General features: G+C 51.9%; 49 protein-coding genes, 1 other RNA gene, 1 pseudogene and 2 riboswitches (1 of these 53 cut by a window edge). Of the genes and pseudogenes, 30 read left to right on the top strand and 21 right to left on the bottom strand.

From position 1 onward, the window contains the following. Positions 1-55 precede the first annotated feature (55 nt). On the bottom strand, positions 56-2,263 hold the full coding sequence (locus tag ACZ5N7_RS14200; RefSeq protein ID WP_464655036.1) for a transglycosylase domain-containing protein: 2,208 nt from the start codon (positions 2,261-2,263) through the stop codon (positions 56-58). 465 nt (positions 2,264-2,728) lie between these two features. Here ACZ5N7_RS14200 and ACZ5N7_RS14195 point away from each other — a divergent pair, with 465 nt between their 5' ends. Further along, positions 2,729-2,965, top strand: a complete 237-nt coding sequence (locus ACZ5N7_RS14195; protein WP_464655035.1) for a hypothetical protein — start codon at positions 2,729-2,731, stop codon at positions 2,963-2,965. A gap of 180 nt (positions 2,966-3,145) precedes the next feature. Here ACZ5N7_RS14195 and ACZ5N7_RS14190 read toward each other — a convergent pair whose 3' ends face one another. The 4 genes and pseudogenes from ACZ5N7_RS14190 to ACZ5N7_RS14175 all read right to left on the bottom strand — a co-directional run bounded on the left by ACZ5N7_RS14190 (position 3,146) and on the right by ACZ5N7_RS14175 (position 4,623). Continuing rightward, positions 3,146-3,310, bottom strand: a complete 165-nt coding sequence (locus tag ACZ5N7_RS14190; protein WP_464655034.1) for a hypothetical protein — start codon at positions 3,308-3,310, stop codon at positions 3,146-3,148. Positions 3,311-3,372: 62 nt separating this feature from the next. Then, positions 3,373-3,795 (bottom strand): annotated as a pseudogene (locus tag ACZ5N7_RS14185) (amino acid kinase family protein); the annotation flags it as partial. Further along, on the bottom strand, positions 3,776-4,033 hold the full coding sequence (locus tag ACZ5N7_RS14180) for a helix-turn-helix domain-containing protein (RefSeq protein WP_464659283.1): 258 nt from the start codon (positions 4,031-4,033) through the stop codon (positions 3,776-3,778). The gene ACZ5N7_RS14180 and the pseudogene ACZ5N7_RS14185, both read right to left, overlap by 20 nt. Positions 4,034-4,218: 185 nt before the next feature. Next, positions 4,219-4,623, bottom strand: a complete 405-nt coding sequence (locus tag ACZ5N7_RS14175) for an AraC family ligand binding domain-containing protein (protein WP_464655033.1) — start codon at positions 4,621-4,623, stop codon at positions 4,219-4,221. 203 nt (positions 4,624-4,826) lie between these two features. On the opposite strand from ACZ5N7_RS14175, the gene ACZ5N7_RS14170 reads away from it, so the two are divergent. From ACZ5N7_RS14170 to ACZ5N7_RS14160, 3 genes are all read left to right on the top strand, one after another. Beyond that, on the top strand, positions 4,827-6,005 hold the full coding sequence (locus tag ACZ5N7_RS14170) for a galactokinase (protein WP_464655032.1): 1,179 nt from the start codon (positions 4,827-4,829) through the stop codon (positions 6,003-6,005). Between the two features lies 1 nt (position 6,006). Then, positions 6,007-6,993: a UDP-glucose 4-epimerase GalE gene (galE, locus tag ACZ5N7_RS14165; protein ID WP_464655031.1), complete on the top strand. Its 987-nt coding sequence runs from the start codon at positions 6,007-6,009 to the stop codon at positions 6,991-6,993. Between the two features lie 151 nt (positions 6,994-7,144). Next, complete coding sequence (locus tag ACZ5N7_RS14160) at positions 7,145-8,713, top strand: UDP-glucose--hexose-1-phosphate uridylyltransferase (protein ID WP_464655029.1); 1,569 nt, start codon at positions 7,145-7,147, stop codon at positions 8,711-8,713. A gap of 144 nt (positions 8,714-8,857) precedes the next feature. Here the strand turns inward: ACZ5N7_RS14160 and ACZ5N7_RS14155 are convergent, their stop codons facing one another. From ACZ5N7_RS14155 to ACZ5N7_RS14135, 5 genes are all read right to left on the bottom strand, one after another. Beyond that, positions 8,858-9,703: a MetQ/NlpA family ABC transporter substrate-binding protein gene (locus ACZ5N7_RS14155; protein ID WP_464655028.1), complete on the bottom strand. Its 846-nt coding sequence runs from the start codon at positions 9,701-9,703 to the stop codon at positions 8,858-8,860. A 58-nt stretch (positions 9,704-9,761) separates the two neighbouring features. Continuing rightward, positions 9,762-10,445, bottom strand: a complete 684-nt coding sequence (locus ACZ5N7_RS14150) for a methionine ABC transporter permease (RefSeq protein ID WP_464655027.1) — start codon at positions 10,443-10,445, stop codon at positions 9,762-9,764. Then, positions 10,442-11,467, bottom strand: a complete 1,026-nt coding sequence (locus tag ACZ5N7_RS14145; protein WP_464655025.1) for a methionine ABC transporter ATP-binding protein — start codon at positions 11,465-11,467, stop codon at positions 10,442-10,444. Before ACZ5N7_RS14145 ends, ACZ5N7_RS14150 begins: the two co-directional genes overlap by 4 nt. A gap of 120 nt (positions 11,468-11,587) precedes the next feature. Then, positions 11,588-11,699: riboswitch (SAM riboswitch) on the bottom strand. A 244-nt stretch (positions 11,700-11,943) separates the two neighbouring features. Further along, positions 11,944-14,814 (bottom strand): DEAD/DEAH box helicase, encoded by a 2,871-nt coding sequence (locus ACZ5N7_RS14140; protein WP_464655024.1) that lies wholly within the window; start codon positions 14,812-14,814, stop codon positions 11,944-11,946. Then, a complete protein-coding gene (locus ACZ5N7_RS14135; protein ID WP_464655023.1) occupies positions 14,802-16,379 on the bottom strand; it encodes a hypothetical protein in 1,578 nt (525 codons plus the stop codon). The genes ACZ5N7_RS14140 and ACZ5N7_RS14135 overlap by 13 nt, the downstream gene beginning before the upstream one ends. 177 nt (positions 16,380-16,556) lie before the next feature. Here ACZ5N7_RS14135 and ACZ5N7_RS14130 point away from each other — a divergent pair, with 177 nt between their 5' ends. After that, complete coding sequence (locus ACZ5N7_RS14130; protein WP_464655022.1) at positions 16,557-17,051, top strand: hypothetical protein; 495 nt, start codon at positions 16,557-16,559, stop codon at positions 17,049-17,051. 97 nt (positions 17,052-17,148) lie between these two features. Beyond that, positions 17,149-17,439 (top strand): 4a-hydroxytetrahydrobiopterin dehydratase, encoded by a 291-nt coding sequence (locus tag ACZ5N7_RS14125; RefSeq protein ID WP_464655021.1) that lies wholly within the window; start codon positions 17,149-17,151, stop codon positions 17,437-17,439. On the opposite strand, the gene ACZ5N7_RS14120 is transcribed toward ACZ5N7_RS14125, so the two are convergent. Further along, on the bottom strand, positions 17,421-17,813 hold the full coding sequence (locus ACZ5N7_RS14120) for a VOC family protein (RefSeq protein WP_464655020.1): 393 nt from the start codon (positions 17,811-17,813) through the stop codon (positions 17,421-17,423). The genes ACZ5N7_RS14125 and ACZ5N7_RS14120 overlap by 19 nt on opposite strands. A 53-nt stretch (positions 17,814-17,866) precedes the next feature. Further along, positions 17,867-18,346, bottom strand: a complete 480-nt coding sequence (locus tag ACZ5N7_RS14115) for a GNAT family N-acetyltransferase (protein WP_464659282.1) — start codon at positions 18,344-18,346, stop codon at positions 17,867-17,869. A 413-nt stretch (positions 18,347-18,759) separates the two neighbouring features. Here ACZ5N7_RS14115 and ACZ5N7_RS14110 point away from each other — a divergent pair, with 413 nt between their 5' ends. Continuing rightward, positions 18,760-19,596, top strand: coding sequence for a sulfurtransferase (locus tag ACZ5N7_RS14110; RefSeq protein ID WP_464659280.1), 837 nt, complete (start codon positions 18,760-18,762; stop codon positions 19,594-19,596). A 244-nt stretch (positions 19,597-19,840) separates the two neighbouring features. Here the strand turns inward: ACZ5N7_RS14110 and ACZ5N7_RS14105 are convergent, their stop codons facing one another. The 6 genes from ACZ5N7_RS14105 to ACZ5N7_RS14080 all read right to left on the bottom strand — a co-directional run bounded on the left by ACZ5N7_RS14105 (position 19,841) and on the right by ACZ5N7_RS14080 (position 25,401). After that, the gene (locus ACZ5N7_RS14105; RefSeq protein ID WP_464655019.1) at positions 19,841-20,536 is read right to left on the bottom strand and encodes a DUF4386 domain-containing protein; all 696 of its coding nucleotides are present in this window, start codon (positions 20,534-20,536) and stop codon (positions 19,841-19,843) included. A 32-nt stretch (positions 20,537-20,568) separates the two neighbouring features. Next, entirely contained in the window at positions 20,569-20,793 is a 225-nt protein-coding gene (locus tag ACZ5N7_RS14100) for a helix-turn-helix transcriptional regulator (protein ID WP_464655018.1), read from the bottom strand. A 1-nt stretch (position 20,794) separates the two neighbouring features. Beyond that, on the bottom strand, positions 20,795-21,241 hold the full coding sequence (locus ACZ5N7_RS14095; RefSeq protein ID WP_464655017.1) for a hypothetical protein: 447 nt from the start codon (positions 21,239-21,241) through the stop codon (positions 20,795-20,797). Positions 21,242-21,665: 424 nt separating this feature from the next. Continuing rightward, positions 21,666-22,100 carry a C40 family peptidase gene (locus tag ACZ5N7_RS14090; protein ID WP_464659278.1) on the bottom strand — a complete coding sequence of 145 codons (435 nt, stop codon included), beginning with the start codon at positions 22,098-22,100 and terminating at the stop codon, positions 21,666-21,668. A 41-nt stretch (positions 22,101-22,141) separates the two neighbouring features. Further along, a riboswitch (cyclic di-AMP (ydaO/yuaA leader) is annotated at positions 22,142-22,280 on the bottom strand. Positions 22,281-22,587: 307 nt separating this feature from the next. Beyond that, positions 22,588-23,406: a hypothetical protein gene (locus tag ACZ5N7_RS14085; protein WP_464655016.1), complete on the bottom strand. Its 819-nt coding sequence runs from the start codon at positions 23,404-23,406 to the stop codon at positions 22,588-22,590. 12 nt (positions 23,407-23,418) lie between these two features. Then, positions 23,419-25,401, bottom strand: coding sequence for a M1 family metallopeptidase (locus ACZ5N7_RS14080; RefSeq protein ID WP_464655015.1), 1,983 nt, complete (start codon positions 25,399-25,401; stop codon positions 23,419-23,421). A 269-nt stretch (positions 25,402-25,670) separates the two neighbouring features. On the opposite strand from ACZ5N7_RS14080, the gene ACZ5N7_RS14075 reads away from it, so the two are divergent. Beyond that, positions 25,671-26,168 (top strand): YwhD family protein, encoded by a 498-nt coding sequence (locus ACZ5N7_RS14075; RefSeq protein WP_464655014.1) that lies wholly within the window; start codon positions 25,671-25,673, stop codon positions 26,166-26,168. A gap of 1,005 nt (positions 26,169-27,173) precedes the next feature. Here the strand turns inward: ACZ5N7_RS14075 and ACZ5N7_RS14070 are convergent. Together ACZ5N7_RS14070 and ACZ5N7_RS14065 are read right to left on the bottom strand one after the other, a co-directional pair. Further along, a complete protein-coding gene (locus tag ACZ5N7_RS14070) occupies positions 27,174-28,439 on the bottom strand; it encodes a cation:proton antiporter (protein ID WP_464655013.1) in 1,266 nt (421 codons plus the stop codon). A gap of 139 nt (positions 28,440-28,578) precedes the next feature. After that, positions 28,579-30,633 carry a transglycosylase domain-containing protein gene (locus tag ACZ5N7_RS14065; protein WP_464655012.1) on the bottom strand — a complete coding sequence of 685 codons (2,055 nt, stop codon included), beginning with the start codon at positions 30,631-30,633 and terminating at the stop codon, positions 28,579-28,581. A 249-nt stretch (positions 30,634-30,882) separates the two neighbouring features. On the opposite strand from ACZ5N7_RS14065, the gene speE reads away from it, so the two are divergent. The 11 genes from speE (at position 30,883) to argS (ending at position 44,126) form a co-directional block, all read left to right on the top strand. After that, the gene (gene speE, locus ACZ5N7_RS14060) at positions 30,883-31,710 is read left to right on the top strand and encodes a polyamine aminopropyltransferase (protein ID WP_464655010.1); all 828 of its coding nucleotides are present in this window, start codon (positions 30,883-30,885) and stop codon (positions 31,708-31,710) included. 61 nt (positions 31,711-31,771) lie between these two features. Next, positions 31,772-32,641 (top strand): agmatinase, encoded by an 870-nt coding sequence (gene speB, locus ACZ5N7_RS14055; RefSeq protein ID WP_464655008.1) that lies wholly within the window; start codon positions 31,772-31,774, stop codon positions 32,639-32,641. Positions 32,642-33,143: 502 nt separating this feature from the next. Beyond that, positions 33,144-34,466: an ABC transporter substrate-binding protein gene (locus tag ACZ5N7_RS14050; protein WP_464655006.1), complete on the top strand. Its 1,323-nt coding sequence runs from the start codon at positions 33,144-33,146 to the stop codon at positions 34,464-34,466. 60 nt (positions 34,467-34,526) lie between these two features. Next, on the top strand, positions 34,527-35,453 hold the full coding sequence (locus tag ACZ5N7_RS14045; protein ID WP_464655005.1) for a carbohydrate ABC transporter permease: 927 nt from the start codon (positions 34,527-34,529) through the stop codon (positions 35,451-35,453). Continuing rightward, positions 35,450-36,265 (top strand): carbohydrate ABC transporter permease, encoded by an 816-nt coding sequence (locus ACZ5N7_RS14040; RefSeq protein WP_464655004.1) that lies wholly within the window; start codon positions 35,450-35,452, stop codon positions 36,263-36,265. Before ACZ5N7_RS14045 ends, ACZ5N7_RS14040 begins: the two co-directional genes overlap by 4 nt. Before the next feature lie 21 nt (positions 36,266-36,286). Then, the gene (locus ACZ5N7_RS14035; RefSeq protein WP_464655002.1) at positions 36,287-38,005 is read left to right on the top strand and encodes a sensor histidine kinase; all 1,719 of its coding nucleotides are present in this window, start codon (positions 36,287-36,289) and stop codon (positions 38,003-38,005) included. Between the two features lie 30 nt (positions 38,006-38,035). After that, positions 38,036-39,655 (top strand): response regulator, encoded by a 1,620-nt coding sequence (locus ACZ5N7_RS14030; protein WP_464655000.1) that lies wholly within the window; start codon positions 38,036-38,038, stop codon positions 39,653-39,655. Positions 39,656-39,692: 37 nt separating this feature from the next. Beyond that, the gene (gene dgoD, locus ACZ5N7_RS14025; RefSeq protein ID WP_464654998.1) at positions 39,693-40,841 is read left to right on the top strand and encodes a galactonate dehydratase; all 1,149 of its coding nucleotides are present in this window, start codon (positions 39,693-39,695) and stop codon (positions 40,839-40,841) included. Between the two features lie 32 nt (positions 40,842-40,873). Beyond that, positions 40,874-41,503 carry a bifunctional 4-hydroxy-2-oxoglutarate aldolase/2-dehydro-3-deoxy-phosphogluconate aldolase gene (locus tag ACZ5N7_RS14020; RefSeq protein WP_464654996.1) on the top strand — a complete coding sequence of 210 codons (630 nt, stop codon included), beginning with the start codon at positions 40,874-40,876 and terminating at the stop codon, positions 41,501-41,503. Positions 41,504-42,033: 530 nt separating this feature from the next. Next, complete coding sequence (locus tag ACZ5N7_RS14015; protein WP_464654995.1) at positions 42,034-42,456, top strand: YwiB family protein; 423 nt, start codon at positions 42,034-42,036, stop codon at positions 42,454-42,456. Beyond that, a complete protein-coding gene (argS, locus tag ACZ5N7_RS14010; RefSeq protein ID WP_464654993.1) occupies positions 42,453-44,126 on the top strand; it encodes an arginine--tRNA ligase in 1,674 nt (557 codons plus the stop codon). The genes ACZ5N7_RS14015 and argS overlap by 4 nt, the downstream gene beginning before the upstream one ends. A 61-nt stretch (positions 44,127-44,187) precedes the next feature. On the opposite strand, the gene ACZ5N7_RS14005 is transcribed toward argS, so the two are convergent. Further along, positions 44,188-45,390 (bottom strand): S8 family peptidase, encoded by a 1,203-nt coding sequence (locus ACZ5N7_RS14005; RefSeq protein ID WP_464654991.1) that lies wholly within the window; start codon positions 45,388-45,390, stop codon positions 44,188-44,190. 380 nt (positions 45,391-45,770) lie between these two features. Between ACZ5N7_RS14005 and rpoE the strand changes: the two genes are divergently transcribed. From rpoE to dnaX, 11 genes are all read left to right on the top strand, one after another. Then, on the top strand, positions 45,771-46,370 hold the full coding sequence (gene rpoE, locus ACZ5N7_RS14000) for a DNA-directed RNA polymerase subunit delta (RefSeq protein WP_464654990.1): 600 nt from the start codon (positions 45,771-45,773) through the stop codon (positions 46,368-46,370). Positions 46,371-46,568: 198 nt separating this feature from the next. After that, the gene (locus ACZ5N7_RS13995; protein WP_464654989.1) at positions 46,569-48,176 is read left to right on the top strand and encodes a CTP synthase; all 1,608 of its coding nucleotides are present in this window, start codon (positions 46,569-46,571) and stop codon (positions 48,174-48,176) included. Between the two features lie 110 nt (positions 48,177-48,286). After that, positions 48,287-48,679, top strand: a complete 393-nt coding sequence (locus ACZ5N7_RS13990; RefSeq protein WP_464654988.1) for a response regulator — start codon at positions 48,287-48,289, stop codon at positions 48,677-48,679. A 182-nt stretch (positions 48,680-48,861) separates the two neighbouring features. Next, positions 48,862-49,716 carry a class II fructose-1,6-bisphosphate aldolase gene (fba, locus tag ACZ5N7_RS13985; RefSeq protein WP_464654986.1) on the top strand — a complete coding sequence of 285 codons (855 nt, stop codon included), beginning with the start codon at positions 48,862-48,864 and terminating at the stop codon, positions 49,714-49,716. 115 nt (positions 49,717-49,831) lie between these two features. Further along, positions 49,832-51,085, top strand: a complete 1,254-nt coding sequence (locus ACZ5N7_RS13980) for a UDP-N-acetylglucosamine 1-carboxyvinyltransferase (RefSeq protein ID WP_464654984.1) — start codon at positions 49,832-49,834, stop codon at positions 51,083-51,085. Positions 51,086-51,151: 66 nt separating this feature from the next. Then, on the top strand, positions 51,152-52,447 hold the full coding sequence (rho, locus tag ACZ5N7_RS13975) for a transcription termination factor Rho (RefSeq protein ID WP_464654982.1): 1,296 nt from the start codon (positions 51,152-51,154) through the stop codon (positions 52,445-52,447). A 20-nt stretch (positions 52,448-52,467) separates the two neighbouring features. Further along, a complete protein-coding gene (locus ACZ5N7_RS13970) occupies positions 52,468-53,739 on the top strand; it encodes a radical SAM family protein (protein WP_464654981.1) in 1,272 nt (423 codons plus the stop codon). A 105-nt stretch (positions 53,740-53,844) separates the two neighbouring features. Further along, entirely contained in the window at positions 53,845-54,042 is a 198-nt protein-coding gene (rpmE, locus tag ACZ5N7_RS13965; RefSeq protein WP_464654979.1) for a 50S ribosomal protein L31, read from the top strand. A 153-nt stretch (positions 54,043-54,195) separates the two neighbouring features. After that, an RNA gene (ffs, locus tag ACZ5N7_RS13960) (signal recognition particle sRNA large type) lies at positions 54,196-54,460 on the top strand. Positions 54,461-54,760: 300 nt separating this feature from the next. Beyond that, positions 54,761-56,161 carry an ATP-binding protein gene (locus ACZ5N7_RS13955; RefSeq protein ID WP_464659276.1) on the top strand — a complete coding sequence of 467 codons (1,401 nt, stop codon included), beginning with the start codon at positions 54,761-54,763 and terminating at the stop codon, positions 56,159-56,161. Between the two features lie 120 nt (positions 56,162-56,281). Beyond that, positions 56,282-57,671 carry the 5' portion of a DNA polymerase III subunit gamma/tau gene (dnaX, locus tag ACZ5N7_RS13950; protein ID WP_464654977.1) on the top strand. The gene runs 347 nt beyond the window's last position, so 1,390 of the gene's 1,737 nt are visible here — the first part of the coding sequence; the start codon lies at positions 56,282-56,284; its stop codon lies off the right edge, out of view.

Below are 57,671 nucleotides of genomic sequence, written 5' to 3'. Positions count from 1 at the left end.
TTCAGCTGTAAAAAAGAACCCGCTCTCCCTCCGAGGAAAAGCGGGTTCCTGTAGTTCAATCGTCTTGTTCATCGCCTTGTCCACGCCCGTTCCCGCGGCCATGGTCATATTTGTTTTGTTTACGCTGCTGCTCCAGCCATTTATTGACTTGATCCCTCATATCCTGCTGTTTATCCCGTTTCGGTCTCGGCTGCTGCACTGTCGGCTGTTGAGGCGGCGGCAGCTGCGCGGCAGTCTCTGCGGGAGGTTGATCGGCAGGTTGGGACTGAGCCTGCTGGAACGGGTTCACATAGCCTTGAGGCACATTGAACGGCATAGGCGTGGTGCCTTTCAACGCCCTGACCATAATTTCGCGGAACAGCACCGCCGGAGCCGCGCCGCCGGAAGTGGTCAGGTAATGGTTCTTATCCGTTTTGTCGTAGCCCAGCCAGATCGCTGCGGTGAGCTCCGGTGTGTACCCGACAAACCAGGCGTCTTTGGTTCCGTTGTTGCCGATGTCGGCAAATTCCTTTGTGGCCGGCAGCTGGGTCGTACCGGTCTTCCCGGCGACAGGACGGTCCAGCAAGGCATTATGGCCGGTCCCGTTCATAACAGCATTTTGCAGCAATTGTGTCATGGTATAAGCGTTCTGGGCGCTCATCACCTGTGTGGGGGAGGGCTTGGCTTCGGCCAATACTTTGCCGTCCGCAGTGGTGATTTTGGTAATGGCATGGGCCTTGAACATAGATCCCTGATTGGCAAAAGCGGAAAACGCCTGCGCCATCTGCAACGGGGAAACGCCTTTCGATAAACCGCCCAAGGCTATACCGAGCTTACGGTCGTCCTTGGTTAAAGGGATCCCCAACTTTGTCGTAAAATCCATGCCGGTCGTAATGCCAATCTCATTCAACAGCCAAACTGCAGGAATGTTCCAGGAGTTCATAATCGCATCCTGCATGGTCACCTGGCCTCGGTATTGTCGGTCCCAATTCTGCGGTTTATACCCATTGATATCGAGAGGCCCGTCGTAGAGTATGGAATTAGGGGTGTATCCTTTTTCCAAAGCCGGGGCGTACACCGCTATAGGCTTGAATGCGGATCCAGGCTGATTCGCCAGCTCCGTAGCATGATTAAAGCCTCTGGCTGCGCTGTTCTTGCGGCTTCCTGCAATCGCCTGGATTCCGCCGGTATAATGGTTCAATACGACGGCGCCGCTCTGGATCAGCTGGTCGGGCTGACTGGTCGGGAAGAAGTCGTTATTGGCGTATACTTCATCCACAGCCGCCTGCACGGCCGGATTCAGCTCGGTGTATAGTTGCAGACCTCCTGTTGTAATCTGCTGCTCGGTAAAGCCGTAAACCTTGGTCGCCTCATCAATCACATAATCCACGTAGGCCGGGTTCTTCCCTTTGAGGTCGTCGGGCTTCTCGGTTGCCAGAGCGATAGGCGCTGCCAGCGCCAATTTGTACTCTTCGTCGGTAATATAATTCTGCTCCTTCATGAGTGCGAGCACCACATTTCTTCTGTCCAAAGCCGCCGTCTTGTTCTTCACAGGATTGTTCGCGGAAGGCGCTTTAGGCAGGCCCGCCAGCAGAGCCGCTTCTTCGATGGACAGGTCGGCTGCGTTTTTATTAAAATAATGCTTGCTCGCTCCCTGTACCCCATACGCGCCTTCTCCGAAATAAATTTGATTCAAATACAGCTCCAGAATCTGGTCCTTTGTAAAGGTGCTGTTGATTTTATAGGCGTATCCGGCTTCCGTCATTTTGCGTCCTAACGATTTATCGGTTGGCAGGAACATATTCTTGGCGAGCTGCTGCGTAATGGTGCTTCCTCCTTCAGCAAAGCTGCCCATACGTAAATCCCTGTACAAAGCTCGCGAGATCGACACCAGATCGACTCCGGAATGCGTGTAAAACCGCCGGTCTTCCACCGCGATGATCGCATTCTTCATATGCTTCGAGATTTGCTCCAGCTTCACGGGCTCCAAGGTTGAGCTGGACAGCTGCGACGCCTTCGCACCGCTCCGGTCATAGACATAGGACGGCGCAGGCAGCGGCTTGCTCAATTTCCCGATATCGAGGGATTTTACCCATACCCATGCCATTCCCAGCGAGGCCAGAACCCCCATTCCCACAACGACGACAAGCGCAAACCATAAGTGCCGTGCCTTCCACCGGCGGATCTTTGCTTTTTTCGAGGGCGACGGTTCCTTGGGCGGTTCGGCGTCGGCCGGGCTTTTTGGATGCAAATTAAAAATCTCACTTTTCCATGTAGGCTGCATGCCTTCTTCATCCCCTTAACTCTCTATCTCTGTTTGTTAAAAGCTATATGTATAGTATTCGCACCGATTTCGCCGTATGTGTAGGGAGAGGCAGCCAAAGCCTGCGGCTTCGCGCCTGTTTTGTAAAAGGCGGACTTACCTCAGATAAATGCGGAGAAATGGTTTTTTACCTTTTTAAACGGGATTTGATTGGAATAATCAAGTGGTTGAGCCTGAAAAACAAACTCCGTCAGCAGCCGATGCGTTTTAGGCGAAATTCCTGAAACAGAAAGCGGTTTCGTATAGATGTTATGGAAATTTAGTATTATGAAAATGGAGAGAAGGGGAGAAATGCTTTATTGGAGGAAAAAACCATCCTCGCGTGCGGCATGCCGCTGCTGTTAGGCGCTCGCAGCGCCCAATCACACAAGGATGACTTATCACTATTCTTTATTATTTTTACCCGCTTTAGCCGTTTCGTCGTAATTGACCAGTGCGTTCGTGTCCATTGCTTCTTCAAGCGTGTCGTTAACCGGAAAGATGTCGACGGAGGACCTGCTGGAAGGCGAAGTCGACATAGCCGCCATCCTGCGGACCGCCGCAGCCGCCGGCTATGAAGGATGGCTGGCGCTGGAACTGTGGCACCCCGGCGGTTTGCAGCCCCTCCGTTCGATGACCGAGGATACGAAACGTTCGGTTGATTATCTGCGCGGTCTGATATAAAAGGAGTGCAAACGCGAAACCTGCTGGTTACCCCCGCTGTCTCCAAATATAGCGGATTTTCGAGGCGTTATCTTGGTCCTTTTTATACTTTTTAACCTGATAACGCCGTTCGAAGTCCTTATTCTTTGAGTTGCCGGCTTCCTCCGATACTATTGAACAGAATAGAGACTTGCAAGTCCGTTATTCCTCCTGAGAGTGAACGATATGCGGAATAACGCCCTTCGAATCCGCTAATACTGCTGCTCCTATGGCGTTCGCCAGGAAATTCAACTCCATGTCCTGGTTCTCCGCATTCATGTTCCCTGTGCCGGTGTAATTGTAGTCGTGCGTTTTGTTTTCTGGCATGATTTTGGCGGTCTCCTTTCGTTGCGACTCTTCTATAAGGTGGGCCAAAAGAGGGCTTTTTATTATTCGTCACTAGGCCCTTCGAATTCCACTCTTGCCACGCCGCTGATCAATATCCCGATATCCTCACCCTCGCAGATTTGGCTCATGGACCCTGCCTTGTCAAAGTTGAAGACGTGCAGAGACAGCTTATATTCTCTCGCCAGGATGAAGGCGGATTGGTCCATAATTTTCAGATCACTCTTGATCACCTCGTCGTAGGGCAAAGACACATATTTTTTCGCTTGAGGATTGTGCTTCGGATCGCCGTCATATACCCCGTCAACCCCCTGTTTGGCCACAAGGATGGCATCGCTGTTCACTTACAACGCGCGCTGGACGGAAGGATAGTCGGTGGTTACGTTAGGCTGGCCGTTGCCGCCGGCGAAAATGACGATGTAGCCTTTGTACATTTCGCATTTTCCTTCAAAGGTTCTTAATCGAATTCCGGTAATCGGTGGGAGAGCGGCCGTACATTTTGCGGAACTGCTTCGAAAAATACAGCGGGTCGCGGAAGCCGACTGAGAATGCGATCTGCTCCACGGTCAGCTCCAGCCGTTCACGCAGCATCCGACGTGCATTGTCGAGCCGCAGCCGTAGCAGAAAAGTGACCGGAGTGATTCCGGTATGCTCCTTGAACAGCTTGGACAAGTAAGCGCGGTTATAGCCGAGATTTTCCGCCATCATTTCCATCGTGATCGGTTCCGAGTACTGGCTTGATAAATAATGGATAGCCTGCCGAACGGTTTTTTTCATTTCGTTGGTCTCGTCGGCGCCTTCAGTCTGAGGGCGGGAAGCCTCCTTGTATTCGGCGAGCAGAAGATGCAGATACCCGTTGACTTTTAGGTTCAAGCTCGGCTTTCTTAGCTTTAATGTATTTTTGATCCTTTGAAAAAGTGCGGAAATGCCCCGTCCTTGCGAATGAAGGACAGGCTGCCTGGGCGACAGGCCGGTGGAGCCACAAGCCCGGAGGCCAGCGGCCCGCTGAACGCCACCCATTGATAAGACCAAGGCACCTGCTCGTCGGCTGTATAAGTGATCAGCGTGTCGGGCTGGATGAGGAAGCTGTCTCCGGCCCCCAATTCATACTGCTGGCCCAGCCAGGTGAAGGTGCCTCTTCCCTCCGCGACATGGTGGATCAGGTAATAATCAACGACCTTGGGGCCGACTTTATGGCCTGGGACTGTCTGGGCGCTGCCGGAAAACAGCACAAGCAGCTCTATGGGGTCGGGAAAAGGATTGGAAATGACGGAATAGCTTTCCGGTTTGGGCACAGTGTATCACCTCCACGAGCGGATAGAGTAGTTCCAGTATACCACGGCATAGAACAAGTTATCGAAAAAAACTGACATTTTTCCATATAGACCTGACATCGTTTCCTGGCGGCAATCCTTGATGTGCTGTATACTGACGATAGAATCAATCATACAAAGCAAATAACACAACACAAAATTCTGCTTAGGGATGGTGTTTTGGGATGACGGATATAGGGCAGTTGAAAGACCGGTTTATCGCGTTATACGGAGGCAATCAAGAAGCGGTTCGCGTGTTTCACGCTCCAGGGCGCGTTAATCTGATCGGAGAGCACACGGACTACAACGGCGGCTATGTCTTCCCTGCGGCGCTGACGTTTGGAACGACGATGCTGATCCGTCCAAGGGAGGATGGGCAGCTGGGGCTGGCTTCCACAAACTTCGAGCTCCGCAAACAAATCTCCACAAGCAGCTTGAAATATGACGAGGCCGACGATTGGATGAACTACCCGAAAGGGATCGTCGACCAGCTGCTGAAAAAGGGGATTACCGTAGGCGGTTATGACGTGCTTTACCACGGCGAAATCCCTAACGGGTCCGGCCTTTCCTCTTCCGCTTCCATTGAGGTGGTAACGGCTTACGCACTGTTGTCGATGGAAGATCAGCCAACCGATACGGTAGAGATCGCTCTCCTTTCGCAGAAGGCCGAGAACCAATTCGTCGGCGTCAATTGCGGCATCATGGACCAATTCGCTGTAGCTAACGGGAAAAAGGACCATGCGATCCTGCTCATGTGCGACACGCTCGAATTTCAGCATGTTCCTTTCCGGAGCGGCGATTACAAGCTGGTTGTCGGCAACACGAATAAGAAGAGAGGCTTGGTCGACTCGGCTTATAATGAAAGAAGGGCCCAGTGCGAGCAAGCGGTCGAGGATTTGCGTGAAAAATTTACCGATATTACGCTGCTTGGCCAAGTAAGCGCGGAACAATTCAACGAGAACGCCGATTTGATCCAGGACCAAGTGGTTCGCAAGCGTGCCAAGCACGTTATTGAGGAGATCGACCGAGTCCTTAAATCAATGGAAGTATTGAATAACAACGATCTTGAAGCATTCGGCAGGCTGATGAAGGAATCCCACGAATCGCTGCGCGACCTGTACGAGGTGTCCTGCTTCGAGCTCGATACGATGGTGGAAGCGGCTATGCAAATTCCTGGCGTATTGGGATCCCGCATGACGGGCGCAGGCTTCGGCGGCTGCACCGTGTCGCTGGTTCATCAAGACAGTGTGGAACGTTTCATTGAACAAGTAGGAGCCGACTACAAAGAGAAAACCGGACTCACAGCCGCATTTTATGTTTGCGATATCGGCGACGGAGTTAAGGAATGGAAGGGAGAAAACTAAGATGGCGGTATTAGTGACTGGCGGAGCGGGGTACATCGGCTCCCATACTGTGGCGGAGCTTTTGGACAAAGGCGAGGAAGTCGTCGTTGTCGACAACCTGGGGCAGGGACACAAGGAAGCGCTGCTCGGTGGCAAGCTATATGTGGGAGATCTGCGCGACGGAGATTTTATGGATACGGTGTTTAAGGAAAATACGATTGATTCGGTAATTCATTTTGCTGCGAATTCCCTGGTTGGAGAGAGCATGCAGAACCCGGCCAAATATTATCACAACAATGTCTACGGAACACTGTGCCTGCTAGACAAAATGAACGAGTACGGAGTGAAGAAAATCGTTTTCTCCTCGACAGCGGCCACTTACGGCGAGCCGGAGAATGTGCCGATCCTGGAGACGGACCGTACCCTGCCGACCAATGCCTATGGGGAAACAAAGCTGGCTATGGAAAAAATGATGAGGTGGTTCGACACCGCCCACGGCATCAACTATGTATCACTGCGGTATTTCAACGCGGCGGGTGCGCATGGAAGCGGCAAAATCGGGGAAGACCATTCTCCCGAAACGCATCTGATCCCGATTATTCTTCAGGTGGCGCTGGATCAGCGTGCGCACATCTCGATTTTTGGCGATGACTATGCCACCCCGGACGGAACCTGTATCCGCGATTACATCCATGTGACGGATTTGGCGGACGCCCATATCCTGTCTTTGAATCAGCTGCGCGAAGGGGCGGAAAGCAAGATTTACAACCTGGGCAACGGCAAAGGCTTCTCCGTCAAGGAAGTGATCGAGGCTGCGCGCAGAGTGACAGGACATGCTATCCCGGCCAAAGTGGAAGCGAGAAGGGCGGGGGACCCGGCCATTCTTGTCGCCTCGTCCGACCGTACGAAAGCGGAGCTGAGCTGGAAGCCGAAGCACGATTCTTTGGAGCAAATTATTGAGAGCGCCTGGAACTGGCACCAGAGCCATCCGCAGGGCTACGGGAAGTGAGCAGGAACAGGGATACGGAAAGTGAGCAGGAATAGAAGCGTGTCGTGCAATTAAGCTGTCTGTTGACAGCCCCTTTGCTTGAAGCCTATTCATCCCATGCCTGAAGGCAAGGGCTTTCTCAACCAGATTCTGTAAGGAGGAGGGCGTGAAGATGGACCAGACTAAAGAGAATGCCGCTTTACAAATAGAGAGGCTGCTGCTGTTCGCCAAACAAAGAAGGCTGATCGAGGCGATGGATGTGTATTCTTGCCGCAATACTCTGCTGGATCTGCTTCAGATTGAAGAGCCGTATGAAGGGCAAGTGCCGGCTGAGGAGCTGGAAAGTGCGGTGCCCATACTGGAAGCTTTGTTGGATTACGCTTTTGAGCAGGGAATCCTGGCGGAGAACAACTCGACTTACAGAGATTTGATGGATGCGCGGATCATGGGTCTGGTTATGCCCCGCCCTTCGGAGGTCATCCACTGCTTCTGGTCTACGGCAAGACAGCAGGGAATCGAGCGGGCGACGGACGATTTCTACCGTCAATCCATCGACTCGAACTATATCCGGATGGACCGGATCCAAAAGAACGAATACTGGCTGGCGCCGACAGCGTACGGCAATATCGAGATTACGGTGAACCTGTCCAAACCGGAAAAGGATCCTAAAGAAATCGCCCTGCTCAAGACGGCTCCGCAAAGCAACTATCCCAAATGCCTTCTGTGCATCAGCAATGTGGGGTATGCGGGAAGGTTGAATCACCCGGCCCGCCAGAACCTGAGGGTCATCCCGCTGGAGCTGGACGGAGAACCTTGGATGTTCCAATATTCTCCTTATGTGTATTACAACGAGCACAGCATTATTTTTAATAAAGAGCATGTGCCGATGAAAATATCCGAGGCGACGTTTGAAAGGCTGCTTGATTTCGTGGAGCAGTTCCCGCATTATTTTATCGGATCCAATGCAGATCTGCCGATTGTGGGCGGTTCGATCCTGAACCATGACCATTTCCAGGGAGGACGCCACCGGTTTGCGATGGAAAAAGCGCCCTCAGAGCGCAGCTTCAGCCACAAGGATTTCCCGGATTTGAAAATTTCCATAGTGAAATGGCCGATGTCGGTCATCCGCATTTCCGGCCACGAGGAGGATTCTCTGCTCAAGCTGGCCTCCCGCATTCTGGACGAATGGAGAGAGTACAGCGACGACGAGGCGGAAATCACGGCCTATTCTGAAGAAGGGGCCAGCAGGACGCCGCATAATACGATAACGCCGATTGCCAGGAATAACGCGCACGGCGAATATGAGATGGATCTGGTGCTGCGCAACAACCGGACTTCCGAGGCACACCCGGACGGAATCTTCCATCCGCATCAGGATCTTCACCATATCAAGAAAGAGAACATAGGCTTGATTGAAGTGATGGGGCTTGCGGTGCTGCCTGGCCGCCTGCAGCGGGAGCTGGCGATGATTAGCCGGATTCTGACCGGAGAGGCTCCTGTTTCGCAGGAGCTTAGGGAAAACAGCTCCCACGAGCTGAACAAGCATGCGGCATGGATCGACGAGCTGCTGACGAAGTACGGCAGCGCCTTGTCGGCTGCGGAGGCGGAAGAGAAGCTGAAGATGGAAGTCGGCGCCAAGTTTCTGGCCGTACTTGAGGACGCCGGCGTGTACAAGAGGGATGAGCAGGGGCAGCAGGCGTTTGTCAAATTTTTGACGCGGGTGGGCTGCGAGGTATTATAGTGCATTGTGTACAAAACAACAAAGCGAATGACCGAGAACAACAAAACGCCCCTCCAGGCAGAACGGGATCTCCCCAATAGCCCTATAGTACAAGGCTGATCTGCTTGGAGGGGTGCTTCTATTTAGACGGCCGAAGCCGGCTCATTAAAATGCCGGAACGACCGCTCCCGCATATTTGTCCTCGATAAACTTCTTCACTTCCGGGCTGTTCAAAGCTGCAGCGAGCTTTTTCATGGCGTCGGAGTCTTTGTTGTCGGGACGGGCGACCAGGATGTTGACGTAAGGAGAGTTCTTATCCTCCAAAACAATCGCGTCTTTCACAGGGTTGAATTTCGCTTCCAAAGCGTAGTTGGTGTTGATCAGAGCAAGCTCGACTTCATCCAGAACGCGAGGCAGCATAGCGGCTTCAAGCTCTTTGATTTTGACATTCTTGCTGTTGGTCACGATGTCCTTGACGGTGCCTTTGATCCCTACGCCATCTTTCAGCTTAATCACGCCGGATTTCTCCAAAAGCGCAAGTGCGCGGCCCCCGTTGGTAGGGTCGTTAGGGATGGCGACGGTGGCTCCGTCCTTCAGTTCGTCAAGCTTCTTGATTTTTTTGGAGTAGATGCCGAAAGGCTCGATATGCACGCCGGCCACTTTTACAAGATTCATGTTCTTGTCTTTATTGAACTGCTCCAGATAAGGGCTGTGCTGGAAGAAGTTCGCGTCGAACTGCTTCTCATTGACCTGTACGTTCGGCTGCACATAATCCGTGAACACCTTCACCTGTAGATCCACGCCCTGCTCTTTCAGCTTGGGCTTCACAAATTCAAGTATTTCCGCATGAGGGACAGCGGTTGCCGCCACCTTAAGGGTTACTGTTTTATTATCGCCACCTGCCGATGGTGCAGGGGAAGAGGAAGTGCCGCCGTCGGACGGCTTTTTGCCGCAAGCGGCGAGCGCGAAGATTAACGCAAGAACGGTGAAGCTGACAATCCATTTTTTCATCGTGTTTCTCTCCTTTAATTTGAGTATAGAAAAACGCCCGAAGACGCCATTCACGAACTTATTTTCTTACAAAACGCTTCACTAGCCAATCGCCCGCCATCTGCAGCAGCTGCACCAGCACGACCAGCAGGAATACGGTCACGATCATCACTTCGGTCTGGAATCGCTGGTAACCGTAACGGAGCGCCAGATCGCCCAGTCCCCCGCCGCCGATAACTCCGGACATGGCCGTGTAGGACACGAGGGTGACTGCAGTAATGGTAATTCCTGCTATCAACCCCGGACGGGATTCGGGAAGCAACACCTTCCAGATAATCTGCCAAGGGCTTGCTCCCATCGATTGCGCCGCTTCCACCACACCTCGGTCCACCTCTCGCAGAGAAGTGTCCACCAGCCTGGCGAAGAAGGGGGCCGCTGCTATGATCAAAGGGGGGATGGAGCCTTCGACTCCGATCGTTTTGCCCACGATGACCTTGGTTAAAGGGAACAGCATGATCATCAGAATTATAAAAGGGACCGAACGCAGTACATTAATGATCAAAGACAAGATGAAGTAAATGGCACGGTCCAAAGAATTATGCGTTAAAGCGTTCCTTGAGGCAAGGTAGAGCACTATGCCTAAAGGAAGCCCAATCAAGACGGTAAATAACGTAGAAACCGTCAACATCGTAAGCGTATCCTGAGCAGCTTGCCAGATCTCCGGCCAATCGATCCGGTCCCAAGAGAATATGAAACCGTTCATACGCGGGCCACCTCCGCTTCCACTTCGACTCCGCGGCTTTGCAGAATTTCAACGGTCCTGCGGACCTTGTCTTCCTTGCCGGCCAATTCCACAACGAGCTGGCCGTAAGGGGTATGCTTCATCGTCGAAATCGTGCCGTGCAGAATGGCGAAGGTGCAGCCGGTTTCGCTGACTGTTTCGAACAGTATCGGCTGGTACGTCTGCTCACCCAGGAAGGAAACCTTGATGATGGACCGGTATTCTTCGCTGGCCAGCGCGCTGGTATAAGCAGGGAGGTCGGTCTTCTCGCTGACCTGCTCGATAAAGTCCCGCGTTACCTCATGGCGGGGCCTGAGGAACACTTTGGTGACCGGGCCTTCCTCCACAATGCTGCCGTTATGGATAACGGCTACCCGGTCGCAGATCGAGCGGATAACCTGCATCTCATGGGTGATCAGCACGATGGTCAGCTGCAGCTTCCGGTTGATGTCGAGCAGCAGCTCAAGGATAGAGTTCGTCGTTTGCGGATCAAGCGCCGACGTAGCCTCGTCGCAGAGCAGAACCTGCGGGTCGCTGGCTAACGCGCGGGCGATGCCTACGCGTTGCTTTTGTCCGCCCGAGAGCTGCGACGGATAGGAGCCGCCGAACGCCTCCAGGCCCACCAGTTTAAGCAGCTCCTCCACCTTGCGGCGGATTTCAGCCTTCGGGCGTCCGGCAAGCTGCAGCGGAAAAGCGACGTTCTCCGCCACCGTTGCCGAAGACAGCAGGTTGAAATGCTGGAAGATCATCCCAATTCCGCGCCTTGCGGCTTGGAGCTTGCCCCGGCTTAACGCGGTCAGCTCGACGTCTCCGACCCAGACTTGTCCGGACGTTGGGCGCTCCAGCAGGTTGATGGTGCGGATCAGCGTGCTTTTTCCCGCGCCGGAATGTCCGATAATCCCGTAGATTTCCCCGCGGCTGACCTCCAGGTTGATACCGTTCAGGGCGGGGATCGCCTCTTTGCCCCTTGTATATTCTTTATAAATATCGCGCAGTACGATCAATGCTTTCTTCACCTCCACAGCAGAGAACTATGCTTGTCCAACCATTCTTAAGCCTTGGCGAAACAGCGGAAAACCCCTTTAAGTCAAAAGACAAAAAGGGGTTAGCATACACTGACACCCTTCTCATCTGCCAGAACCGAGACCGATTCTGAAGGAATTGGCACCACATTTCATCAGAAAATAGGTTGCCGGGCTTCATAGGGCCTTTCCCCTCCGCCTCTCTTGATAAGAAGTGTTCTATTTGAAAAACGATTATTCAACCGCCGGTTAGAATTAAACACTATAAACGAGAGTATACTTACAACCTGCCGTATTGTCAAGAGGCAGGCAGCCGGGTGTCACGGGGGCCGTGCAGGCTGGTAAAAGGGCGCGAATTTCATGCCAGACAGTGGATCCCCGAAGCGCAATTTTCCGTCACTTTAAAATTAAACGGAGTCCATAACGGCTCCGTTTAATTTTACAATTGAATACCACGTTCACGCCATCCACTCCTGCCTCAACGCGAACAGCTCCCGAAGATCCTCGGTCGACAGCTCGGTGATCCAGCTTTCTCCGCTTCCCACAATTTGCTGGCTCAAGTTCTGCTTCCGCTCGATGAGCTCGTCAATGCGCTCCTCTAGCGTGCCGAGTGTGACGAACTTGTGCACCTGGACGTGGCGGGTTTGCCCGATCCGGAACGCCCGGTCTGTCGCCTGGTTCTCCACCGCCGGATTCCACCAGCGGTCAAAGTGGAACACATGGTTCGCCGCCGTCAGGTTTAGCCCGATGCCGCCCGCCTTCAGCGAAAGGATAAACACTCCGCACACCTCTTCATCCGGAACCGCGTCAGTCTCCTGGAAGTGCTCGATCAGCCGGTCGCGTTCCTTCTTCGGCGTCCCGCCGTGAAGGAACTGAACGGGCTCATTCAATTCGCTGTGCAGAATATGCTGAAGCATGTGGCCGGACTGGACGAACTGCGTGAAGATGAGGCACTTGTCACCCTCCTGGCGGAGCTCCCCGACCATCTCCAGCAGCCGGTCCACCTTGTTGGAGCGCTGCTGCCAGGGTGTGTGCAGGCCCTCCTTGGTGAAGAGGGCGGGGTGGTTGCAGATCTGCTTCAGCCGGGTGAGCGAGGCGAGAATCAGTCCGCGCCGCTCCATCGAGGAGATGCTGTCGATGCGCGAGAACATATCCTGGATGTAATTCTCGTACAATGTGGCCTGCTCCGGCGTGAGGGACACATAGGTTTTGTATTCGTTTTTGTCCGGCAAATCCAGCTGGATCGACGGATCTTTCTTCACTCTGCGCAGGAGGAACGGGCGGATAAAACGCTGCATTTTGGCGATTAACTCCGGATCCTTGGCTTTTTCGATACCTTGGACAAATTTTTGCGAAAAATCACGCAGGCTGCCCAGGTAACCCGGATTGAGAAAATCGAAGATCGACCAAAGCTCCGTGAGCCTGTTTTCGATCGGAGTACCTGTCAAGGCGACCCGGTGATAGCCCTCCAGCTTGCGTATCGACGCAGACTGTTTGGTATAAGCGTTCTTAATATTCTGGGCTTCATCCAGACAGATGGAACTCCACTCGATGGAACCGAGCTCCGCCTCATCGATATGGGCCAGCGTGTAGGAGGTCAGCACAAGATCGTACCCTTCCACCGACCGGGCAAAATCCTCGCCTTTCGCGCGATTCGGCCCGTAGTGCAGATAAACGTTAAGCGTCGGCGCAAAACGGTTCAGCTCCTTCTGCCAATTTCCCAGCACCGAAGTGGGACAAATGAGGATGGAAGGGGTGGGTGGGTGCTCCTGTTCTTTCACGGTCAGCAGATAAGTAATCCATTGAATCGTTTTGCCAAGACCCATATCGTCGGCCAGGCATCCGCCCAGTCCGAACCGGCGCAGAAACAGCAGCCAGGAGATCCCCTCGATCTGGTACGTCCTCAGCTTTCCGCGAAATGACTCGGGAGGACTGGCCATCGGAACCGCCTCAGCGTGCTCCAGCTGTGCGAACATTTGGTGAAGCTGCTCGTTCAGTTCCACCTCCAGCTGCAGGGCGTCACTGCTTGGCCCCCATTCGTCGGAAGGGTCCCCGGGCGGCGTTCCCAGCAGATGAAGCTCCATGACATCGCGGAAGGAGAGACCTTTCTTCTTCTGCATCCGCTTCATAACCTGCTCCATCTGCGAAAGCATGGCGGGATCCAGCTGAATCCAGGTTCCGCGGATTCTAACCAGATTCCGTTTCTCCTCAAGCAGCTCGCGGAACTCTTCTTCGGTCAGCTCCAAATCCCCGACGGCAAGCTTCCAGTCGAAATCCATCAGCTGATGGAGCCCGAACATCGACTGACGGCCGGCACCAATGGAAGACTTCACGCGGGCTTTTAATCTCGGCCTCCATTTGCGGATGCGCTCCCACCAGGCCGGAAGGAATACGGAGTATCCGGCCTCCATCAGGCGCAGGCTGCCCTCCGTCAGAAACCGCCAGGCCTCTTCTGCCGTAAGAGCCGTACGCAGCGGTTGTTCAAGCGGCTCCCCGTCCTTTTTCAGCCACGGCAGCAGTCTTATCCAGCGGCTGACGTCGGCGTGGCGTTTTTCCAAATCCTCCTGCCAATGCTCGGGAAAAGACCCTTCCAAGGGGGATAATTCTTCGTCCAGAGGCACGATCACATCCTTGTTCTCCCTGTCCTGCAGCAGAATATGCAGCTTCCAGGCTGACTCGCCTTCCTCCGGCTCCGACAGGCGCAGGCAGGTTCTAAACGCGCTGCGGTCCTGCTGCCAGCCGATCGACACAAGCCAGTCCTCTTCGTCCAGCCAGACGTTTGCTGCCCGTCCGGCCCGCCGCAGCAAAGGGTAAGACTGCTCCAACTGCCTAAGGTTCGCCCTGACCTCCGGATTCTCTTCCGCCCATTCCCGGATCAACTGGCTGATCCACCCTTCAGGGAGGTCGGCGCCGCTGATCATCCGGTTCCCGGCGAGCTCGAGCTTCCACCCGATTTCGCCCGCCTGCCATGCTTCGTAATCCGGCATAAAACGTCCCTCGACTAACGACTGATGGATCGCGGGAGCCTGCTCAATCAACTTGGCGCTGTCTTCGGACCATTCTATCGGAAGATGCTGCACAGTCTTCGGCTCACGGAAAAAATCGAGAGCAGGCAGAGCGGAGAGCCGCAAGCCTTCCTTGTGGTCCCATTCGGCGGTTTCAATAAAAGTGCCGTAAAAAGAAGGCTCATGCCAGGCGAACAACATCATTTTGAGCTCTGTCGCATCCCATATTCCGCCGCCCCGGCGGGCGCCCCATAGAAAGAAGTACCCGGAGGGAACCCAGGAAGCGTGAACCGTAAGTTGTCCATTCTCCGTCATAAGATCCATTTTCCTTTCTTGAGCTCCTCCTGAAACGCGCGCAGGCGCGAATATTTAATGGACAAGCGATAAATATACTCCTGCCACAGCAGCTCCCGCCCGGTTTTTTTGTAGAGGCCTTCCAGCTTTTTGAGCAGCTTGACCGCAGTTTTATAGGAGGCCCGGTTCTTTTCCATAATCGACCGTTCCACCGATTGGTGGTATAAAGGCAGCAGAAGCTTCCGGTCCGCGCTTTCAACCGCTTTCAGCTCGGTGGAGTACAGATTGAGCGGCGAAATTTGGTTGGACAGCTGGAGATCGACCCATTGCTTGTAGCGCTTCGACTGGAGCAGATAGGCGGTGTAGTAATAGTACGTTCTTGGCAAAAGCTCCAGCATCACTTTTACCCACTCCTCATCGGAGTCCAAATGCTTCACAGTGTCAATCCAGTACTGGCACACCGCGCGGAATTCATCCTGCTTCGCCCGGGGAAGCGCAGGCTGCAGCCAGCGCAGCCATTCCAGCATCCGTCCCCAATCCTGCTGCGCATAGAACGTGTCCAAATAACCGAAGAAGTCGCCGACCTCCTTGCGGTTCAACCCGGAAAGCCGGTCCCGCGCAGCATCGTCGTGTCCCCGGATTACGTCGAAATGGGCCCTGGCGATAGCCAGTACATCTCTTCTGCGGGGAGTCAGGTCCGTCTTCGCGAGCAGTTGATCCAACCGCCGCATTTCCTTGCCCATGGCCTCGGGATCCGCGAGCTTGCTCCAGAGGGACCTGTAGGCGGCCAACCAGTCCACGGGTGTTTCCTTCGCCTGCAGCGCCAATTTGCCCAGCAGCTCCAGCGTTTCCTCCAGCTTCGCTCTGACGGAGGCAAGCTGCTCCCGCTCCGTGCGCCCGACAACCTCGTTCCACTGCTCCACACACTGCAATGCCGCCGCCCTGCAGCTTTTTTCCAGATAATAGGAGAGATAGGAAGTCTGCGTTTCCTGGTAGAACTGCTCGATCCGCTTCATCATAAATAAAAGCACATTCAGCCCGTAGACGGTGCGAACAGGAGAGTCCCAACCGGCCGCGCAGCCCGTCAGCTTCTCCCAGGCGGATGTATAAAAGGATTCCACAGAGGTCTGGTGGGATAGCGTGTACCCGTAAAACTGCCCTTCAAAATATTTCTGCCAGGCCGGCACCGAATCCTCAGGCGAAGGCGTGACGATCCGGTCTGGAGCCTTCTTCGCCTGTTTGCCGAGAGTGGCCTTCTTGCGCACTTTTACCGCCTGCTTGAGCTGGTTCAGCAGCAGTTCCGGCCTTCCGAAGGGGGTGTACAGCTGAAAAATAACCGCAGCCTCATGTCTGCAGCGAGGGCCTTGCCCGCATTCGCATTCACTGCCCGTGAACGAATCCAAATCGATAGAGACCCGGTATCTATGCGGAACGCCCACTTTGGCCGTGACGATGCTGTGCACCAGCTCGACATCGTGGACGACGCCCTTGTGAAAGTCTTCCCAACCCTGCTCCAGCTCCGTCGTATCAAAATGCGCCTGAAGCTGCTGAAGCAAATAATTTATGCGGTTTTTGGGGATCTGCAGCTTTATCATACTTCCGAAATTCCCTCCGAACGTTAAACCTCTATCCCTTCATCATACCACATTTTTTTCCGAAAATGCCCATTTCCTTAGCATATCCTTTTTTTAAAAGAAAGAACCCTGCGCTTGATTAAAAGCCGACGCTGAGGGTTAAGAGGTGTTATACTATAGTAAAAAGGCGGTGTCTTCATGTTGCCGACTACAATGGAGCAATTGGAACAGATTCGAGCGGAATGCAAAAAACTCGTGACCAAAAGAGCTGCAGCATCCGGTTCAGCTGCCTTAGTGCCCCTGCCAGGTACGGATATAGCGGCGGATCTTGCGATACTCCTGGAGATGCTACCCGAAATCAACTACCGGTTCGGCTTGTCGGAGGCGCATATTTCCCGCTTGGACCATGAAAAAAAGGCATTGCTGTACAGCATAATCAAGACGGTGGGAAGCAAACTGGTGGGCCAGATGATAACCAGGGGGATTCTTCTGGGGATTTTGAAAAAGTTCAGCAAACGCATTGCGGTCAAGCAGGCGGCGAAATTTGTGCCGGTCGTAGGGCAGGGGCTGGCCGCAGGTCTCAGCTTTACCGCGATGAAATATGTAGGAAATAAACACGTTGAGGATTGCTACACAGTCGCGAAGAAGATGCTGGAGCATACGGCCGCTGCAAAGGCGTTGCCCGCTCCATAGCAGACCACACACAGTGAAGTGAAGCTGTCGAAGCGAAATCCGAATACTTTGCGGGGAGCCCCAATGATCTTGATATGGTGCCGGGGAGGCGAGAGAGATGAAGCTGTCCGAGGATCAGATTATGGCGGAACTTACGACCCTTCACGATTGGCATCGCGACGACCGCAAGTGGATCGTCCGCAAATATCGTTTCAAAACATTCAAGCAGGCCGTCGGGTTCGTGTGCGAGCTGGCCGAGGCGGCCGAAACGATGAACCATCATCCGTTTATCACCATTGATTTCAGGTTGGTGACCCTACGGCTGACGACATGGAACGCGGGCGGCCTGACAAGTGTGGATTTTCAAGCCGCCCGCGCTTTTGACAAGCTTTATTCGGGCGAGGAGTGATCCATGGAGGAGCAGATCTCAATGTAATGACCGTCGGGATCCGAAATGTAAGCCACGGTCTGCCCCCATGGTTTCAACGCGGGCTTGGTCAATACGGGTACTCCATGTGCGGACAGGCGTTCAATCTCCGCCCGCACGTCCTCTACGACAAAACCGATTTCAAACGAATGGGAAGTCTGGTTGGGTACCGGAAACTCCATCATTTCGCGTACAAATTCCTTGGTGTTTAGCGCTAGCATAGTGCTGCCCGTATCGAATTCGATGTATGTGCCCTGCTCCCGCCTCACCGGCAGTCCGAGAAGATCGCGGTAGAAACGGACGGAGGCTTCGCGGTCGCTTACATAGAGAATGATGTAGCGCATGGCCATTTTCATAGGGAATCAGTCCTTTTTCAAAGATTGTCAGCAATGTGCCTTACTATATATATTCATTGCTTGTCATTTATTTCCTTCTTGTGAAAAACCATGCAGTGAAACTCCAACCAGCCAACGGGCGTTTTCTTTCTATATGTATCGGTCAGCTCAAAACCGGCTTTCTCATACGTGCGGCATGCTCTCGGATTGTCGGTGCGGACCTCCAGATCGATTTCATTAACGGGCTCTTTTCTCGCCGCTTCCAAGGCAATATGGCGTACAAAAGAAGCGCCAAGGCCTTTACCGGTCAAATCGGGACGCATGCCGATCCCAAGCCGGGTAACACCTGCCATCGGGAACAGTTGGGCGAATCCGCAAAGCTGCCCTTTTTCGTCCGTTATTGCATAATACTGCTTTTCACGGATATCCGGATCGGCAAATTCCATGCCGTGAGCGGCCATTTCATGCCAAGCGGGCCAGTTGTATTCATCGTACGGCGGCTCGTAAGCCCAAGTGCAGATTTCCTGCCCCTGCCGCTCCGACATCGGTTCCATCCGCCAATGGATCGCTTGCGCAGAGCTTTTTCTTTCTTTCGTCTGTTTTTCAGCCACTTCCCCCACCTCTTTCTGTCTTTTTTTTTACCCGTTCCCGGCGCCTTTTAACCCTGCGGTTTCAGCATGTTCTGCCCTATTGTAACAAAACTCAATCCCATGTAGAGTAGATCCATACGGATTTTTCACGATAAAAGGCAGGAGGAACGGCAGATGAGCTCTTCGGTGGAAATACGACTTCCCTGGAGAACGCGCGGGCTGGAAGTTTTATGAGCGGATGGGCGGCATAGCAGGGGATTGGCTGAGTTATTCGATAGAATTCTAGTATTAGCGGTACATAAGTTCAGCGAAAACAATGGCAGAAAAAACAATGCCGACAAACGACAGACAGCAAACAATTCCAAGGAGTGATTATGGTGAAAACGATTTTGAGTACGGAATGGGTGGCCTCGCATATGGAGCATTCCGATGTGGTGCTGGCCGACTGCAGATTTGTGCTGGGCCAGCCGCAGGCAGGCAAAGAAAGCTACGCCAAGGATCACCTGCCGGGTGCGGTGCATTTCGATTTGGAGCAGGACCTCTCCGGCTCGAAAATGCCCCACGGAGGACGGCATCCTTTGCCGGAACCGGCCGCTCTCGCGGAGAAGCTGGGACAGGCGGGCATCGATGCCTCGAAAAAAGTAGTCGCCTACGACGACCAGGGAGGAGCGATGGCTTCCCGTTTTTGGTGGCTGCTCAAATGGCTGGGACACGAGGAAGTCTACGTCATGGACGGCGGCTACTCCAAATGGAAAGAGGATGGTTTTCCGGTGACGCACGAGCTGCCGGATGTGAAACCGGCAGTGTTCAAATCGCAACCGCACCCTGAGCTGCTGGCCTCGATGAAAGAGGTGCGGAGCAAGCTGAACCGTCCGGGAGTCACGCTGATCGACTCGCGGGAAAGCAAACGGTACCTCGGCGTGGAAGAGACGATCGTCAAGGCGGCCGGGCACATTCCGGGAGCACGGAATGAGTTCTGGAAGGAGTCGCTGACCGCAGACGGCTACTGGAAGCCGGCCGAAGACCAGCGGCACCGGTTTGCACATCTTTCGCCGGACGACGAGATCATCGTCTACTGCGGCTCTGGTGTTACGGCGACGCCGAATTTTATGGCGCTGACGGAAGCGGGCTTCCCTAATGTGAAGCTGTACGCCGGCAGCTGGAGCGACTGGGTTTCGTATGAAGACAACCCGATTGCAACGGGGGAAGAGTAAGAGCGGAGAGGCCGCGTATGACGTTGGTTTTGGGGCTGTGACAGGTTGCTGGTTGATGATCTGTTACGGCCTTTTTGGGCTTTTCGTTCAACGGCTTGCAAACAAGAAATCGAGGAAAACAGTTTCAAAAAACCCGGAGTGAACCACAGCCCGACAGTCGGGACAGATGGTTGTTGAATCAGCCAAAAGATTGATACTAGATGAGTAAATCAATGGGCTGCCCACAAGACAGTCCATCACTCCGCTAACGGGATCTATAAGCCAATATATTGAACCCTTTAACGATTAGCCAAACGGCGAGAATCATTTCATTCGCAGCTACCGGCAGGGCCAAAATCGCACCCCAAGTAGAAACTTGTTCAATGACACCGAACATAACGAACAAGCTTTGAATAAAAATAAGCGTTGCCCCTGATATACCCAAGATAGGTATAAATCTGGGTACGAGCTTGGATTTATAAAATATGTAACTGTACATCATCGTGTTGATGCCAAGCATGAAAGCGGGCCCAAGAACAAAGGTCCAGTCGTGTACAGCCTTTAATAATGTACCTGAAATTTGAAATGAGGCGGTATCCGGGCTTCCTTCTGCTACGAATTCCCGACTTAAGGTCAATAGGGATAGTACGCTAATTATGCCGATAGTGATGATAACAGCTTCAAGAAACCTGAAGCAAAGATGCCAAAGAGCGATCGTTTCATTATATTTTCTTAAAATCGGAAACATGGTGGTCGCAGTACCGACCGCTGAAACGACAAGAATTAATTCCATCACCGCTCCTAATATCACCTGGTTGGCGTGAGCGGAACCTTGTACTAGGTAATCGGGATCGTTGAGGATGGGTTTGTATAAAATAAGACCGCCAATGACCGACGAAACGGCTGCAAGGATAAACAGGACTCCCACAATCAATGAGCTCTTTCTGATAGAAAAATCCATTTGCTTTTCTCCTCCAATGAACATCCTTATTGTTACTCCTTTGTGTCATCCCCGTAAAAGAATACCTCTTCCAAAGGCAAGTCGAAGGCGTGAGCAATGCGAAAAGCCAGTTCCAGAGACGGGGAGTAGTTACCCTTTTCCAAGGATACGATCGTCTGTCTTGTTACGCCCACCTTGTCAGCCAATTGCTGCTGGGTCATTTCATCATGATTAAACCGTAATTTTCGGATGTGATTGCCGACAAGATTTTTTCCCATCTTAGACTCCTTTCCGATAGTGATAAAGTTTCGTAATGGATCCGGTTACATCGGCAATGAATCCGGATAAGATCAGGATCAAGAACATCACTTGTGACGGCTTATCAATGACCAACGATCCCATAGCCAGAAGAAAGCCGAGGATAAATACGGCAAAAGAATTTCGATTCGACTTCAAACCGATGAGCTTATCCAGTTCATCCTCGAATGCGGGTTCCTTCTCTCCGGTCGCCATTCTTAAGAAGATGTTGAAAATAATGCTGATGATAATATGCGCAACAATCGAAACCAGCATTAAGACGAGAACAAATGATCCCCAATAGTGAAAGGTTTCCGAAAGTTCCGGGCTACCGTCGGGATATCGTGGGTACATGTACAAGCAGTACGATCCAAAAATGAGTATGGTGCTGATCAATGATATGATGCTCTTCTTTTCTTGATAGGTCATGCTTTAATCCCCTTGTCAGATATTTTTTACTAAATGTAAAATTATATATACATAATGTAATTTAAGTTTTTTATTATGTCAAGTATAGTTTACATTGCATTGGTACATAAAATAAATAAGGCTGCCGATCTATGAACTAATACAAAATCGGTAGCCTATTCCGCTAAGATTTATTCTTAACGGGTACGATACTCAATTTGTCATAACTCGCAAACAACCATTCAACAGATATCGTTCGTATTGGTCCTCATGGAGATCTCTGCAAATAAGCCCCGCTAGCATGCGCACAACAGCTGCAAAAAACTTCCCCCTAACCTGTTTCAACCGCCGCCCCCAAGGGTAAATAACCATAACAAAAAAAACCTGCGCAGCTTGTCCACAGACTTAGCCGAGCGGGGCAGTAATTTTGCTTATCATCGTTCAATTAGTTTTCGTCCGTCATCATCTGGTCGTAGAGATCGTCCCAAACCACACGCCGCGCAGACACATAACGATTGGCGTAGTAAGAGCTGTCCAAGCTTGAGATGGTCACGCCACCCTTCGTAGCCGAGTGGGCGAATTTGCCGTTGCCTACATACACTCCTACATGGGAAACTCCTACACCGTCTGTATTGAAAAAGACGAGGTCTCCGGGTCTTACGTTACTTTTGGAGATCCACTGTCCTTCGCCATTCTGACCTTTGGAGCTGTGAGGCAGATCAACACCGAACTTGTTGAATAAGTAAGAGGTAAATCCCGAGCAGTCAAATCCTCTTGTCGAGGTTCCCGCATATTTGTAGGGAGTGCCTACCAGCGAATTCACCGCTTTGCTGAGCAGACTTTCTGCGGATGCGGAACCGGCAAAAACCGACACGGACATAACAACACCTGCTGCCAGAGCAAAAGCCTTTTTTAACACGAAAAAACTCCTTCCACATGCCTACGAAGTTAGCTTGAGGGTTCGGTTGAAGGTTCCCTATGATCACTCTGAAGCGAGATCAATTCACCCAAGACAATGGTTCCCCCGTTTTCCGTCACGGAAATTCGACAAATAGTGTGTTTTTTTTTATTTGCAGGTCTAAACTTTCGATAAAGAAACTGGTTTTCCTCCCTTTGTCACATAATGTTCACATTTTAAAATAATAAAAATCGATATAAAACGTCAAAAAGCCCCTTCCGCAGAAGAGGTTTTTAATGTTATAAGGCTGTTACTCCAGATACACAAGACAAAGTCAAATCTGCGAAAGTGTGGCTCGGTAATGCAGCACTGGTTTGACTGCTGATTGAAACTGCCGTTATTCAAACTGCTGTTCACACGTCTGTCCACGCGTCAGCCCAACTGTTCACGCGTCTGTCCACACGTCTGTTCACACATCGATACGCTGAGTCCAATACCTGATCTGCGAGGCGATCGCCCATATTTTGCCGAACATGTGCACATACCGGTAGGCCTGGAACAGGATAAGAGCGGCGAGCCCGGCCCAGAATAGGGAAGCGGACACAACCAAAAGAGTGAGCGTGCCCGTGATCGATAGAGTGACCAGTCCGAGGAGCATAATCGGCAGGCTGTAGCGGAACAGGAAGAGCAGGGAATACAGCGGCTTTTTACCCATCGCCTTCCCTAACTGCAGGTAAAGGAACACGAGATAGAGCAGCCCGCCATAGAGCAGATAGCCGCCTAAATAGGGGGAAATCCCCGCCAGCAGAGCGGAATTGCTCTCGCTTTTTGTGTAAATCCTGTACAGCTTCGGAAGCAGGAAATACAAAGGGCCGAGAAGAAGCGCCATTTGCAACAGATAATAGCCGAGGAAGCTGAGGCCCAACGTCCGTATGCCTCTCACAAACCGGTAGCCGGAATTCATTTCCGGGTGGGCCAGGGAATAGTAGATGCCCGCGTTCAACAAGGAATGAATAGCCATCCGCATAAGAAGCAGGACCAATAACAGCCATAGGTAGGAATGGGTCAAGTCGGTCTTCATCAGCCGGAACTGGCTTTCGGCCATAACCAACTGCAGCGATTCTCTCGGCAGCAGGTTTCCGGGATACCGGTGCATAAGCGGCACCACAATTCCCTGTACGATCCGGTAGAGGAACAGCCCCCACACCAGCTGGTAGATAAAAAGGGTGATCACCGCAAACGGCTGCCTCAATGTCGTTCTCCATCCTTCTTTCATAGCGCTCCACATCGTTTTTCCACCTCACCAGGCGACCCAGCCGAACAGGGTCTCAATGATTTTTTCCGTGCCGAGACTTAACCGGATGTTCCATTTCGGGTCGATGCGCGTCTTCATGAAGTTGTTGATGCGTTTATTCTCCAGGATCATCGAGTGCCGGGGATCAATAGACACCCAATCGACAGGGGTTGTATTGGTGATTTTGAATTGGATTTCGGCATCCCTGCCATCCCAGGCTTTTTCCATCATGCTGCCGTCCCTGAAGTGAAATTCGATCGGAACCGAGGAATACTGCCCCCCGAGCCGGCGGACCGTGACTGTGCTTTCATAGCTGCCCGAAGTGTCGGATTTTTTGAAAGAGATGCGGTCCACCGCATAATCGGACATCATGCCGCCGTACACATACTGCTCGAAGAAGGGCTGCCAATCCATTTTGGTAACTTCCTCAAGCACTTTTTGAAAATCCTTCGTCGAAGGATGGCGGAATTTATACCGGTCCACATAGGTGCGCAGCACTTTCTCCATGCCGGACTTGCCTAACTGCTGCTCAATGGACAAAAGTACCAGCTTGCCCCTTGTATACACATTCTCCGCATAATTATCGTGGGTTTTAAAATCCCAGGCGTTGCGCTGAAGCGATTCCGGCGCAGTAATATAGCTGGCTTCCATCGGTGTGTTGGAGCGGGCGCCGTACTCTTTTTGCATGACCTTGTCTTCGGCGTAGGAAGTGAAGCCTTCATCCAGCCACGCTTCTTCAAACTCGTTCGACGCCACCATGCCATAAAAGTACTGGTGGCCGATTTCATGGACGATCACCCTTTCCAGCTCCAGGCTGGTGTTTTTCTCATCCGCGCCCCAGCCCGTTACAAGGGTAGGGTATTCCATTCCGCCGGCTCCGTTGCCGCCCTTGGGAGGGACCACAATAGACAGGGTGGAGTAGGGATAGGTGCCATACCACTGGCTGTAGTCGGACAGCGATTTTTTGGCTGCGGCCATGTAGCGGTTTTTGAATTCGGCGTGGTCCGGATCCAGATAGAGCTTGATTTTGACACCGGGTACGCCGGGAGCGGAGAAAGACTCTTCCACATATTGGAAATTTGGAGAGGCCGCCCAAGCGAAATCGTGGATATCGTCGCCGTAGAACTGGTACGTTTTGGTGCCGGCTTCTTCAACGGCAGGGGATCGGGTGGGAAACCCGGTGGCGGCTACGGTGTAATTGGACGGCACTTTGATCTTCACGTTATAGATGCCAAAATCCGCATAAAATTCCGAATTGCCGTGGTACTGGTGGAGATTCCAACCTTCTGCCGACCGTCCGCGAGTGCCTTTCGTTTCGTAGACGGCGATTTTGGGGAACCACTGGCCTGCCATGACAAAATCGCCCGAATACCCCATCCGCGCAAAAACGGCAGGGAGCTTGACTGTAAAATCGGTATGCAGAGTGATTTTTTCTCCGGGATTGACGGGATTGGGCAGGGTAAGTTTGATCAGTGTCGTGTCCTTTTTGTTGCCGTCGTCGGGCTGCACATATTCGATCCGGTCCTTCAGGCTCTCGCCCTGTGCGGTCTTCATCGAAAGAATGTCCATCTGTCCGTAGCTTCCCTCTTTCATCCGGTCTTTGCGCAGCTTTCCCCCCGACTCCTGCATGAAGGTGGAATCTTTGGATTTGAACGCGTTTGGGTAAAGGTGAAAATAAAGCTCGCCCACCGGCTGAGCACCGGGGTTCGTCCACGTCATCGTTTGCTGCCCTTGGATGGTCTTCGTGCCGGCTTCCAAAGCCGCTCCGATATGGTACTCCACAATACGCTGGCTGAGCGGAGCCGGAGCGGGCCTGTCCACAGGCTTCTGGGAATTGCCCGCCTGAGGCGGTTGCGGTTCGTTGAGCGCTATGCTGGTGGAGACCGGCTGTTCCGGCGCAAAAAGAGGTTGAGCGATCCAGGAAGCCGCCAAAGCGATACAGCAGGCCCCGGCCCATGGAATCAGTCTGGCTGCGGACAATTTCATCATTATTCACCCCGTTGACAAGCTTATAGAGCATGTATATGTGGGGGGTGCGCGGAATATTTACGGGAATGGAAAAATAATTGCGGTCCGGGGCAGCGGAAGAGAGGTTGCGAGAAGTTGGGGGTTTGGCTACAATAAAAGAACGGATCTCGACGACTGTGGAAAGTACGTGAGACGGGGACGGGTGCTTCCTCTAATCGCGTAGGGTTGAAGCAGGAATTGCAAATATGGGCAAGTGTCTTATTTGTTTATTAAGGGAGGAACGGTGCGCTATGAACCTGAATAATAAAGACAAAAAGCTGAACGCCTTAAATATCGTAAAAAAAATCGACCACAAAGGCTTCGGAGCCGGCTCCATCGATCTGAACAATGTCTCGAGCATCATCATTGACGGCGACGAAGCTTATCTGGACAACGGAGCTCTCCATGCGAAGAGCAAAGTGGAGAAGGGGATCAAATTCTCCGCGAACAAGGAAGACGTGCCGAACGGCCGCAAATGCTTCCTCGTCTGGGTTGCCGTAGACCGGAAAGAAGAAGGACCCTACTACGCCGGCGTAGCGGCCTGCGAGATGTGGGTCGATCCGGCAGCGAGAAGGGGCTGGAAGATTCTGGCCGACCATGTGAACCGGATGGATAAGGCGATGAAGCGGCAGGTACTCTTGGAGAACCTTGACGATAAAGAAAAGGGGCTGCTGAAAGAAGCTCTGCAAAAACACAATAACGAGTGGTGGGACCGCTCGGAGGACGCGCTGAAACAGGCTCTCGCTTAATTGTGTCGATTGTGTGTCATAGATTGTCCGTCCTGTAGGTTGGGAGTATACTGATTACCAGTATATGTTACACACCATATACTAGGACAGCGAAAAGGCAGACCCCATGGGGTTTGCCTTTTCGCGTTAACGAACAAAATCACCCTTCGGGTGAATAAAGACAGAAACCTGTTTCTAAGGACAGGGACTGTCTTGTTCATAAATTATATACCGTTCCATTCTGCCGAGTGGAAGCATTGTGTTTTTGTGGAGGGGTATGAGAGACAGACTTGGCTGGCCGTTCCGGTCAAAAGATGTAGAGCGTCATTTTAAAGAATTGATAAGACGGCGGTCTTGATGGGGAAAAAGTTATGTACAGAAGGCTGGCCGCCCTCTTCTTTGCGAGGCAATGGTGAAGGGTTGCCCGGAATGTTCTGGCCCACGGCATACTGGGTTGCTTTGATTAACGGGAAAATATGCTGCTATTTGCTCAGTTTGATTGCCTTGCTGGTCATATAACTGGAAAATGTGCAGTTAATTCAACCCATTCGGGTCAAATATTAAAATAACCACTGATTTTGATGGAACTTTTCCAGTAAAATGCATCTCCAACCAAATCGAAGTCAAATTAAATGGAGGAATTCCCTTTAATTTTTCCCATCCCGCGACTCTCCCGGCGCATTGACACTGCACGACAAGTGCTCAGACCGTAAAGCAGGGGAATATCCGCTGAAGCTGAATCGATCCAACACAACCATAACACAGAGGGCGCAAAGATGTTGTTCTGGATTGGAATAGAGGTTTCCAAAACAACATCTCCCAGCGGATGAATATATTTAAACCAACACTTATCCACAGCCACCGAAAATCATAATTTCCTAGACAACGAAGAAAGGCGGATCCCTTGGGGTCCGCCTTTTGGTTTTTCGCGTCCATAAACAGCCGGACTCAAGTCATTTCTTTGATTGCGCCGATGATCCGCTCCCTGTTTATTTTCCTAACTGATTGTATTAACTCTGTTCGGGATTATTGGCTGCCGGCGTGTTGTCGAGGGCTGTTCTCAAGCAGCCTCAATTTCTCCGCTACCATAGGCGTAGTGCTGGCCTGAATGATCAGAGTCGCCAGAATGACGACAAACGTGACGGCCGAAATTAATTCCCCTTCAGGGAGTCCCGAGCTGGCTGCTATTCCCGACAACGCAGCTGCAATCACACCGGTTTCTCGGGTCCAGAAAAAAAACAGCACTTCGGAACGGCGCCATTTCGCTTTCCTGTCCGGCAGCAGACTGGCAAGCACGGTGATCGGCCTTGCAACAAGCATAAAGACAGCAGCAACGGCCAGGGCAAGCAGCCCATATTGCTGCAGGACGGCAAAGTCCACCTGGCTCCCGAGCAGAATAAAGATCATCATCCGCAGCTTAAGCCCAATGGCGTCTACAAACTGATGAGCTTCATGCTCCTGATCCGGCAGTATAGTGAGTCCCAATGATTTTGCATTGCCAATCATCAATCCTGCGACAAACGCAGCCATAAACCCGCTGGCATGAACCTGTTCGGAAATCAAGTAAGCTGCAAGAACGGTCAATGCGACAACCATGGGCGTAAAATCTCGCAGCAGTCCCCGGTCATTCTCCGAGATGAGAAAGGCGGCAATGCAGCCGACAACGGCTCCCGCAACGACACCACCCAAAGCAAGCCGTAGAAACTGCAGGGCGATGTGCGGCCAATCGATTCCGGCACCCGCCCCGGATAACGCCAACCCGAACACGACAGTCGTCATGATAGCTCCGGTGGCATCCGTAAAAGCCGACTCTATGATCACCGTCTGGGCCACTTTGTCACGTACGGGGAACTTTTGAAAAATAGGAACGAGAGCTGCCGGATCGGTAGAGGCTAGAATAGCCCCCAGCAGCAACGCCGTTATAAACGGCATTTGAAATAAATATGCCGCGGCCGCCGCCACGATAAAGGCCGTTATGAGTACCCCGACGGTAGAGAGTAAAGTGATGGTGCGCCACACTTGCTTCAGAATGTCAAAACCAGTAATAAGCCCTCCATGAAAAATAATAAATGCGGCCCCGAACAGCAGAATCATTTGATTGGGCACCGAGTTGCCGGGTATATCGATGATTGACAGCGCCGAGGGACCGAGTACAATACCGAGCAGCACATAAATCGCTACATCCGGCAGCCCCATTTTGTCTGCAAGCTTGCCGCCGAGCGTGCCGATTAAAAAGAGGAGAAAAAAGGACATAAGGTACTGCTGTGCCAATAATACGTTTTCCGAATGCATTTAAACCTCCCGGGATGGATGGAATGCCCAAAAAACAGCAAAGAGGAGCCTTGTTGACAGGCTCCTCCGGATAGCATTTCCATTTATTATAATTACATCAATTATAGACGGCAACACCAGCCAAATCAAGCAGCGGCTTCTAGTTGCTGAACCACCGCTTCAAATCCTCCCATAAGGAACGGCCGGGTTTGGCCTTGTCCTTCCTGGAGTTGTCCGTGCAGTAAGCGGTCGGCTGCGTTCCGGTGATGAACGCCTCCACCCGGGAATTTGGGCAATCGTCGTTGGCCAGCTTTCCCGAAGCGGGATCGATGGAGGCCACAATCACACCTGGTGGAACCGCAAACTGCTTCGGCGGCACAGTCTCAAGCGAACGCTCCGTGAATTCCGCGAAGATTGGCGCGGCTTTGATCGATTCCACAGAGCTCACGGAGCGGTTCTTGTCGTATCCTACCCATACTGCCGTAGCAAGCTCAGGCGTAAAACCTATCATCCATGAATCGGTGTCGGTGGTACCGGTTTTTCCCGCGACAGGCCGCTTGATGATGGTTGACACCCGGTTGGCGGTTCCCCCGGGTTCGAATACACTCTGCATCAAATGCGTCAACACATACGCGTAGGATGGTTCCACGGCCTTCTCCTTTACGGGGGCCGCCTCAAACAGCTTATCGCCATAAGCGTCCTCGATTCGTGTAATCGCAACCGGCTCCACTCGTTCTCCAAGATTGGCAATAGCGGCGTAAGCGGACGCCATCTCTAACGGACTGACCGGGAATGTTCCCAGCGCGAGCGACGGAACAGGATTCATCGGGCTGGTAATCCCCAATTTGCGCGCGGTTTCGATGACCTTGTCCGGACCGACGTCGATAACGGTATGGACGGCGAAGATGTTGTCCGATTTGGCGATCGCTTCTCTCAGTGCGATTTCGCCGTGGTACTGGTTCCCGAAGTTGCTCGGGGTATAGGTTTTCTTGCCGTCGTCATAGGTAAATGTCGTCGGTTCGCTTTTATATTTGGTCAGGGCCGTGTATCCGGCCTTTTGGAGCGCCGTCAGGTACACGACCGGCTTGAAGGACGAACCGGTCTGGCGGGAGCCGGCGAGCGTGCGGTTGAACTGGTTCTCTTTGTAATCGCGGCCGCCGACCATCGCCTTGATATAACCGTTTCGCGGGTCGATGGAGATCAGGGCGGCCTGCAGCTCGCCGGTGCCCAGAAGCTGCTTGGACACCGCTTCTTCAGCGATTTTCTGCGCCCTCAGGTCCAACGTCGTATATACTTTTATGCCGCCTTCGTCAAACTGGTCTTCGGTGATCCCGAGCTTCTCCGTTGCGATCTTACGCACGTAATCCCTGAAGTACGGGGCTTCCGACGGCTTTCTCTCCTTTTGAGGCTGAAAGGTCAGATGCTCCTGCGACGCTTTGTCCGCTTCCTCCTGCGTGATGAATCCGTCCCTTACCATCGTTTCCAGCACGATTTTCTGCCTATCCAACGCGTTCTGCTTATTCAGGTAAGGGGAGTAATACTTCGGGCCTTTCGGGATCCCTGCAATCAGTGCGCTCTCGGCCAGGGTCAAATCTTTTGCATCCTTGTTAAAATAGAGCCTGGACGCCGTCTGGATACCATATGTGGAATGGCCGTAATAGATCTGGTTCAAATACTGCTCCAGGATCTCATCCTTCGACAGCTGCGTTTCCATCTGCACGGCAAACAGCGTTTCCTTTATTTTCCGCATCCATGTTTTGTCGTGGGTCAGGTACAGATTGCGCGCCAGCTGCTGGGTGATCGTCCCGGCTCCCTGGACTTTGGACATGTGCTGTATATTAACGATGGAAGCGCGGGCGATCGCCTTCAGGTCAAAGCCAAAATGATTGTAAAAGTTGCGGTCTTCTATCGACAGCGTAGCTTTCACCAAATAAGGAGAAACGTCCTTGAGAGATACGACCTGACGGTCCTGCCCTGTATAAAGGGAATCGATCAGCTCGCCTTGGGCGTCATAAATTTGGGAGGTTTGGATGACCTTGGTCACCGGGAGGGCCTGGGAGCGAAAAAACAGGAACAGCAGAACAAGCCCTGCCGCGCAGAGCAGCAGCGAAGTAAAGGTGAATGAGATAATCTTTTTTACACGGGCGAGCCTTCGGCTATAAGGGTCTTCTTCCTGCAGCCGGTTTACGGCTTGTTTGTCCTGCGGTTCAGACATGGTTCCACCTCCGGGCATTCGTGTTCCGCGATGCGTCATGATATAATCAGTATGGAAAAGCCTGGCGGCCGCTATACCGCTTTTTCCCTGCATAATCTTAAAAATTTGGAAACGGCGGCATCGATTTGCATTTTTTATGTTATAAACTATAATACAATTTGTATTCCGCGCAAACAGACGGTTACAGTCGCGACGCAAGGTCAAGGCTTACTACATAAGGATGAAATTCAAAGAAAAGAGGGATTGTACATGGAACTATGGTATACGGAAAAACAAACGGAAAGTTTCGGCATCACCGCGAAAATCAAGGAAACTCTGGTATCCGAACAGACTGTTTTCCAAAAGCTGGATATGATCGTCACCGAGGAATTCGGGCGTATGCTGGTACTGGACGGTATGGTGATGACCACGGTAAAGGACGAGTTCGTGTACCATGAAATGGTGGCGCATCCCGCTTTGTTTACACATCCGAATCCGAAGAGCGTACTGGTTGTCGGCGGCGGCGACGGAGGCGTCATCCGCGAAGTGCTTAGACACCCGGGCGTTGAGAAAGCGGTTCTGGTCGAGATCGACGGCAAAGTGATCGAATACAGCAAGAAATTCCTCCCCGAGATTGCCGGCGAGCTGGATAATCCCCGCGTGGAGGTCATCGTTAACGACGGCTACATGCATATCCATGATAACAAGAATACGTACGATGTGATTATGGTAGATTCTACGGAGCCTGTAGGTCCGGCGGTGGAGCTGTTCACCAAGGGCTTTTATCAGGGAATTTACGAGTCGCTTAAAGATGACGGCATTTTCGTGGCGCAGACGGACAATCCATGGTTTAAGGCGGACCTGATCCGCAGCGTGAACCAAGACGTGAAGGAAATCTTTCCGATAGTCCGCGTATACTGCGCCAATATTCCTACTTATCCAAGCGGACTGTGGACGTTCACTATGGGAAGCAAGAAGTACGATCCGCTGCAGCTGGATGAAGCACAAATCCCGGAAATGGATACGAAGTATTACAGCCCAAGGCTGCATAAAGCGGCTTTTGCGCTGCCGAAGTTTGTTGAAGATCTAGTTAAGTGAACTCGTGCCTGGCACGGACGGATGAAACAGTCAAGCTTATTGTGGAAGGAAGTGCCCCGCTATGCGTTTTGATGAAGCTTACTCAGGCAACGTGTTTATTGCCGCTTCGCAGGATTACAAACAATCGAAGGCCGTGTTGTACGGAATGCCGATGGATTACACCGTCAGCTTCCGTCCGGGTTCCCGTTTCGGTCCCGCCCGGATCCGGGAAGTCTCGATCGGCCTGGAGGAATACAGCCCTTATCTGGATAAAAGCCTTGCCGATATCTCATACTTCGACGCGGGAGACCTGCCTCTGCCTTTCGGCAACGCCGGCAGAGCGTTGGAGCTGATCGGCGAATATGTGCGCGGGCTGCTGAACGACGGCAAGTTCCCGTTGGGCCTCGGCGGCGAGCATCTGGTGTCGTGGCCGGTCATCCGCGAAGTGTACGCGAAGTACCCGGATCTCGCGATCATCCACTTCGACGCTCACGCCGACCTGCGCGAGCAATATGAAGGGGAGCCTCTGTCCCACTCCACACCGCTGCGCAAAGCCGCCGAACTGATCGGGGGCAGGAACGTGTACCAGTTCGGCATCCGTTCCGGCACCAGGGAAGAGTTCGAGTATGCGCGCAAGAACCTGAACTTCCATCCGTTCGACGTGCTGGAGCCGCTGAAGAAGGTGCTGCCCGAGCTGTCCGGAAGGCCGGTGTATCTGACGATCGACATCGACGTGCTCGATCCGTCGGCCGCGCCGGGAACCGGCACCGCGGAAGCCGGCGGCATCACGAGCAAGGAACTGCTCGCTGCGGTCCACGCGATTGCCGCGTCCGGGGTGAATGTGGTCGGAGCCGACGTCGTGGAAGTGGCGCCGGTGTACGACCCTTCGGAGCAGACGCAGATTGTTGCATCCAAGCTCGTACGCGAAATTTTGCTTGGATTGGTGAAGTAACCCGTTTTGATTAGCAAAGGCGCGGAGCCGATTACGGCTTCGCGTCTTTTTTGTTGTATAGGAAATTATGATTTTCGGTGGCTGTGGATAAGTGTTGGTTTAAATACATTCATCCGCTGGGAGATATTGTCTTGGCAAATCCCCTCTATTCCAATCCAGAAGATTACCTTTGCGCCCCTGCGTTATAGTTGTGTTGGATCGATTCAGCTTCAGCGGTTATTCCCCTGCTTTAACGGTCTGAGCGCTTACCGTGCAGTGTCGCATCGTCGCCCGGAGAATCGCGGGACGGGAAAAATTAAAGGGAAATCGTCAATCTAATTTGACTTCCATTTGGTTACAGATGCATTTAACTGGAAAAATGTAATCGATTCCATTCTTGGCCGGAACTTATTTATTTATTGTTAGAAATGTTTAGTTTTCGTTATATCAAGGAAACTTTTCATCCTCTATGCTTGCAGTATAGGAAAAAAATTTAAAGACGCAACGCAGGAGGGGTTCTTTTATGAAAATCACATGGAATCGATGGGCCGCAGCAGGTCTGTCAGTCGCGTTGGCAGGAGGCCTGCTCGCCGGTTGCTCGGACAGCAAGCCCGCTCAGGAAGCCCCCAAAGCGGGAGCCAAGCCGTTCGAAGGCAAGAATCTGACCATCGTAACGGCCAACCATCCTTGGAGCGAGGCGATCAAGCCTTTGCTGCCCGAGTTTGAAGCATCAACAGGGATGAAGGTAACCGTGCAGAGCTTTTTTGAGGACCAGCTTACACAGAAGCTTACCGTTCAATTCACCTCCGGTTCGGCAACGCCGGATGTGTTCATGTACCGGCCTCTGCAGGAAGGCAAGCTGTTTTACAAGAACGGCTGGGTGCAGTCTTTAGACGATTACGCCAAGAAGGATGCGGGTTACGATTTTAACGATTTTTCCAAGTCCGCGGTCGGGACGACTACGGTCGACGGAAAGCTTGCCGGCATCCCGATTATCACGGAGCAGGAAATCCTCTATTACCGTAAAGATTTGCTGCAAAAAGCGGGTATTGCCGTTCCCAAAACGTTGGATGAGCTGACGGACGCAGTAAAGAAGCTCCACGACCCGAAGAATGAAATTTACGGCTTCGTCGCAAGAGGACAGCGCTCTCCGCTCGTGACCCAGGTATCCTCTTTCCTCTACTCGGAGGGAGCCGACTTTACGCAGGGCGACAAGGCTGCAATAAATACGCCGGAAGCGATCAAAGCATTTACCACATACGGTTCTCTGCTGAAGGACTACGGCCCGCCGGGAGTCCTGAACATGTCCTGGCCGCAAGCCATAGGAATTTTCGCACAGGGCAAAGTAGCTTTTTACACGGATGCGAACTCGATTTATAACAATGCGACGGATCCGGAAAAATCCAAGATTGCCGACAAAGTCGGATACGCCGTATTCCCGGCAGGCAAAGCCGGCTCCAAACCGTACAACATTACCTCTTGGGGTCTGGCGATGAATGCGAAATCAGCGAACAAGGATGCCGCTTGGGAGTTCATTAAATGGGCGACAAGCAAAGAAAGCGTAATGAAGACCCAGCAAAAAGGCAACCCGGGAGCACGCGCCTCTGTGTGGGATAAACCTGAAGGCGCCACAGGCTTCCCTGCCGAGTTGGTTCCCGTCATTAAGGAATCGGCTAAAGGCGGAGTTGACCATGACCGCCCTACGGTGATCTCCGTCAGCGAAGCGCGTGATGCTGTCGGTGAAATTGTGCAAAAGGTGATGAGCGGCGAAACGAACATCAAAGGCGTCGCAGACAAAGCAAACCAGGATCTGCAGGCGATCATGGATAAAGATAAAACGAAGTAGTCGTACCATCCGCGAAATAATCGAATAATCGATAAGATCAGGAAATGGAAGGGTCATCCGATGACTCTTCCATTCTTAATCGCCAGAAGGAAGGGAAGAAACAACGTGCGCTACAGCTGGTTTGACCGCAATTTGAAATGGATTTATACGCTTCCCGCGGTTTTATTCGTTCTGCTTATGATGCTGTTTCCTATTTTATATACGGTAAGGATCAGTTTTTTCGAATGGAGCATGTCGGCGACGACCCCTCCGAAGTGGGTGGGACTCAGCAACTATTTGACGCTGTTCAAGGATGGCCGCTTTTGGCATGCCGTCGGTTCGACCTTTTATTTTACCATCGTTGCGTTGGTTCTGGAGGTTGTTCTGGGGGTGGCGATTGCGCTGCTGCTGTTTAGGGATTTCCGGGGCAAGAACCTGGCCAAGACGATCTTCCTGCTGCCGATGGTAGCGACCCCTGTAGCTATGGGACTGGTATGGATGCTGATTTACGAACCGACGATCGGTGTGGCGAACACGTTTCTCAAATCGGCGGGCTTCAAGCCTCTGCTCTGGCTGGCATCGACACAGCAGGTCATTCCTTCCCTCATCCTGATCGACGTGTGGGAGTGGACCCCGATGATTGCCCTGATCGTAATGGCGGGATTATCGACTCTTCCTTCCGATCCGTATGAGGCGGCTGATGTGGACGGGGCGTCCGTCTGGCAGAAGTTTATTTCCATCACGCTGCCTCTGCTGAGACCGACGATCCTTGTGGCTGCTATGCTGCGGCTTATTGATGTGTTGAAAACCTTCGATATTATTTACGCCACAACACAGGGCGGCCCCAATTTTGCGTCCGAAACCTTGAATTTGTACGGCTATGTCCAAGGTTTCCAATACTTTAAGCTAGGGATGGCTTCGTCACTGCTGGTGATCTTCTTCGCGCTGGTAATGGGTCTGACCTTATTCATGATTTGGATGAGAAGAAGATTGGAGGCGGCGCAATGAAAAAAAAGAGAGGGACCACGTATTTGTTATCTCTGCTAACCGTTGTTGTGCTGCTTGCCTTCGCGTTCCCTTTTCTCTGGATGCTGCTCGCTTCCTTTAAAACGCAGGCGCAGATCATGTCGACCGGGCAGTTCTTCTCTTTCAGCCCGACATTCAAAAATTACACTAGCGTGTTCCGCGAATACGATTTCACCAAGTTCATTATCAACAGCTTTATCGTCGCGGTTGGCTCCACTTTCTTCTCGCTCGTGCTCGGACTTCCCGCAGCCTATGCCATAGCTAGGCATCATCTGCACAAATTGGGGCTGGTTATTCTTGTCGCGCGCATCATACCGGGTATTACTTTTCTGATTCCCTGGTTTATCCTGTTTTCGAAAATCCATCTCGTGGACACGTACACCGCCCTCGTACTCAGCCATATGCTGGTCGGCCTGCCGTTCATCATCTGGATTATGATCTCTTTCTTCGAGGCGTTGCCCACTGAGATCGAAGAGTCAGGCTTGATCGACGGCTGTACGCACCATCAAGTGTTTATGAAGATCATCCTGCCCATATCGGGCCCCGGCGTCATTACTTCTTCCTTGCTGTCGTTTATTTTCTCATGGAACAATTTCATGTTCTCGATTATTCTGGCCGGCGACAAAACCAAGACTTTACCGATTGCCGTGTTCAACTTTATGTCGTATTCTGAGATTAACTGGGGGGCGTTAATGGCTGCAGCCTGCATTATCACGCTTCCGGTTCTGATCATCGCCTTACTGGCACAGCGCTATATTGTGAGCGGACTGGCGGCGGGGGCTGTAAAAGGGTAAAGGCGGAGAGGAAGCATGAGCATGGCCGGAAAACTCAATATTTTCAGCAAAATGATGATTCTGGTCATCCTTCTTCTTATTCCCGTGCTTCTTCTGTACAGTTTCTCCAATCACATCAGCAAACGTGTAGTGCAAGAGCAGCTGCAGACGTCGAACTTGAACCAGCTGTCTTTCTTTCTTCACCAGTTGGATTCCAATATGGATCAGCTGTCGATGGCGCCGGTTATTCTGAGCAGCGATCCTTATATCAGGGAATTCATTGATAAAAGGGAGCAGCCGCAGTACGACGTTTTGAAAGCGCAATCTCGCATCACCGAAAAATTAAGCCTGCAGAGCGTGTCCAGCGGATGGGCGAACGATCTCGCCATCGTGTTTCCTAAAGAGCAGCAGATTCTATCGTCGAATATTTTCCAAAGCGGCGATCAGGCGCTGACCAAGGGCGCTATCCGCAATACTTGGACATATGAGGCGGTACGCCATAACGGAAAGACCCGGAGCTACTTTCTGAGGGAAATCACCGAGCCGGCTGCCGTGAACTCGAAAGATCAGGCCACTGCGGTTTTTCAAGTCGGCTTTTCCGGCCAGAATATCGTCGATCTGCTGGATGTTTACAAGAACGACAAGCACAGCGATCCTTTCCTGTTTCACCAGACGGACGCGCCGATCGTCAACAGCAGCACGTCAGAGCCAAGAATCAATGAGCTTCTAACCCTTCTTCGCAAGGAGACGTTACCTGATTCTGGGCAAAAGGTAGTTACAATGGAGGGACAGTCCTTTCTCGTAAGCTTCGTAAAATCGGCGGGGCTGGGTTGGTACCTCGTTGACTATGTACCCCTGCAGAGCATTCTGGCTCCCATTACTGCGAGTTCCTATCTGTTCTATTTTTCGACAGGTCTGCTTCTTGTTACGGGTGTTCTGGCCTGCTTCCTGCTGTACCGCAATGTGCAGATTCCGATCCGCAAGCTCACAAGGAGCGTACAGCGGATTAAACGCGGGGACCTGTCAGCCCGGATTGAGATCAGGTCCAACAATGAATTTGATTTTTTGATTGCACGGTTCAATGAAATGGCGGAACGAATCCAGGAGCTGGTCGAGAATGTGTACGCCGAGAAAATCCGCTCGAGAGAAGCAACGGTCAAACAGCTACAGTCCCAGATCAATCCGCATTTTTTGTACAACTCTTTATTTTTCATTATTAACTCCGCCATGCTCGATGACCGGGATTCCGTCGTGGAGATGTCGCAGAACCTGGCTGAATTTTACCGTTATACGACAAGGGTGGAGAATCAATGGGTGACGGTCCGCGAGGAGTTGAAGATGGTCAGCCATTATTTATCGATTCAAAACCTGCGGATGCAGCGGCTGGAATTCGAGGTTTCCGTGCCTGAGGAGATGATGGAGCTGCGCATACCGCGATTGATTGTGCAGCCTTTGGTGGAGAACGCCATTATTCATGGCATTGAGCAAAATGCCGCCGGCGGCCTCATCAAAATCACCGGTGGACAAGACAACGTGCTGAACAAAATCATGGTCGAGGACAACGGCGCCGGAATGACGCCCGAGCAGATAAAACACCTGCATTTTCAGCTGGGAATGCCTATGTCGGACGAAATCGGCTGCGGCACATGGAATGTCCACCACCGGCTGTACTACCAATTCGGCGAAGGTTCGGGCCTTAGCTTTCAGCAATCGCCGACGGGCGGGGTCAAAGCGGTCATTGCCTGGAACCGGACTGTTTAGAAGTCATCATTACGACTTGGAGGTTGCGGGATGTATCAATTGCTTATCGTCGATGACGAGGTTCATGTGGTGGAGAGGCTGTCCGCTACCGTACCTTGGCTGTCGATGGGAATCGGACAGGTGCATAAAGCCTACTCCGCGTCGGAAGCGCTTTCGCTGCTGAATCAGTTTTCCGTTGATATCGTCATCACCGATATTCAAATGCCGGGGATGTCCGGGCTCGAATTGATCGCGGAAATCAGCCGGAAGTGGAAGAAGACGAAGACGATAATTTTGTCGGGTCATTCGGACTTTCAATATGCCAAGGAAGCGATCCTGCACCGGACGGAGGATTATCTGCTTAAGCCGGTCACAGAGAAAAATTTGCTGGAGACCGTACAGAGAGTGATCGATAAGTTGAAAAAAGAGTGGGAAGAGGTGGTGTCCCGGCAGCGGCTGGATCTTGCATTACAAGAAAATTTGCCCGTGCTCAGAGGCAACTTGCTTGGCGATCTTCTGCAGGGTAAGAAGGTATCTCCTGCGTCCTTGGAAGAAAAAATGCAGATACTGGAGCTTCCCAAGCTGAATGGGGAGGCGTTTGCCCTCATGATCGTCCGTCTGGAGGAACATTTTATCGAATACGATTTTCAAAGCCTGTCTTTGATGGAATATGCGATCGGGAACATGGTGGAGGAGATTTTCGGGGAACGGTTCGAGCTCTGGCACACGAAGGATGCCCATGATTACTTGGTCTTTGTCGTAAAGGGCAGAGATCAGGCTTCTGCACCGGAGCAAACACAGACGTTTGAAAGAGCGGCTTCGCAGCTGCAGACGGCGGTGAAAAACTTTTTGAAAGGCAAAATTTCCATTCTCGTCAGCTCCTGGGGTATGTTTCCCGATCACCTCGCAGCTCTTTACAACAGCTCCGTCTCCGCTTTCCGCAAAAGAATCGGCAGAGAGCAGGAGTTTCTGCTCAGGGTGGATGACGACTTGCTCAAGGTCGAAATCCAGTCGCTGCACAGCTTATATGATACGCCTGCCTTGATCCATTTGCTGGAGGCCGGAAGGTGGGACAGCGCAGCGGACAAGCTTCAGCACATTTTCGAGGAATTGGAGCGCAAATGGGCCGAATCCCAAGAGCACCTGCTGGAAGTGTATTTTTCCGTTTCTTCGGCCTATGCCTCCATAGCTCATAAAAACGGCCGCAGGCTGTCGGAGCTGTTGGGCGCCGATTACGACAAGCTTATGGAAAGTGCTGCTTTCCGCTCGGTGAACCAGCTGCGGGAATGGTCGGTCCGGACGCTGAATAGATTACAGGAGGACATGGCCCACGAGAACAAGAACGCGAGGATTTCAATAATCAACCAAATCCGGAAATTTGTCGACAGTCATTTGTCCGAGGATGTTTCGCTGCAGGCCATAGCCGATCATGTTTATATGCATCCGGTCTATGTATCCAAAGTCTACAAGCTGGAGACCGGGGAGAATCTGAGCGATTACGTGCAGGGCGCCCGGATGGACAAAGCGGCCTATCTTTTGAAAAACAGCCATGAGAAAGTCTATGAAATTGCGGCTGAGCTAGGTTATCAGCGGCCTCACTCTTTCAATCACGCTTTTAAAAGGCATTACGGGGTCACCCCCCAAGAGTATCGCGACGGAAACGGGCAATGATCCATACAATACCGTAGAAGGTAAAGGAGACGATCGTATGAAAATCACGAAGCTGGAGCTTTTCAAAGTGCCGCCGAGATGGCTTTTTCTCAAAATCGAAACGGATGAAGGCATTTCGGGTTGGGGTGAACCGGTTGTCGAAGGGAAAGCGGATACGGTTGCCGCTGCCGTAAAGGAAATGAGCGGCATGCTGATCGGCCAAGACCCGATGAGGATTGAAGATTTGTGGCAGACGATGTACCGCGGGGGCTTCTACCGCGGCGGCCCGATCCTCACGAGCGCCATTTCCGGCATAGAGCAGGCACTTTGGGATATCAAGGGCAAGTATTACAATGCCCCGGTCTATGATCTTCTGGGCGGAGCCTGCCGGGACAAGACCCGTGTGTACTGCTGGATCGGCGGAGACCGCCCGAGCGAGGTGGGGGAAGCGGCGCTGCGCCAGGTGGAGGCCGGTTTCACCGCCGTCAAAATGAACGCGACTGAGGAAATGCATTATATCGACTCTTTCGCCAAAGTCGAGCAGGCGGCGGCCAGAATTGCCGCCGTACGGGAAGCTGTGGGAAAAGAAGTTGGAATCGGCATCGATTTCCATGGGCGCGTACATAAATCGATGGCCAAAATTTTGGTCAAAGAGCTGGAGCCCTACCGGCCGATGTTTATCGAAGAACCTGTACTGCCCGAGAATAATGAAGCGCTGGCAGAAATAGCGCGCCATACCTCCTGCCCGATCGCGGTCGGAGAGAGAATGTACACCCGCTGGGGCTTCAAGGAACTGCTGGCCCAGGGATATGCGGATATCATTCAGCCTGATGTGTCTCATGCGGGCGGCATTATGGAAACCCGCAAAATCGCCGCTATGGCGGAGGCTTATGACGTGGCGCTCGCTCCGCACTGTCCGCTGGGGCCCATTGCTCTCGCTTCCTGCCTGCACGTAGATATTTGCTCGCCGAATGCATTTATTCAGGAGCAGAGCTTGGGCATCCATTACAACCAGGGCAGCGATCTGTTGGATTATTTGCAGGATCCCGGTGTGTTTGCCTATAAAGACGGCTTTGTGAAAAATTTGAAGCTGCCTGGGTTGGGTATCCGTGTGAACGAGGATAAGGTGAGAGAAATGGCATTGATCGGGCATGATTGGAAGAATCCGATTTGGCGCCAAGAGGATGGAACGATTGCCGAATGGTAGAATAGTCCCTGAAATTTGCGAGGAGGTCAAGGATGAACGGACTGCAGAGCTTGCTGCATCATAAAATTATCGCGATCGTGCGCGGAATCCCTGCGGAATCTGCGGAGCCGGCAGCGGAGGCGTTGTGGGAAGGCGGTATCCGCCTTCTGGAGGTAACGATGAACACGCCCGATGTGCTCGGCATCATCAGCCGCTGGCGCGAGCGGTATGACGGCCGCATGTGGATCGGAGCAGGAACGGTGCTGGATCTCGGTATGGCGAAGGAAGCTGTCGCGGCAGGCGCGCAGTTTCTCATTTCTCCGAATCTGGATGAATCGGTCATTGACTTCGGCTATGGCCAAGGGATTGATGTATGGCCGGGTGTGCTGAGCCCTACGGAAATCGTCAATGCCGTAAAGGCCGGAGCCAAGGCGGTCAAAATCTTCCCGGCAGGCTCAGTAGGCGCCCGCTACATTCAAGAGATTGCCGCACCTCTGAACGGCATCCCTTTTATCGCAACCGGGGGCGTAAATCTGGAGAACATTGGAGAATTTGCCCGGTGCGGCGCGGCGGCGTTCGGCTTGGGCGGCAGCCTGCTGGACCAGCGGTTGATTCGCGAAGGGAAGTTCGAAGAGCTTGCCGAGAGGGCGAAACGGTTTACCGCTGCCGTGCAGGAGGGTTAATAGCTATGGCTCTAGCGTGAACTATAGCTTTACATGATTGCTAACATGAGCTGTACGCTAATTTTGTTACGATAGCCAAGATACTTGTGTGAACTAAAGCTTTATCTCATTGCTAACGAGAATAACGTGCGCGACAAAACGCTTACGAAGAGTCCTTGCCCAGCGTATAGCGGGGCGGGGGCTTTTTGAATAGTGCTTTAGGGCCAGATTATTCCCGCTTAAGACACTAGCCTCGTTCCATGCATGAAAATAACGATAAGAATTCAGTATGGACCCTGCCTACCTGTCTACCTGTCTACCTGTCTACCCGGCAACCAAAGATGTGCTCCCAGCAAATCGACAATATCAGGTAAAGAGCCTAATAATCCTCATTTCACATTAAATAGCGGAAAATCCCGCCAATCCCCTCACACAGGAGCCCACATCGAGCTCCTCATTGAATTTGAACCGAGGATACTATACACTAGAAGCTAAATTCATTGTCCCAATTGTATAGGTCCATCTGGGGCAAAAATGTCAGGAGCACCACAATGAGCGTCGACAAGAAACAAGTGCGCGTGCGCATCGAGAGTGAGTCCGCCCAGCAAAAGATCGTCCAGAATGTGGACGGTGAGCTGTACTCCAAAGGCGACCATTACTATGTGAGATATGCCGAACCGGACCCGGAAATGGGCCGAACGATGACAACGCTCCGTTTGGATCCCCGCTCCGTGCGGATTATCCGGCATGGGGATGTAGCTTCAGAACAGATGTTCACTGCAGGCGAGGAGCATGTCAGTCCATACGCGACAGCACACGGCACATTAGAGATTAAAACCCGGACAGATCAGCTGCATTTTCAATTGTCGGAAGGCTTGGGAACGGTGCGCTGGACATACCGGCTCACCGTCAGCGGAGAGGATGCGGGATTGTATTCGTTAACTTTAACTATTCAGGAGGCTCACCCGGAATGAGTGTATTGGAGCAAATGAAAGAGAAGGTCAAGTCGGCCATAGCCGAAGCAGTTATAAAAGCGGGTATAGTGGAAGAAGACCAGTTGCCGGAAATTATTCTGGAGGTTCCCAAGGAGAGGCAGCACGGTGATTTTGCCACCAACATTGCCATGCAGCTGACCAGAATCGCCAAGAAAAATCCGAGACAGCTCGCCGAGCAGCTGGTTGCTGCCATCGACCGTGAATCGGCGCGCATTACGAATATTGAGGTAGCGGGTCCCGGCTTTATCAACTTCACGGTGGATAAATCCTACCTGTACGACGTAATCGGCGAAGTGGCGGCGCAAGGGGAAGACTACGGGCGGGTTTCGCTGGGGGATGGCAGGAAGGTCCAGGTGGAGTTCGTCAGCGCCAATCCTACAGGCTCGCTTCATTTAGGGCACGCCCGCGGGGCGGCTGTAGGCGACGCTTTGTGCAACGTGCTTTCTTTTGCCGGCTACGATGTGACAAGAGAATACTATATCAACGATGCCGGAAACCAGGTGCTGAATCTGGCCAAATCGATCGAAGCCCGCTATCTCCAGGCACTTGGCCAAGAAGTGGAAATGCCGGAGGACGGATACCACGGAGAAGACATCAAAGGGTTTGCCCAAGAGCTGATCAAAGAGCAGAGAGACCGCTTGCTTTCGATGCCGGTGGAAGAAAGGATTTCCTTCTTCAGGCAGTACGGCTTGCAAAAAGAACTCGATAAAATCAAAAGAGACCTGGCTCGGTTCGGTGTAAGGTTTGACGAGTGGTTCAGCGAAACCTCGCTTTATGAGCAGGACAAGACCGGAGAGATTCTGCAGCTGCTAAAAGAAAGAGGGCAAATCTTCGAAGTCGACGGAGCCGTTTGGCTGCGCACCACCGATTACGGGGACGACAAAGACCGAGTTCTGATCAAAAACGACGGCAGCTTCACCTATCTGACGCCGGATATCGCTTACCACAAAAATAAATACGAGCGCGGCTACGACCAAATGATCAATATTTGGGGAGCCGACCATCACGGATATATTCCGCGGATGAAAGCGGCTATGTCGGCGCTGGGCTATGACGCGGACAAATTGACGGTGCTCATCGCCCAGATGGTGAGCCTGTTCCAGGACGGCGAGAAGGTCAAGATGTCCAAACGGACCGGCAAAGCCGTAACGATGGAGGACTTAATGGATGAGGTCGGTGTCGACGCCATCCGTTATTTCTTCACGATGCGCTCGATGGACTCTCACCTGGACTTCGATATGGACCTGGCAATTTCCAAGTCCAACGAGAATCCGGTGTTCTATGTCCAATACGCCCATGCCCGGATTTGCAGCATCTTCCGCCAGGCGGAAGAACAGGGAATCACTCTGCCGGATGTCCCCGGCGTGGATCTGTCCGCCTTGCAGTCGGAAGCGGAGTTCGATCTGCTGCGTAAGCTGGGCGAACTGCCGGAAGAGGTGGCTGTCGCCGCGGAACAATACGCTCCGCACCGTTTGATCCGCTATGTGTATGAGCTGGCGGGACAATTCCACAGCTATTACAAGGCGGAACGGGTCATCATAGAAGACGAGAAGGCGATGCTTGCCCGCCTGGCTCTGCTGGATGCCGTGCGCGTCGTAATCGCGGGCGTTCTGCGCCTCGTCGGCGTATCGGCTCCGGACCGTATGTAGAACGCGCGCCCTGGACGGTGCCTGTACGCCATGCGGGGCGTGCTAATTAAAGCTTGCCGCCCTAACCGGAGCGGGTGCGGGAGCCGAAGCCCGATACAGAGCCCGAGCCGGACACCGCGTTCACCGCGCGTTTGGCATGAATGCCTCCTGGTCCCTTGACGCGGCCTTTGATCAGGGGGGTGGCTGTTTTCATTAGGATTTGCTTGATCTTAAACGGCTTCAGCCCAGGTTTCACGGCCAGCATAAGCGCCACGACCCCTGACACATGGGATGTGGCCATGGAAGTGCCGCTAAGCTCGTTGTACCTCCCGCCCAGCCAGGTGGAGAGGATTTTTTCGCCGGGTGCATAAATATCGATTCGTCTGCCTCTGTTGCTGAAAGGGGCTATTTTACTGTTCCTGGTGATGGCTCCGACAGAGATGACCTTCGGCAAACGGGCGGGATAGTCCACGCTGCCTTTCATGCTGTCATTCCCGGAAGAAGCGATAATGACAGCGCCGGACTGGTAAGCGCTGGTTACGGCGATATCGAGAAGATTGCTGTAGGTTTTCATGCCGAAGCTCATGTTGATGATGTTCACGCCATTCTGCACACACCAATCGATGCCCTCGATGATATCGGACACATACGCCGAACCGTGAGCGTCAAAAGCTTTCACCGGATGGATCACGGCTCTCGGCGCGACTCCGATAATTCCGCTCGCGGAGCTGTAAGCCGCTATCGTCCCCGCGATGTGCGTTCCGTGCCCGTTGTCGTCGTAGGGGAGAAGGCTTCGGTTTATAAAATTGATCCCTTTGCCTATCGCACCCCGGAGGTCCGGATGGCTGTAGTCGATCCCGGTATCGACCACCCCCACCTTGATCCGGCTGCCCATCGTCGTTTTCCACGCCTGGGGCGCCTTTATTTGCTTCACTCCCCAGGGCACCTGCTGAGTCCTTTCCGGCGTAACCTTGCCGTCCGATTGATCAGGCAGCGATAATTTCGCTTTATGGAGCTGTATTCTTGCATCTTCTTCCGCCGACTCGATAAAAGGAAATGAGAGAAGCCGTTCCGATGGCACAATAGAGCAGGCAATGGCCCGAATTAGTCCTATTTGCCTGATAGAGGGAAGAGACGTTCGCGCAGTTCCCAGGAGTTTCCAGTGCTTTATGCACTCGGCATACTCTCTTGGGCATTTAAAACGGATAATCGTATGGCCTGCCGGCTTTTTGCGTCCGTATTCTACTTGTTGTTGGAGGTATTGCAGAAATTTCGCCGAGTTCAACTGTTCATCTCCCCCAGTACAGTTGGATTATCTTGGAGTTATCATATGTAGGGGGCCGAAAGATGGATTGAGTAGGGAGCCTTTTTCCAAATAAATGGGTTGCGATTCGTGTCATTCGGCGTTCTCCAACATACGATAAATAGAGAGTTACTTGTTAGCTCTTGCTCCCACGAGGTGGCGAGTGATCGCCAAAGTGGATACAGTCGAAAGCGGAGGAAGCTTCCTTCGCTTATTTTCTGTTGGCGCAACTTTGGGATTGGATTCCGGGGCTCGGACGATTCTTGCTTTTTTATTTAAAATAGGTTTTACTTGGAGATACTGGATATGGTATAAAATATACATTATGTATGAAAATGTCCGAAGGGATGTGCCGAGATCTTATGAGTTCCGAATACGCACTTAAAATATCAGCAGAGCAGGCCAAAGAAATGCCGATGGTGGACCTGGCCTTCGAGCTGTTGAAATCAGCGAACACGCCATTCTACTACCGTGATTTGATGAATGAGATCGCCAAAATCAAAGGCCTTTCGGACCAAGAAGTCATGCAGGTGATTGCTCAACTATATACTGAAATCAATATTGACGGCCGTTTCGCGTGCGTAGGCTCCAACCTTTGGGGCTTGAAGCGCTGGTATCCCGTGGAGAAATCCGACGACACCGTCGGCAACGCCAAGCGTCCGCGCATTATTAATGACGAAGACGACGATCTGGACGAGGATATCTTCTCCGAAGAAGAGGACACGTTCAGCGAAGAGGATTATGATACGTTCGACAAGCCCCGGGATGAGGATGCCGAGGACGATGCGGATACGGATACGGAGGATGACGAATTCTTCGAAGAGGAAGATATCGAGGAAGAGGCAATCGAAGCGTCCGAAATCGATGAAGAAGTTGACGGTTTGGGAGACGATGATGACAAGGATTCCGAAGGCGACGACGATTACGACGATGAAGATTTGGACGACGACGAGAAGAAATAAAACAATTCCATCAAAAGGTTGACAGCACGATGCCTACAGAGTAAACTATTGCATGGGCTATTGAAACCATGTAAATATTTATTGAAATCAAAGTGCCCCGTGTCCTGCGGGTGTCACTTTTTTTGTTTTTTCAGGGTAGTTTTGAAGGTTCCCGTACAAGCTAAACAAACCAGGTTTATACTAAGAGGGGAGTTACATATGACCAAATATATTTTCGTGACAGGCGGAGTGGTGTCCTCATTGGGCAAAGGAATAACAGCGGCGTCTCTTGGAAGGCTGCTTAAAAATAGAGGGTTAAAGGTTACCATCCAGAAGTTCGATCCTTACATTAACGTAGACCCGGGAACGATGAGTCCCTATCAGCACGGAGAGGTGTTTGTAACCGATGACGGCGCCGAGACGGATCTCGACCTGGGCCACTACGAGCGGTTTATCGACATTAATCTGTCCAAGAACAGCAACGTAACCACAGGCAAGATCTATTCCTCCGTTATTAAAAAAGAGCGCCGCGGCGAATATTTGGGCGGCACCGTTCAGGTGATTCCCCATATTACGAACGAAATAAAGGAACGTGTTTTCCGCGCGGGCAAGGAAGCCGGTTCCGATGTGGTCATTACGGAGATCGGAGGCACGGTGGGTGATATCGAAAGCCTGCCTTTCCTTGAAGCCATCCGCCAAATCAAAAGCGACATCGGCCGCGAGAATGTTATGTACATTCATGTGACTTTGATTCCATACCTGAAAGCAGCGGGAGAGGTCAAAACAAAGCCGACCCAGCACAGCGTCAAAGAGCTTCGCAGTCTTGGGATTCAACCGCATGTGATCGTGTGCCGCACGGAGCAGCCGCTGCAGGAGGACATGAAGCGCAAAATCGCGCTGTTCTGCGATATCGATTCCAACGCAGTAATCGAATGCAACGATGTCGATACGTTGTATGCGGTGCCTACCATGCTAAAAGAGCAGGGTTTGGACGAGATTGTCGTCAATCATTTGAGGCTGGAAACGAATCCTTTGGATATGACCGAGTGGGACAGCCTGGTGGATAAAGTCAGGAGCCTGAATGGGACAACCGAAATTGCCATCGTCGGTAAATACGTTGCTCTTCACGACGCTTATTTAAGCATAGTAGAGGCGTTGGGACATGCCGGCATCGATAGCAACACGGAAATCAAAATCCGCTGGGTCAACGCGGAAGAAGTGTACGACCACAACGTGGAGGAGCTGCTGCATGGAGTGGACGGCATTCTCGTACCCGGGGGCTTCGGAGACCGCGGTATCGAGGGGAAAGTATCGGCGATCCGCTACGCCCGCGAGAAGGGTATTCCATTCTTCGGCATTTGCCTCGGCATGCAGGTAGCCGTTGTGGAATACGCGCGTTCGGTTCTGAACCTGGAAGGAGCCAATTCCTCCGAGATCAATCCGGTAACCTCCTATCCGGTCATCGATCTGCTGCCGGAACAGAAGGATATCGAGAACCTGGGCGGTACGATGAGACTGGGCTTGTATCCGTGCAAGCTGGCTGAAGGCTCACTGGCTGAACAATGCTATGCCGACGAGCTCGTCTATGAGCGCCACAGGCACCGGTATGAGTTCAACAACGAATACAGGGAAACGATCGAAGCGGCCGGCCTGATAATTTCGGGAACCTCGCCGGATGGCAGACTGGTCGAGATTGTGGAGCTTCCCGGACATCCTTGGTTCCTGGCGGTCCAGTTCCATCCGGAATTCACTTCCAGGCCGAACCGTCCTCAGCCCTTGTTCCGCGAATTTGTCAAAGCGGCCTTCCAGCAAAAAGGTAAAAAGTAAATTTTAGCTAAAAATTGTTAATTTTAAAATTTCTTGCAGGAAAATCCCGAAAAACATCGAACTACTACCAACACATGAAATAAAAAAGTACGGTATTCGGGAGGATTACGGTGAAGAAAAAACTGCTGATTGTTGATGACCAGAATGGAATCCGCGTGCTCCTTATGGAGGTTTTTAACAGCGAGGGGTATGAAACTTACGAAGCCTCTAACGGCAAGCTCGCGCTGGAGATCGTCAAACAAGTGTCTCCGGACCTGGTGCTGCTGGATATGAAAATTCCCGGAATGGACGGATTGGATATTTTAAAGCACGTCAAAAGTATAGATCCTTCGATCAAAGTGATAATGATGACCGCATACGGAGAACTCGATATGATCAAAGAAGCGACGGACTTGGGGGCCATATCCCATTTTACGAAACCGTTCGATATCGACGAACTTCGGTCAGCCGTAAATCAACAGCTCAAAAACGACCCGCGCGGCGGGATGGTGATAGGATCCTGATGATTCAGGATTCTTTTTTTGCATTTCTTCGAGGAGCGGTTACTCCAAACCCGGGATGGGGAAAATGAGAGTGGAACAAATAAAATACAAGCGGATTCCGCCTTTCATTACAATTGATGAATGATTGTGGTATAATATCACAGTGCGATTGAATGACAGGCTATTAGAGGAGGATTCACAGTATGCCATTGGTTTCTATGAACGAGTTTTTACCCAAAGCAAAAGCGAATAAATTCGCCGTTGGCCAGTTTAACATGAACAACCTTGAGTTTGCTCAAGCGATTGTCGAAGCTGCGATGGAATTGAAGTCGCCTTTTATTTACGGGGTAAGCGAAGGCGCTTTGAAGTATATGGGCATCGAGTTTACGGTAGCGATCGCCGAAGCGGCGGCTAAGAAGTCAGGACTGCCGATTGCTCTGCATCTGGACCACGGCAGCAGCTTTGAAGTGGCAATGCAGTGTATCCGCGCCGGATTCAGCTCCGTTATGTTCGACGGATCCCACTATTCCTTCGAGGAGAACATCCGCTTGACCAAAGAAGTGGTCAAAGCCGCTCACGCGATGGGCGTATCCGTTGAAGGCGAGCTGGGCACAATCGGCGGAGTCGAAGACGACATCTCGGTTGACGAAGCCAATGCAAGCCTGGCCAAGCCGGAAGAAGCCATCCGCTTCTACGAAGAGACCGGAGTGGACTGCCTGGCGATTGCTGTGGGTACAGCGCATGGAATGTATGCAGGGGAACCGAACATCCATTTCGATATTATTCAAGCCGTCTCCGGCAAAATTCCGGTTCCGGTAGTTCTGCACGGCGGATCCGGAGTACCGGACGAAATGATTAAGAAATCCATTCAAGCCGGCGTCGGCAAGATCAACGTCAACACGGAGAATCAGGTCGCTTGTACGGACGCAATCCGCGAAGTGCTGAACAAAGACTCCAAGGTGTATGATCCTCGTAAATATCTCACTCCCGCCCGCAAGGCCATGGTTGAAGTAGTTAAATCCAAAATCCAACTATTCGGCAGCTCAAATCAAGCCTGAATTGAATACGGGGGAAATCATTTACTATGATTTCCCTCCCTATCTTCTTTGTCGCAGCGTCAGCAGCTTTATGTTTGCACCCAAGTTTGGCCTAATGTAGGAGGAAGAGTAACGTATGGAGAAGTTGATGGTCGCAGGAGGACGTCCGCTTCGCGGAACGGTTCAGATTAGCGGCGCAAAGAACAGCGCGGTTGCCTTGATTCCCGCAGCAATTCTTTCGGAGACAGTCGTCGTACTGGACAATTTGCCCCAGATCAGCGATGTGGGCATTTACACGGAAATACTGACGGATTTAGGCGGAGTGGTGGAGTGGCAGGGCGATCAGATGAAGATCGATCCGAGCAGGATGAAATCCATTCCTATGCCTAACGGGAATGTGAAGAAGCTAAGGGCTTCCTATTATTTGATGGGAGCTTTATTGGGTAGATTTGGCGAAGCCACCATCGGTTTGCCCGGCGGCTGTGATTTTGAACCTCGTCCGATCGATCAGCATATCAAAGGTTTTGAAGCTTTGGGAGCTATAGTAAGCAACGAGCAGGGTTGTATTCGCATAAGCGCCAAAGAGTTAACCGGCGCCAAGATTTATTTGGATGTCGTCAGTGTAGGAGCTACCATTAATATCATGTTAGCGGCTTCGCGCGCTAAAGGTCTGACTACTATTGAAAACGCGGCCAAAGAGCCTGAAATTATAGATGTTGCTACACTATTGAATTCCATGGGTGCCCGCATCAAAGGCGCAGGTACGGAAACCATCCGTATAGAAGGCGTAGATTCCATGCAGGGCTGCCGCCATTCTATTATACCCGACCGGATTCAGGCGGGAACTTATATGATTGCAGCCGCCGCGACCTGCGGGGATGTAGTCGTCGATAACGTGATACCGAAGCATATGGAAGCTGTTACCGCTAAACTTCAGGAAATGGGCGTACATATCTACGAAATGGATGAGTCCATCAGAGTGGTGGGACAGCCCGAATATGGAAGTGTTGACGTTAAAGCTTTGGTGTATCCCGGTTTTGCCACAGATCTTCAGTCCCCGATGTCCAGCTTGTTGACGCAGGCCAGGGGGGTCAGCATTCTGACGGATTATATTTACGGCAACCGTTTCAAGCATATACCCGAATTGGTAAGAATGGGCGGCAATATCAAAGTGGAAGGCCGTTCCGCTGTCATAGAATACAGCCAATTGAACGCCGCCAAAGTGAGGGCGACCGATCTGCGGGCGGGCGCGGCGCTCGTGGTCGCCGGTTTGGCAGTGCCTTCGGGCGTTACCGAAATAACAGGCGTGGAGTACATCGACCGCGGATATGACAATTTGGTTGATAATTTGACTGCGCTCGGCGCGGAAGTATGGAGAGAGCGAGATTAGGCAATAGATAGAATCACAGGAACTGCAGACGGCTGTTCTAAATTATAAAGTGTGGTGGTTAAATAGATGGATATGCACCTGGCGCAGCTGGAAGCGCTGAAATTGACCGAATTATATCAACTGGCTAAAAAGCATCAAATCCCCTATTACGGAAAAATGAACAAAAAAGAACTCATATTTGCGATTTTACGGGCTCAAGCCGAGCAAGGCGGGCTTATGTTTATGCAGGGCGTGCTCGATGTACTCCCGGAAGGATTCGGTTTTCTGCGGCCGATCAACTATCTGCCCAGCTCGGAAGATATTTATATATCCGCTTCGCAAATCCGCAGATTCGATTTAAGGTCCGGCGACATGGTATCGGGTAAATGCCGGCCACCCAAGGAGAACGAGAGATATTTCGGGCTTCTTCATGTGGAAGCGGTCAACGGAGAACCTCCGGAAACGGCGTCCGAAAGACTTCATTTTCCTGCACTTACTCCTCTTTATCCGCAAAAGAGAGTGGTTTTGGAATCTTCCCCATCCCAATTGTCCACCCGAATTATGGATCTGATGTCTCCCGTAGGGCTTGGGCAGCGCGGATTGATCGTGGCTCCGCCCAAAGCGGGAAAAACCCTTCTTCTGAAAGAAATAGCCAACAGCATTTCCACTAATTATCCGGAAATCGAGCTTTTCGTGCTGCTTATTGACGAACGCCCTGAAGAAGTGACGGATATGCAGCGCAGCGTCAATGGGGAAGTCGTGGCTTCTACTTTTGACGAGCTGCCCGAGAATCATATCAAAGTGGCTGAGCTTGTCCTGGAACGGGCACAGCGCCTCGTTGAGCATAAGAAGGATGTCGTAATCCTGATGGATTCCATCACCCGTCTGGCACGGGCCTACAACCTGGTGATCCCGCCATCCGGGCGTACGCTCTCCGGCGGTATCGACCCCGGCGCCTTCCATCGTCCCAAGCGTTTCTTCGGAGCGGCCAGGAACATCGAAGAAGGCGGTTCGCTCACCATTCTGGCCACCGCTTTGGTGGAGACCGGATCCCGTATGGACGATGTCATCTATGAAGAGTTTAAAGGAACCGGAAACCTCGAGCTTCATCTGGACCGCAGGCTAGCCGAACGCCGTATTTTCCCGTCCATCGATATTCGCCGGTCGGGAACGCGCAGGGAAGAAATGCTTTTAAGCAAGGAAGAGCTGGATAAGGTTTGGGCACTGCGCAAGAGCATGAACGATTCCCATGAATATATAGAAGCGTTTATTAAGAAAATCGGTGAAACGAAAACGAACGTGGAGTTTTTGGAAACTTTGGACTCTGCGAATGGTTCGAACGGAACGAACAACCCGAAGAAATTGAAGAACTCCGCTTCTTAAGTCAAAGGAGCTGAAAACATATGAATTTGGTCTACTCGGATGCCGAAGGCAAAGTATATGACCATTCGGAATTGCTCGGCTTGGGCCGGAATGCCGAAATGATAACTGAAATTTTGGAAGACGAGCTGATTCCCTTGCCGGAAGGAGCCACTTTGGTGAGTCTGCCTTTTACCCGGCCGGTAGGAATGGACCCGGACAACGGGGAGATGAAGCTCTTTCCCGGCGATTACCATGCCGTAGGCGCTTTGCTCCCCCAAGGCTACACCCGGCTGCTGCTGCCTGGTTATATCAAATCGGACAAAGCGCAGCTGCTCCCGCTGTTCGGTTACACAGCCGTTGTATGGAAGGACGGGGGGTTCCATGTGGCTGCGCGTCTCAGTGACGACCCTCACCCCTGGAACCCTGCTGGCTGCGACCCGGATGTGCTCGAAGTTCGGGTGAAGCAGCTTCTCGCCAAGTATCCGCAGAATCGATTGTTTGAACACCTTTCCAATTGCGCGTTGGGGTATGAATGCTTGACCGCATCCAACACGTTTTTGAACCGATGGGAGGGGGCTGTCCCGGTCTCTTATTCCTGCAATGCCGGCTGTCACGGTTGTATTTCCGAACAACCGGACGACAGCGGCTTCGTCGCCCCGCAGACGCGGATGAACTTCAGGCCCCATGTGGATGAGATTGTCGAGATTATGCTCGAGCATTTATCCACGCCCGAGAGCATCATCTCTTTCGGCCAAGGCTGTGAAGGGGAACCTTCGACTCAAGCCTCGCTTATCATAGAGGCGATGCGTAAGGTTAGACAGCAGACGAAGCTTGGCTATATCAATATCAATACGAATGCGGGACTTTCAGATCATATCAGAGGCATTGTGGACGCCGGGCTGGATTTGATGCGGGTGAGCACGATCAGCGCCATGGACGGCCATTACAACGCCTATTATAAACCCCGCGGCTATACGCTCAAGAATGTGGAGAAGTCTTTAAAATACGCAGCGGACCAAGGGGTCTACACTTCCATCAACTATTTGATCTTTCCCGGTGTAACCGACCGCGAGGAAGAAGTGGAAGCGATGATCGAATTTTGCAGAAGGACCAACCTGAAGCTGATTCAACTGCGCAATCTGAACATCGATCCCGAAAGCTATCTGGGCATTATCCCTAAAGCCCAAGGAGAACTGCTGGGCATGAAGCAGGCGATTGAGATATTTACGCAGGAGCTGCCGGATGTCGTAATCGGTTCTTACACTCATGTTCCCCCGGTGGGGGAAAGAAGATTCCCTGCACCCGGAATCTAAGGAATAAGTTATTGCTTTTCTGATGGTAATGGTGATATAATGTTGCCATGTGTCGACATAACTCTGGATCTGCATACAGAACCAGGGCGGAAAGAGGTGAAGGAAATGAAAGAAGCTATTCATCCCAAGTACCACTTGACTACGGTGACTTGCGCTTGCGGCAACACATTTGAAGCGGGTTCCGTCAAGCCCAACCTGAAAGTTGAAGTTTGCTCGAACTGCCACCCGTTCTTCACTGGTAAGCAGAAGTTTATGGATGTGGGCGGTCGTGTGGATCGTTTCAAGAAGAAGTACGGAATCTAATTTCCGTTTTCCTGCAGTTGAACAGCATAAAACCACCTTCTTTATCTATCGTTTCGATGGAGTAAAGGAGGTTTTTTGCTGCGCGTCCCGGCAAACTAGCAATTTATCCCTCCAAGTTGATATTTCGCGCATTATCGGATATACTTATCTCTACCGTGCTAGATGGGGAGGTAGCGGTGCCCTGTAACCCGCAATCCGCTGTAGCGGGGTTGAATTCCTGTTAGAGGTCTTGTCAGTGTGAGGCCTGGTATTTACACGTGGTGTTGACAGTCGGGTCCTCCGCAATGGACGCCAACGAACCCGGTCAGGTCCGGAAGGAAGCAGCCGTAAGTAGGATGTTCCATGTGCCGGAGGGTGGCCTAACCGAGCTAACGGTGAAGGTGCCGCTTGGACTGTAAGATCAATAACAGGTGCACGATACATACTGCATGAGAAACACGCGTTAGTGGATTTTGTTCCAACGCGTGTTTTTTTGTATAGAATTATGCGAAGCAATTTCTGTGGATGAAGGGGGCTCCCCCAAAAGTACTCGGAAGAGGCTTCGAAGGTTTGCCTCACTTTTGGGGGATTTCTTCTCAAGTTTTTCGGGCTTGCGGGATACGTAGAATTTAGAAAAACCTGGGAGGACGTATTATTGGAAGGAAAATGGGAGTGGAGGGAGAATTGTATTAGGAATCTATAAACTGTCTGAGGTGATAGGATGCTTCCAATGAACTCAATGCTTGAAATTTCCCTGCAGGAAGTTGAGCGCTATTTGTATTATGAACATCAACCGATGATCGTTTTGGATTCGGAAGAGAGGATCGTGTTCTGCTGTTCCAATTTCGTCAAATGGACGGGGCAGAGCAGAAAAGAGCTGACGGGCCGATCGGTCGCCGGGTATATCAGATTTCATGAGCCGCTGGTTTCGTTATATAATCGTTTCTTTCAAATCGGCGAAAGCAGCGGACAGATTCCTCCTTTGGAAGTGCTGCAGGGCCCGTCTCCAAGAATCGTGAAGAACTACATTGTATTAGGCTTCCAAATACAGTCCGAACCCCATTTTCTTTTAATTCTGAGGGGAGCCGAGTACAACGTGCTGCAGCGGTTCGCGGGAACTTTTTTGCGAGATGTGAATTTGGGTGTGCTTTTGATCGATCCTGATTTTCATCTTGTGGATATCAGTGAAATGGCCTGCAGAGTGCTGGGTCTGGACAAAAGCAGCATCCTTAATCGATCAATGGACGAGATTTTCGCTTCCGTGCCGAATGAACATAGAATCGTGCAGCGTACGCTGCTTGACGGCCAAGTCGTGAGAAACCAGGCGGTTTCCTGGACGAACAATACGGAGAGATACGAGCTTCTGCTGGATTCCAATGTGCTGAGAAATCAGGACGGAGAGATTGTCGGCGCGTATGTTATGTTTAAAGATGTGACGAATTTGCGTTCCCTGGAGCAGCAGGTGCAGAGGAGCGATAAACTGGCGATGATAGGACAGATTGCGGCGGGAACCGCCCATGAAATACGTAACCCGCTGACGTCCATAAAAGGTTTTCTGCAAATGTTCCGCAATACTTTTACGGAGAAGGGGATGGATAAAGAGAGAACCTATACTCAGGTGATGCTCGATGAAATTGACAGGATCAATGAGCTTCTCAATGAATTTTTGCTGCTCAGCAAGCCTAAGCACATCTCTTTTGAGCAGGTTGATGTATCGAAGGTGCTTCAGGGTATCCTCCCGCTCATCAATAACGAGGCCATTCTGCACAAAGTGAGCGTCAATTACGAACCTGAGTCTCCTTCCGCGCACATTATCGCCGATAAAGAAATGCTCAAGCAGGTGTTTTTGAATCTCTGCAAGAATGGGATTGAAGCGATGTCCGAAGGCGGGACGCTTAGTATTACTGAAAAAGCCGACTATTCCGAGCGGTGGTTGTACATCGATATCCACGACACGGGTCCGGGTATTCCGGTTTTTCTGATTGATAAAATATTCGACCCTTTTTTTACGACAAAAGAAAATGGCACCGGGCTGGGCTTATCGGTGTGCCAAAGAATCATCCACGATATAGGCGGATGGATCCGCGTGTCTTCCAAAGGTTTTGGGACGACGTTTACCGTGGGCCTGCCGCTACCTTAGCATCCTGACTCCTTTCGGAATCGTTTCCGGCAAGGAGTTTTAATTTTTGACTTACTTCATTCCTGCATAGGGTTATAGTATAATAAAATTATTATTACCTGAAGTTTAGAGAGGGTTGTTATGGCACAACATATAGCTTTATACCGCATGTGGAGGCCTCAATCCTTCAGGGAGATTGCCGGCCAGAAGCATATTATACAGACACTGCAGAATTCGCTTCGGGAGGGGAGGTCTTCTCACGCTTACCTTTTTAGCGGTCCCAGAGGAACGGGAAAGACGACTGCCGCCAAAATTTTGGCAAAGGCGGTTAACTGCGAGAAAGGGCCTGCGGCCGAGCCCTGCAATGAATGCGCTGTATGTCAAAGAATTACAGAAGGCACGGTTGTGGACGTGGTAGAGATTGACGCGGCCTCCAACCGGGGCGTGGATGAGATCCGCGATATCCGCGACAAGGTGAAATATGCGCCCACCGAAGTGAGGCGGAAGATCTACATCATTGACGAAGTACACATGCTGACAACGGAAGCGTTCAATGCGCTGCTGAAGACCTTGGAGGAGCCTCCTGAGCATGTGATGTTTATTCTTGCAACGACAGAGCCCCACAAAATCCCCGCCACCATCATTTCGAGATGCCAGCGCTTCGACTTCCGCAGAGTGTCGCTTGGCGAGCAGATGGCAAGACTTGAGCATATATGCGGCGAAGAAAACATTCAAGTGGATGAAGACGCGCTGCAATATATTGCGAGGCTGTCGGATGGCGGAATGAGGGATGCCCTCAGCCTACTGGACCAGATTGTTTCCTATTCAGGCACCAGGGTCAGCTACGGCGACGTCATCGCGGTAACCGGCGGCCTGGCCTCGGAGCAGTTCGGAAAGCTCGCGCAAGCGATCAAGGAAGGGAATGCCGGGGATGCTTTGGACTTGATCGATGCTTTCATGCAGGAAGGAAAGAGCGCCGAGAAGTGTATTGAAAGCCTGGTCCAGTATTTAAGGGACATCCTGATGGTACGCATGATTCCCCATTCCAAGGCGGTCACGGAGCGGATCTTTCACACCGACGAGTATGTACGCATATCCGATGGGTTTACCAAAGACAAATTGTTCTATATGATTGAGATGCTGACCGCTTATCAAGCGGATATGAAATATTCATCGCAGCCGCAAACTTTGCTTGAGATTGCCGTCATTAAATTGTGCGGCGATGCTCCTGCCCCGGCGTCCGCCGCCGTACCCTACGAAGCGGCGTCCGAGAATTCCCAAGAAATCCTGGCCCCCCTGCTTAGAAGGATTGAGAAGCTTGAAGAGAAGCTCGCCCACCTGTCGCAAGGGGCGGCTGCGCAGGAGCCTGCTAATGCGAGAACTTCCGCCGCATCCAACGGCCGCGCCGTATCTTCCGCTGTCGGCAGAAGATCGGGCGTAAAGCTTGACCATTTTGTGCAGTCTAAGGATGAGACGCTGACCCGGTCGGTGGTCAACAAGTGGAGCACGGTGTTGGCGCAAGTGAAGGAAA

The organism is Paenibacillus sp. JCM 18996, from assembly GCF_055392555.1.
The sequence above is the reverse complement of the archived record's forward strand: the minus strand, read 5'-3'. Positions and strand labels throughout refer to the sequence as shown.

What these genes read in the sequence shown, in the direction of transcription:
- ACZ5N7_RS13995 (WP_464654989.1), top strand. Translation starts at nt 46,569, where the DNA reads ATGACCAAATATATTTTCGTGACAGGCGGAGTGGTGTCCTCATTGGGC.
- ACZ5N7_RS14100 (WP_464655018.1), bottom strand. Translation starts at nt 20,793, where the DNA reads ATGGGAAAAAATCTTGTCGGCAATCACATCCGAAAATTACGGTTTAAT.
- ACZ5N7_RS13970 (WP_464654981.1), top strand. Translation starts at nt 52,468, where the DNA reads ATGAATTTGGTCTACTCGGATGCCGAAGGCAAAGTATATGACCATTCG.
- rpoE (WP_464654990.1), top strand. Translation starts at nt 45,771, where the DNA reads ATGAGTTCCGAATACGCACTTAAAATATCAGCAGAGCAGGCCAAAGAA.
- ACZ5N7_RS14035 (WP_464655002.1), top strand. Translation starts at nt 36,287, where the DNA reads ATGGCCGGAAAACTCAATATTTTCAGCAAAATGATGATTCTGGTCATC.
- ACZ5N7_RS14125 (WP_464655021.1), top strand. Translation starts at nt 17,149, where the DNA reads ATGAAGCTGTCCGAGGATCAGATTATGGCGGAACTTACGACCCTTCAC.
- rho (WP_464654982.1), top strand. Translation starts at nt 51,152, where the DNA reads ATGGATATGCACCTGGCGCAGCTGGAAGCGCTGAAATTGACCGAATTA.
- ACZ5N7_RS14190 (WP_464655034.1), bottom strand. Translation starts at nt 3,310, where the DNA reads ATGCCAGAAAACAAAACGCACGACTACAATTACACCGGCACAGGGAAC.
- ACZ5N7_RS14140 (WP_464655024.1), bottom strand. Translation starts at nt 14,814, where the DNA reads ATGGATCTTATGACGGAGAATGGACAACTTACGGTTCACGCTTCCTGG.
- argS (WP_464654993.1), top strand. Translation starts at nt 42,453, where the DNA reads ATGAGTGTATTGGAGCAAATGAAAGAGAAGGTCAAGTCGGCCATAGCC.
- ACZ5N7_RS14080 (WP_464655015.1), bottom strand. Translation starts at nt 25,401, where the DNA reads ATGATGAAATTGTCCGCAGCCAGACTGATTCCATGGGCCGGGGCCTGC.
- dgoD (WP_464654998.1), top strand. Translation starts at nt 39,693, where the DNA reads ATGAAAATCACGAAGCTGGAGCTTTTCAAAGTGCCGCCGAGATGGCTT.
- ACZ5N7_RS14160 (WP_464655029.1), top strand. Translation starts at nt 7,145, where the DNA reads ATGGACCAGACTAAAGAGAATGCCGCTTTACAAATAGAGAGGCTGCTG.
- ACZ5N7_RS14115 (WP_464659282.1), bottom strand. Translation starts at nt 18,346, where the DNA reads ATGGAACCGATGTCGGAGCGGCAGGGGCAGGAAATCTGCACTTGGGCT.
- ACZ5N7_RS14020 (WP_464654996.1), top strand. Translation starts at nt 40,874, where the DNA reads ATGAACGGACTGCAGAGCTTGCTGCATCATAAAATTATCGCGATCGTG.
- fba (WP_464654986.1), top strand. Translation starts at nt 48,862, where the DNA reads ATGCCATTGGTTTCTATGAACGAGTTTTTACCCAAAGCAAAAGCGAAT.
- ACZ5N7_RS14105 (WP_464655019.1), bottom strand. Translation starts at nt 20,536, where the DNA reads ATGGATTTTTCTATCAGAAAGAGCTCATTGATTGTGGGAGTCCTGTTT.
- ACZ5N7_RS14170 (WP_464655032.1), top strand. Translation starts at nt 4,827, where the DNA reads ATGACGGATATAGGGCAGTTGAAAGACCGGTTTATCGCGTTATACGGA.
- speE (WP_464655010.1), top strand. Translation starts at nt 30,883, where the DNA reads ATGGAACTATGGTATACGGAAAAACAAACGGAAAGTTTCGGCATCACC.
- ACZ5N7_RS14070 (WP_464655013.1), bottom strand. Translation starts at nt 28,439, where the DNA reads ATGCATTCGGAAAACGTATTATTGGCACAGCAGTACCTTATGTCCTTT.
- ACZ5N7_RS14015 (WP_464654995.1), top strand. Translation starts at nt 42,034, where the DNA reads ATGAGCGTCGACAAGAAACAAGTGCGCGTGCGCATCGAGAGTGAGTCC.
- ACZ5N7_RS14090 (WP_464659278.1), bottom strand. Translation starts at nt 22,100, where the DNA reads ATGTCCGTGTCGGTTTTTGCCGGTTCCGCATCCGCAGAAAGTCTGCTC.
- ACZ5N7_RS14085 (WP_464655016.1), bottom strand. Translation starts at nt 23,406, where the DNA reads ATGTGGAGCGCTATGAAAGAAGGATGGAGAACGACATTGAGGCAGCCG.
- ACZ5N7_RS14095 (WP_464655017.1), bottom strand. Translation starts at nt 21,241, where the DNA reads ATGACCTATCAAGAAAAGAAGAGCATCATATCATTGATCAGCACCATA.
- ACZ5N7_RS14050 (WP_464655006.1), top strand. Translation starts at nt 33,144, where the DNA reads ATGAAAATCACATGGAATCGATGGGCCGCAGCAGGTCTGTCAGTCGCG.
- rpmE (WP_464654979.1), top strand. Translation starts at nt 53,845, where the DNA reads ATGAAAGAAGCTATTCATCCCAAGTACCACTTGACTACGGTGACTTGC.
- ACZ5N7_RS13955 (WP_464659276.1), top strand. Translation starts at nt 54,761, where the DNA reads ATGCTTGAAATTTCCCTGCAGGAAGTTGAGCGCTATTTGTATTATGAA.
- ACZ5N7_RS13980 (WP_464654984.1), top strand. Translation starts at nt 49,832, where the DNA reads ATGGAGAAGTTGATGGTCGCAGGAGGACGTCCGCTTCGCGGAACGGTT.
- ACZ5N7_RS14155 (WP_464655028.1), bottom strand. Translation starts at nt 9,703, where the DNA reads ATGAAAAAATGGATTGTCAGCTTCACCGTTCTTGCGTTAATCTTCGCG.
- ACZ5N7_RS14075 (WP_464655014.1), top strand. Translation starts at nt 25,671, where the DNA reads ATGAACCTGAATAATAAAGACAAAAAGCTGAACGCCTTAAATATCGTA.
- ACZ5N7_RS14130 (WP_464655022.1), top strand. Translation starts at nt 16,557, where the DNA reads ATGTTGCCGACTACAATGGAGCAATTGGAACAGATTCGAGCGGAATGC.
- ACZ5N7_RS14180 (WP_464659283.1), bottom strand. Translation starts at nt 4,033, where the DNA reads ATGGCGGAAAATCTCGGCTATAACCGCGCTTACTTGTCCAAGCTGTTC.
- ACZ5N7_RS14120 (WP_464655020.1), bottom strand. Translation starts at nt 17,813, where the DNA reads ATGAAAATGGCCATGCGCTACATCATTCTCTATGTAAGCGACCGCGAA.
- galE (WP_464655031.1), top strand. Translation starts at nt 6,007, where the DNA reads ATGGCGGTATTAGTGACTGGCGGAGCGGGGTACATCGGCTCCCATACT.
- ACZ5N7_RS14045 (WP_464655005.1), top strand. Translation starts at nt 34,527, where the DNA reads ATGACTCTTCCATTCTTAATCGCCAGAAGGAAGGGAAGAAACAACGTG.
- ACZ5N7_RS14150 (WP_464655027.1), bottom strand. Translation starts at nt 10,445, where the DNA reads ATGAACGGTTTCATATTCTCTTGGGACCGGATCGATTGGCCGGAGATC.
- ACZ5N7_RS14135 (WP_464655023.1), bottom strand. Translation starts at nt 16,379, where the DNA reads ATGATAAAGCTGCAGATCCCCAAAAACCGCATAAATTATTTGCTTCAG.
- ACZ5N7_RS14040 (WP_464655004.1), top strand. Translation starts at nt 35,450, where the DNA reads ATGAAAAAAAAGAGAGGGACCACGTATTTGTTATCTCTGCTAACCGTT.
- ACZ5N7_RS14065 (WP_464655012.1), bottom strand. Translation starts at nt 30,633, where the DNA reads ATGTCTGAACCGCAGGACAAACAAGCCGTAAACCGGCTGCAGGAAGAA.
- ACZ5N7_RS14200 (WP_464655036.1), bottom strand. Translation starts at nt 2,263, where the DNA reads ATGCAGCCTACATGGAAAAGTGAGATTTTTAATTTGCATCCAAAAAGC.
- ACZ5N7_RS14030 (WP_464655000.1), top strand. Translation starts at nt 38,036, where the DNA reads ATGTATCAATTGCTTATCGTCGATGACGAGGTTCATGTGGTGGAGAGG.
- speB (WP_464655008.1), top strand. Translation starts at nt 31,772, where the DNA reads ATGCGTTTTGATGAAGCTTACTCAGGCAACGTGTTTATTGCCGCTTCG.